We start from the raw sequence: 57671 nt of genomic DNA, 5'->3' as shown, positions 1-57671 counted from the left end.
TCGTTTGAGCTCACTAGGACTGATCCCTATGGATCCCAACCCCTCACCAGAGTCTTTGTGGCACGGGGAGTTCGGTCTATTCAGCCGCCCCCGGGGCTCAGTCAACTACCCAGAGCTGGCGAAGTTTTCCTGTCTCCTCAACTCCGTGAGGAGCTTAAGCGGGAGCCTGGTCTTGCTCAACTCGTACCAGGCAAAGACAAAGGGCTGATCGGAGCCCCGGGGTTGGCTCATCCAGACGAGTTGTACGCGTACGTCGGAGTAGAGCGCCGCGCTCTCGACGGTGCCCAACGGGTTACGACCTTTGGTACGGAGGATCCACCCGATGAAACTGTGGAGCCATCGACGCTGAACATTCTGCGTTTTACCCTTGTCGGTGTAGTTCTGCTACCCCTAACAGTATTCCTCTCGGTATGTGCCCGGCTTTCCGCCGCCGCACGGTCTAAGAGGCTTGCCGCTTTGCGCCTTCTCGGGTTGAGTAGGGCGGGAACGCAGAGGGTGAATGCTGCAGAGACCGTGGCGGCTGCACTATGCGGCACTTTCATCGGTCTTTGTGCGTATTGGATCGTCAATCAATGCGTCTCAAGGACCGGGCTTCCTGGATTCAAATGGTATCCGTCTGATGGGGCGTTGCCTGCGCCCACCGCCGTCACCTGTGTAGTGGGTGCCACCACCCTCGCATGGTTCGTCGGGCGATCAAGTGCACGTAAGGCGGCAGAGAACCCGCTCGATGTCCGACGCGGTGCTGTGGAGAAGTCGCCCAGCCGGTGGGGATTGCTCCCGTTATTTCCTGGTTTGGGGATCGTGGCTGCGTACTGCGTGCTGGGTGCTCTTGGGCGTCAGCCGCGAGACACCGGGCTTTCTTCGTTTCTCCTTCCTTTGGCTGTTGTCCTGGTCGGTTCGGGTGTCGTGCTTACTCTGCCACTCTTGTCTCGGTCCCTCGCTGGAAGAATGGCTCGCTCAACCAGGTCGCTTGCGCTTGGGCTTGCCATGCGGCGAAATGAGGTGGAGCCCGGGGGGGTTCTACGAGTTGCGACAAGTTTGGTGTTGCTGATTTTTTCAGCCTCGCTTGTGCAAGGCGTGCTCATCGAACTGGCACAGGTATCCAAAAACACCTCTCCGGTGCAACTTTATCGAATTTCGCTCGAAGGGGTTTCTGCGGAAAAACAAGAGGCATGGGAGCGCGTGAAAGGCGTTCGTGCGCATATTGTTGTCATGGACTCATGGCGAGACCTGGGTGCTGCTCAGCCGTCCGGGATGATCAGTGCCGTCGCTGCAACGTGCAAGCAATTGCGCAGTTTTGTTCCAGAGGCTGGCAGCTGTGTGGATGGGCGACCAATTCGGCTGCGAGACCCGAACCAAGGTTATGACGACATCGACAAACCTGGGATGGAATTCCCGTTCCATCTGCGTCGTGGAAGGCAGCGGCATGTCATGCACGTGAAGCTCCCGCAGCAGGAGGTTGTTTACCGAGACTATGTGGGCCTGCCGGCGCTGAGTAGTGGTAATGTCCTTCTGCCACCTTCATTCATGCCGCGTGGTTTCCGTCCAGAACAAGCGACTCTAGTTCTCGTAAGTAGTTCGGCGCCCGCAACCGTCCGTGCTGTTCTCGACGGTGTCGCTGGGGTTGACCCCACGACGGAGGTGGACACACCGGGCATCGTGGTCACCGCGCTTCAGCAGATCACGGTCATCAAAACCCTCCTTGCTGTAGGCATGGTTTTGGGGCTGGTCATCGGTGTCGCTGCCTATCTGGTTGCGGCCACAGACCGGGCCGTGGAGCGCCGTCCTCAAGTCACAGCGTTGACCTTGCTAGGGGCGAGACCTCGGACCCTTAAAGCCGTTCAAGTCGCCCAAGTGGTGCTGCCGTTGACCGTCGGTCTGGTGCTCGCCGTGGTGACGGGGAAGATGGCCGAGTCCAGCTATCTGGTCACCGGGGGCGGGGCCGTGTTCTGGGACGGGGACGGCGTGCCGTTGTTGTTGGTCTGTGCTCTGGGGGTCGTGGTCGTCGCCGCTCTTGGGTCCTTGCCGTTGGTCGGGCGGCGGATCGATCCGGAGTTGATCCGTCGGGACTGAGTGGGGTGGAGCGGTGAGTGCGGGCCGGGGCGAGGGCCGAGGGACTGCGGTCCCCGGGAATTCGGGGGGGCGGGGCCGGGGCCGTAGGCTGCACCGCACGCTGTGGAGGGAGTGCGGTCGTGGTCGGCTGGAGTGTGCGTGACATGCCTGGTCAGGGAGGTCGCGTCGCCGTCGTCACCGGGGCCAACAGTGGGCTCGGGTACGTCACCTCGCGGGAGCTCGCCCGCCGGGGGGCGCGGGTCGTGCTCGCCTGTCGCAGCGAGGCCCGGGGGACGCAGGCCGTGCGGCGGTTGCGGGAGGACGTCCCGGGCGCGGAGGTGGAGTTCGGCCGGCTCGATCTCGGGGATCTCGCCTCCGTGCGCGAGTTCGCCGGCTCGCTGCCGTGCGAGCGGCTCGACCTGCTCGTCAACAACGCCGGGGTGATGGCCATGCCGTACGGCGTCACCGCCGACGGGTTCGAGACGCAGTTCGGGGTGAACCACCTCGGGCACTTCGCCCTCACGGCGCTGCTGCTGCCCGCGCTGCTCGAAGCCGCGAAGGGCCCGGCGGGGGCGCGGGTGGTGACCGTCTCCAGCATGGCCCACCTGCTCGGCGCCATCGACCCGGATGATCTCAACTCCGAGCGAAGGTACCGGCGTTGGGTCGCCTACGGGCGTTCCAAGACGGCCAACCTGCTCTTCACCCACGAGCTGGCCCGCAGGGTCGAGGCCGCCGGGGCGGACGTCGTCGCGGCGGCAGCCCATCCCGGGTACGCGGCGACCAACCTACAGACGGCCGGTCCGCTCGCGGAGGGGCGGCGGGGCGCCGAGCGGCTGATGGCGCTCGGCAACCGGGTCCTCGCCCAGAGCGCCGAGGCCGGGGCGCTGCCCACCCTCTACGCGGCGACCGCGCCGGGCGTGCGCCCGGACTCGTTCACCGGGCCGTCCCTCGCGATGTGGCGCGGGGCGCCCGCACCGTCGTGGCGGGCGCCCTGGACCCGGGACGACCGGGCGGGCCGGCGGCTGTGGGCCGCGTCCGAGCAGCTGACCGGCGTGTCCTACGACGTCCTCACGCGCTGAGGGCGGGGGCGGCGTCCGGGGTCGCCGTCCTGACCTCGTAGGTGGCGACGCGCACCGTGTCGTCGTCCAGGCACTGACCGCTCACCAGGTCGAAACGCTGCTTGAGGAGCGGGGAGGCGACGAACGGGCGACCCTGGTGCGTGCCGGTCAGGCCTCGGGAGAGGACCGCCGCGCCGCTGAACGGGTCCCGGTTGTCGACGGCGTACAGGGCGCCGGAGCGGTCGCGGAACAGGGCGACCTGGCGGCCGTCGGGCAGCAGTGCGGCCACGCCGCGGCCGGGGACGAGCCGGCTCAGGTCGCAGACGGTGAACCAGTGCGGTCCGCCTTCCTCGAGCTGGAGCTGGACCTTCAGGTCGGTGGTCTCGGGTGCCAGGGTCATCGCTGGGCGCTTCCTTCCAGGGGACGGTGGCCGATGGTCAGCAGCGGCAGGTCGGGCTTGATCTGCTCGCGCTCGGGGACGAAGCCGACGACGGGGTCGGGGGTGTCGGGGGCGTTCACGAAGGACACGAACCGGGCCAGCTTCTCGGGGTCGTTGATGGTGGTCGCCCACTCGTCGGCGTAGTGCGCCACGTGTGCGGTCATCAGGGACTCCAGCTCCTCGCAGATGCCGAGGGAGTCCTCCACGACGACGTCGCGGACGTGGTCCAGGCCGCCCGGGATGCGCTCCAGCCAGGTCGACGTGCGCTCCAGGCGGTCGGCGGTGCGGATGTAGAACATCAGGAACCGGTCGATCAGCCGGATCAGTTCGGCGTCGGTGAGGTCCTGGGCGAGGAGGTCCGCGTGGCGCGGGGTCGCGCCGCCGTTGCCGCCGACGTAGAGGTTCCAGCCGTTGGAGGTGGCGATGACGCCGAAGTCCTTCGACTGGGCCTCGGCGCACTCGCGGGCGCAGCCGGAGACGGCGGACTTGAGCTTGTGCGGGGAGCGCAGGCCCCGGTAGCGCAGCTCCAGGTCGATGGCCATGCGGACGGAGTCCTGGACGCCGTAGCGGCACCAGGTCTGGCCGACGCAGGACTTCACGGTGCGCAGGGACTTGCCGTACGCGTGGCCCGACTCGAAGCCGGCGTCGACCAACCGGGTCCAGATGAGCGGGAGTTGCTCGACGCGCGCGCCGAACATGTCGATGCGCTGACCGCCGGTGATCTTCGTGTAGAGGCCGAAGTCGCGGGCGATCTCGCCGATCACGATGAGGCCCTCGGGGGTGATCTCACCGCCGGGGATGCGCGGGACGACCGAGTAGGAGCCGTTCTTCTGGAGGTTGGCGAGGAAGTGGTCGTTGGTCTCCTGCAACGCCGCCTGCTCGCCGTCCAGGACGTACCCGCTCGCGCCGATGCTCGGGGCGAGCGACGCGATGATCGAGCCGATCGCGGGCTTGCAGACGTCGCAGCCGTCGCCGCCGCGGGCGCCGTCGCGGCCGTAGCGGTCCAGCAGGTCCTGGTAGGTGTTGATGCGCAGGGCGAGGACGATCTCGTACAGCTCCTCGCGGGTCTGCGCGAAGCAGCCGCACAGGCCCTTGTCGACCTCGACGCCGCTCGCCTCCAGCTCGGCGGCGACCAGCTGGCCGAGGACCTTGACGCAACTGCCGCAGCCGGTACCGGCCTTGGTGCACTTCTTCACCTCGGGCACGGTCGTGCAGGAGTGCTCGGTGACCGCGCCGCGGATCGTGCCCTTCGACACGTTGTGGCAGGAGCAGACGATCGCCTCGTCCGGCAGCGCGGACGGGCCGAGCTGCACGGACTCCCCGGCGCCGGCCGGCAGGACCAGCGACTCGGGGGCCACGGGCGGCACGGATCCGGTGAAGGCGCGCAGCGTGCCGTACGCGTCGGCGTCGCCGACCAGGATGCCGCCGAGCAGCGTGCCGTCGCGCCCGATGACCAGCTTCTTGTACAGCCCGGCGCGGGAGTCGGAGTAGACGACGTCCAGACAGTCCTCGGCCGCGCCGTGGGCGTCGCCGAAGGAGGCCACGTCCACGCCGAGCAGCTTCAGCTTGGTGGAGAGGTCGGCGCCGGTGAAGGACAGCTGCTCCGACTCGTCGTCGGCGATGGCCGCGGCGGCCGTCTCGGCCTGCTCGTAGCCGGGGGCGACCAGGCCGTAGACGCGGCCGTCGGCGGCCAGGGCGCACTCGCCGATGGCGAACACGTGGGGGTCGGTGACCGTGCGGCACCGCTCGTCGACCGCGATGCCGCCGCGCTCGCCGACGCTCAGACCGCAGTCGCGGGCGAGCTGGTCGCGGGGGCGGACGCCGGCGCTGAACACGACCATGTCGGTGGCGAGTTCGGAGCCGTCGGAGAGCCGCATGCCGGTGACCGCGCCGGACTCGTCGACGACGATCTCCTGGGTGCCCACGCCCGTGTGGACGGACAGGCCCATGTCCTCGATGGTGCGCAGCAGGGCCGCGCCGCCGCCCGCGTCGACCTGGACGGGCATCAGCCGGGGCGCGAACTCCACGATGTGGGAGGTCAGTCCGAGGCCCTTCAGGGCGCCGGCGGCCTCCAGCCCGAGCAGGCCGCCGCCGACCACCGCGCCGGTGGTCGCCTTCTCGGCGTACTTCTCGATGGCCAGCAGGTCGTCGATCGTGCGGTAGACGAAGCAGCCCTCGGCGTCCTTGTTGGGGACCGGGGGGACGAAGGGGAACGAGCCGGTGGCGAGGACGAGGGTGTCGTACGCGAAGACCCGGCCGGAGCGGGCGACGACCTTCCTGGCCTCGCGGTCGACGGTCTGCGCCGGGTCGCCGACGTACAGCTCGATGCCGTGCGTCTCGAGGAACGCCATGTCGGTCATCGACAGGTCTTCGGCCGTCCTGCCCGAGAAGTACGAGGTCAGCGCCACGCGGTCGTAGGCGGGCCGTGGCTCCTCGCACAGCACGACCACGCGGTGGGTGGCGGTCAGGCCGCGCTCGGCGATCGCTTCGAGGAAGCGCTGGCCGACCATCCCGTGGCCGACGAGCACGATCGTGGGGGTGGCCCCCTCAGTGGCGGTCATCAGGTGCCTCCGTCGTTGGTGAGCAGGTGGAGCAGGGGGCCGCCGTCGGAGGGGAGCGGCTCTGCTCCCTCCCAGGCGCGCGCGAGCGCGCCGACGGTGCCGAGTTCGCCGACGAGGACCCCGCCGACCAGGCGGTCGTCGCGGACGACGACCTTGCGGTAGGTGCCGCGGGTGGCGTCGGCGAGCTGCACGACGTCGTCGCCGGGGCGGGGCTCGGTCTCGCCGAACGCGGCGAGGTCGAAGGCGCCGGTCCCGGCGGGGCCGAGGGCGCCGCCCCCGGCGAGGGTGAGCCGGGTGAGGGCGCGGGTGCCGGTGTAGCGGGCGTCCGGGTCGCCGGCCAGGGACGCGGCGAGCACGTCGGCCTGTTCCAGCGCCGGGGCGGCGAGACCGTACACGGTCCCGTCGTGTTGCGCGCAGTCGCCGATCGCCCGGACGTGCGGGTCGGAGGTGCGCAGGGCGTCGTCGACGAGGACGCCCTTGTGGACGGCGATCCCGGCGTCCCTGGCGAGTCCGGCGCGCGGGGAGACCCCGCAGGCCAGCACCACCAGATCGGCGTCGAGGGCGTAGCCGTCGGCCATCTCGACCGACCGGACGGCGCCGCCGAGGCAGCGCACGTCGCGCACCCGGCACTCGGTGTGCACCTCGACGCCGAGGTCCTCGAGGTGGCGGCGCACCAGCCGGGAGGCGTTCGGGTCGAGCTGGCGTTCCATGAGGCGCTCGGCCTGCTGGGCGAGGACGACCTGGGCGCCGCGCACCGCGAGCGCGCGGGCCGCGGAGACGCCGAGGAGTCCGCCGCCGATGACGACCGCCCGGACGCCCGCCCGCACCGCCTTCGACAGACCGAGGCAGTCGTCCATGGTGCGGAAGGCGTGGACGCCCTCCGGCAGGACGTGGTCGGGGGTGAACAGGCCGCGCAGGGGCGGCAGGACCGGGTTGGAGCCGGTGGCCAGCACGAGCGTGCCGTAGGCGATCCGCGAGCCGTCCGCGCAGACGAGGACCCGCCGGGAGCGGTCGATGCCGGTGACCCTGGCCCGGACCGGTCCGGCGGGCGCGGGCAGCGCGATCACGTCGGGGGAGTAGCGGCCGGCCAGCACCTCGGCGAGCAGGACCCGGTTGTAGGGCCGGTGCTCCTCGTCGCCGACGAGCAGCGCGGGCACGCCCAGTTCGCCGAGCCTGCGGGCGAGTCGTACGCCCGCGAGGCCGGCGCCGAGCACCACCACACGCGATTGCGAGGTCATGTCCGAGAGCGTGCGTGGCGGAGGTTACCCGGCCGCATCACCGTTGTTTCCCGCGAGGAACGCTGCCCTCAGCAGGACCGCCGAGCAGGTGTGAGGGTTCCCGCCCCCGCGCCTCGGGCGCCGCTCACGTGCGCCGCCGCGGCCGGCGCCGGGACGGTCGGCGGTCGCGCGCCCGTCGACGGCGGGTGGCGGGTGGCGTGCGGCGGGCGGTCCGGGGGCCCCGGGTCCCGGGTCCCGGGCCCCGGGGTCCGGGGCGGCGGGCTCTCAGCGGCTGCCGGTGAGGTGGGCGAACACGACCACGTTCCCCTGGTAGCCGGTCGCCTCCGTGTAGTCCCCGCCGCAGGTGATCACCCGCAACTCGGGCCGGTCCGCCGCGCCGTACACCTTCGCGTCGGGGAAGTCGCGGGTGCGGTAGACCTCGACGGCGTCCACGGTGAACACCGCGACCCGTCCGTCGCGCCGGTCCACCTCGACGGTGCTGCCCTTGCGCAGGGCTCCCAGGTCGTAGAAGACGGCGGGACCGTCGGCGTTGTCGACGTGGCCGGCGACGACGGCGGTGCCCGTCTCGCCGGGGGTGGTGCCGGCCTCGTACCAGCCGGCGAGGTTCTTCTTCGCGGCGGGCGGGACGCCGAGGCTGCCGGAGGCGGTGAGGGCGAGGCCCGTCAGCGGGGCGTCCACGTGGATCGAGGGGATGCGGACGCGGTCGGGCGCGGAGGGCGGCAGCGCCGGGGCGGTCCGGCCGGACCGCTGCGGGCCGTCGGAGCGGGCCTGGGCCGCGGACGGCTGCGGCGGGGGGCTCCCCTCGGCGCCGCTGTGCAGCAGCCAGGCGCCGCAGCACAGGGAGGCCGCCGTGACGGCCGCTATGGCGGTGTTGCCGACCCTGCGCATGACGTTCCCCCTGTCCGTGTACGGGCTGGTCCCGGTACGCGCCGATCCCTGGGAGGGCTGATTCGTGTGAGGGCTGATTCCTGAACGGGCCGAGTGTCCGAAGCCGTGCACGGAGCCGCGTCCGTGCGTGCCGGTCCCTCCGCGGGCACGGAGGTCCGGGACGGACGGGTTCCGGACGAACGGAGGTCCGCGAGGGAGGGGGCCCGTGCCCCCTCCGGGCCGCGAGGGGCGTCGGGCCCGGAGGGGGAGGGGACATGCGGTACCGGCTGACGGACGGCGGAGGGTGTCCGTCAGATCCCGTCGCCTCTCGCCCGGCGATGCAGGAGCCAGGTACCGCCCGCGGCGGCGACGGCGAGAGCCGCCACACCGGCCGCGGTCTGAACGGGGTCGGGGCCCAGAGCGCCGCCGACCCCCGTCTTGACACTTCCGCGCGGAGGCACCGGCTGCCGGTCGGAGGCCAGCACGACCACCAGGTCGCCGGTGATCCGCCGCCCGTCCCCGGCGCACTCCGCGACGAGCTCGTAGGTGCCCGGCTGCGCGCTCGGCGGCACCCGGAACCGGCCGACGGCCTCGCCCTCGTGCGCGGTGGGCGCGAGCGTGAAGCGTCCGGCGCCCACCGCCCCGGCGTCGCCGGCCGCCGGCTCGCCGTCCCCGCAGGCCGCCGTGTCCACCGAGACCTCTCCGCCCGGCACGGCGGTGCCGGGGTAGATCTCCAGCCGGTCGCCGGGGGAGGCGGAGCCGACGCCCGCGGCGTGTGCGGGCGCGGCGACCCCGGCCGCCGCGGTGGCGGCGAGCGCGGCGCCGGTGAGCACGCGGGCGGTGCGGCGGACGACACGGCGGGCGGTGCGGCGGACCGGGCGACGGCCGGCACGGGGGGTGGCGTGCCGGACGGTACGTCGTCGCATCGGTGCTCCTCCGGGCTCTTGGGGAATCCCTGCCCTTCCGAGGTAAGTCGCCGCGCGGCGGGCGCGCTTGCTGAGGGGGTGTCAGGAATGGGATGAATGGGTGTCAGATCGGCGCTGCCCGGGCCGGTTCGCGCCGCTGTTTCAGCAGGTCACCGGCGTGGCGGCGGTCGTGTGCGGAAAAGTTTCCGCGGGGCGTGTGAACGGGTGAGGCGCTCACCGGCGCAGCGTGTCGGCGGTGGCGGCGCACCGCCTCGGCGCTCACCGGCGGGCGGTGCCAGCGCTCACCGGCGGGCCGGCCAGGCGCCGCCCTCGATCGGCTTCCCCCGGGCCCGCAGTCCGGCGGCGACGGCGGGCGCGGCGACGTACACCCAGGCGCGCACGGGCGTGGCGCCGTCCACGCGGAGCACCTCGCGCGCGACGCGCTCGTAAAGGTTGCGCGGGTCGCCCGGCGCGTACTCCTCCAGCCGGTCGAGGTCGGCGAGCAGCCGGGCGTACTCCTCGGGGCGGGCCGTCACGAGGTCGCCGGAGACCATCGCGTCCGCCTCGCCCGGCGCCTCGACGGCGTAGGGGTAGCCGGGGCCGTCGTACAGCAGCGCGCCCGCCAGCCGGGCCGGTTCCTCGCGCAGGGTGCGACCGCGCAGCAGGAGGTCGTGGTTGACCTGGCCGGGGCGGAGCGTGCCGTAGACGAAGAAGGGGAGTTCGGGGGCGATCACGAAAACGATTCTCTCCCCACACCGGCCCCTCACCGGTCCGTTGCGTATGCGCTATGGACATGACATGTCATGCCCTCTTAAATGCCAGGACGACATCAGCGCCACCTCCACAGGCCCTCACCGGCCACCCCCACACGCGCCCCCCACGGCGCCCTCCCGAGGAGACCGAAGACACTGATGAGTCGGATACGGCAGCACGTCCGAGGTTCCCGTCTCGCCACCGCCGGCATCGCCGCCACCACGGCGACGCTCCTGGCCGCCGTACTGTCCCCGGCCGCCGACGCGGCCGACAGACCGACCAGGGCGACCGCGCTCGACCACGCGGCGGCGGCCCTCGCCGACCACGCGGCCACCCTGGGTCTCAGCTCCGTGCAGGGCACGTCCGTGCGGGACGTGATCGTCGACAAGGACGGCGCCCAGCACGTCCGCTACGACCGCACCTACCGTCAGCTCCCGGTCCTCGGCGGCGACTTCGTCGTCCACCTCGGTCGCGACGGCGCCTTCCGCGGCGCCGACCGGGCGACGAGGGCGGCGATCTCGCTGGCGAGCATCACCCCGAAGGTGTCGGCGCCCAAGGCCGCCGACGTCGCCGTCAACGCCCTGCGCGCGGCCAACCTGGGCGAGTCGCTGAAGCAGGTCAAGGCCAAGCCCCAGCTCGTCGTCGACGCCCTGCACGGCGCCCCGAAGCTGGCCTGGCGGACGAACGTCGTCGCCCTCGACCCGCTGGGCAACCCGGTCGCCCGCGCGGTGCTCACCGACGCCCGCACCGGCGCCCAGATCGACGCCTGGGACACGATCGAGACGGCCACCGGCGACGGCAAGTCCCTGTACGGCGGCACGGTCCCGCTGGAGACGACCCTCTCGGGATCGACGTACCAGCTCAAGGACCCCACGCGCGGCAACACCTACACCGGTGACGCGGCCAACAAGACCGACCTGTGCATCTTCGGCATCTGCATCAGCCGCGCCCCCGCGACCCTGTTCACGGACGCGGACAACCACTGGGGCACGGGGGCCGCCGCCGACCGCTCCACCGCCGCGGTGGACGCCCAGTACGGCACCGACGCGACCTGGGACTACTACAAGAACGTGCACGGTCGCAACGGCATCGGCAACGACGGCAAGGGCTCCTACAACCGCGTCCACTACGGCAACAGCTACAACAACGCCTTCTGGGACGACAGTTGCTTCTGCATGACCTACGGCGACGGCGACGGCACCCAGATGGGCCCGCTCGTCGCCCTGGACGTGGCCGGCCACGAGATGTCCCACGGCGTGACCTCCAAGACCGCCAAGCTGACCTACTCGGGTGAGTCGGGCGGCCTCAACGAGGCGACGTCCGACATCTTCGGCTCGCTGGTCGAGTTCCACGCGAACAACAGCCAGGACGTCGGCGACTACCTGATCGGCGAGAAGATCGTCCGCTCCGGCTTCGGCAAGGACGCCCTGCGCTACATGGACAAGCCCAGCAGGGACGGCAAGTCGGCGGACAACTGGAGCAGTTCGGTCGGCAACCTCGACGTCCACTACTCCTCCGGCGTCGCCAACCACTTCGCCTACCTCCTCGCCGAGGGCAGCGGACCCAAGACGGTCAACGGCGTCTCCTACAACTCCCCGACGTCCAACGGCTCCACGGTCACCGGCATCGGCCGCGACAAGCTCGGCGCGATCTGGTACCGGGCCCTGACCGTCTACATGACGTCCTCGACGAACTACGCCGGGGCCAGGGCGGCGACCCTGAACGCGGCCAAGGACCTCTACGGCGCGGGCAGCACGGAGTACAACACCGTGGCGGCGGCCTGGAGCGCCGTCAACGTGAACTGAGCCCGAACCGGCGCCCGGGGGAGCCTCCCCGGGCGCCGGGGAAGCCGACGCGGCCGCCGGGTACCAGGTCCTCCGCCCGGGGTCTCCCGTCCTCGGGCGCCACCCCCGGCCACGGCGACCGGGCCGGGGCCGCTCCGCCTCCGCCTCCGCCTCCGCCTCCGCCTCCCGGGCGTTCCCTCCCGGGAGCCCGGTGCCGAACCCGCTTCCGTGGGGCCGGGGCAGCCGTTACGCTCCCTCCGCGCGCAACCGGCGCGCGCAGGGGGCTCGGGGCGCCGTGAGCGCCGGGGCAATGGGGACAGTGGGGGACATGAGCGAAGAAGTTGCCGCGCCCGAAAAGGGTCCGAACCCGTGGGCCCAGGCGATAGCGGCGCTGGTGGTGGTCGGCGCGCTGGGGGGCGCGCTGTTCGTGCTCCAGAAGAACGACGCCAAGGCCGCCGACGAGCCCGCGACCTGTTCGCCCAGCGAGGCGGACAAGAAGGCCGAGGCCGTCGCGAAGGCGGCCCACCGCGTTTCCGGGACGCAGCTGTGCACGGCGCTGAACCGGGCCGACCTGCCGACGCTCCTCGGCACGCCGCGCGAGCGGGCGGTGACGGCCTACGGCAGCGACGGCTCGATCGGCACGGGCGACGAGCAGATCCCGACGCCCGAGGCGACCGTCCAACTGGACACCTACACGGTGCAGTTGACGCGCTCCTACGACCGTCTCCCGATCGCCCGGATGGCGGGCCTGCTGGACGAGGCGCAGGCGCGGACGGTCGCGGGCCACCCCGCGGTGCTCTACTCGACCCAGACGATCGCCATCCGCTTCAACCTCGGTGGCGGCAAGTCCGAGACCGGCCCCGGCAGCGTCGCCCGGGCCCTCGTCGTCGCCCCCGACGCCAAGGACCGCGGCGGCTCCTACGAACTGACCGTCTGGCGCAAGGACCACGCCCGCCCGGACGACGCGGCGCTGCTGCGCATCGCGCAGCAGGTCCTGCCCACCGTCCCGGGCTGGACGACGACCGGCTGACGCACGGAGGCCGGCGCCCCCTCTCGGGGCGCCGGCCTTTCCGGTGCCGGGACGACAGCCGCGCGGATCTCTCGGCCGGTCGACCGATCCCGGGCGACCTGCCGCTCAGCGGATCCCGGGTGACCGGGGGATCTCAGCCGACCAATTCCGACCGCTCCGGCCGCTCCGGGAGCCGCGCGTTCTCCCTCCGCGGGCTGTCGTCCGCCTCCGTCCCGGTGGCCGGGCGGCGGGTCCCGCCGTCCCGCATCACCAGTGTGGCCAGGACCGCGGCGGCGAGGACGCCGATCGCACCGACCGTGAACGTCGTCGCCATCGAGTCGGTGAAGGCCTCCCGGGCGGCACGGACCAGGCCCGCGTCCCCGTCGGCCGCGGCCAGCGCCCCGCCGATCGAGCGGCGGGCCGCCTCGGGGGCGTCGGCGGGCATCCCGTCGGCGAAGCCGCTGGTCAGCAGGGAGCCGAGGATGGCGATGCCCAGGGCGGTGCCGGCCTGCTGGATGGTGTCGTTGAGGGCCGAGCCGACGCCGGCCTTGTCCGCGGGGATGGTGCTCATCAGCGCGCCGACGGCGGCCGGCATGGCCAGGCCCGCCCCGAGACCGAGCAGCCCGAGGGCGATCGCCGGGACGGTGAAGCCGGAGTCGGCGTCGACGGTCGTCAGCAGGGCGAAGCAGGCGACCATCACGAGCATGCCCGCCAGGATCACGAACCGGTTGCCGATCCTCGCGGCCAAGTTCACGCCCGCGCCGTTGCCGATCAGCGCGGCCACGGCGAGCGGCAGGAAGGCGAGACCCGCCTTGACGGGGGAATAGCCGAGGACGAACTGAAGGTACTGGGTGAGGACCAGCAGCAGACCGCCGTTGCCCGTCTGGACCAGGGCCAGGGAGAGCGAACCGCCGCTGAAGTTGCGGTGCTTGAACAGGGCCAGCGGGACCATCGGCGAGGGGGTGACGTGCTCCCAGACCACGAAGCCCGCCAGGCCGACGACGGCGACGAGCAGGGTGAGGGTGGAGCGGCCGCCCAGCGCGCCGTGCTCCGGCAGCTCGATGATCCACCAGACCAGGGCCGTCATGCCGACGGCCGAGAGCACCGCGCCCAGCGGATCGGGCTTCTGCCAGGGGGCCCTGGACTCCGGCATCAGGATCACGGCGGCGACCGCCGCCAGGAGGACGACGGGGACGTTGACGAAGAAGATCGCGTGCCAGGAGAAGTGGTCGATCAGGACGCCGCCCAGGACCGGGCTGCCGACCAGGCCCAGCATCGACACCGAGCCCCAGGCCGCCATGGCGCGGCCGCGTTCCTCCTCGTCGAAGACGGTGATGAGGATCGAGAGGGTGGACGGCATGATCAGCGCCCCGCCGACGCCCATCGCGACGCGCACGGCGATCACTTCTGCGGGGTCGGCGCACAGCGTCGCGGCCAGCGAGGCCGCGCCGAAGACCGCCAGGCCCACGAGCATCACCTTCCGGCGGCCGAAGCGGTCGCCGAGGCTTCCCGAGGTCAGCAGCAGGCCGGCGAAGACCAGGATGTAGGAGTCGAGGATCCACTGGGTGTCCTGGGCGTCGGCGCCGAGGTCCTCGGTCATCGAGGGCACCGCCACGGTCAGCGCCATGCTGTCGATCGTGAGCACCAGCGTGCTCAGGCACAGCACGACGAGGATCCACCAGCGGCGTGGATTACGGGTTTCCATGGCGTCCTGCCCCCTCCGTGGTGCGCACGTCGTTCGCTTGCTGCGCACACTGTTCCGGCTTGTGCGTACGGTGTTCCGTCCGCTGCGCACACTGTACGCAGACCGGAACGCTGTGCGCAACGGGGAACTCTGTACGCTGGGAGCGCACGACGTACGCCGGCAGGCTGCCGACCCCGCCGACCCTCAGGGAGTGGAACCGTGACCGCCAGGACGAAGAACGCCGGCCCCGTCCCGTCCGTCTGGGCCCGGCAGCGCCGGGAGCCCGACCAGCCCGCGCTCAGCCGGGACGCCATCGTGCGGGAGGCGATCGCGATGCTGGACGCCGACGGCATCGAGGCGCTGAGCATGCGCAAGCTGGGCTCCCGGCTGAACGCGGGCGCGACCTCCCTCTACCGGCACGTCGCCACCAAGGACGAGCTGATGGAGCTGGCCGTGGACGAGGTCGCGGCCGAGATCCGGGTGCCGGACGCGGGCTCGGCCGGCTGGCGAGCGGCCGTCACCGAGGCCGCCGCCGCCTTCCGTGCGACGGGCCTGCGGCACCCCTGGCTGTCCTCGGTCCTGGGCCAGGCCGGGCTCGCCTACCTCGGTCCCAACCTCATGTCGTTCTCGGAGCGGCTCGCCGCGCTGTTCGCGGCCGCCGGCTTCCCGGAGCCGAACCGCGCCATCGACACCGTCCTGTCCTACGTCATCGGCATGAGCACCACCGAGGCCGCCTGGCTCACCACCGTCGCGCGCTCGGGCGAGAGCGAGGCCGACTTCATCGCCCGCCTCATGCCGGCCGCCCAGCGGGCCGCGGCCGGGCACGAGCATCTGACCGACGGCTACACCGACGCCGCCGCGGCGGTCGCCGACCCCGCGGGCCTGCGCGACGAGAAGTTCCACTACGGCCTGGAGGTCGTCCTGGACGGCCTGTCCCTGCGCCTGCCCTCCTAGCTCCGGCCGCCCTCCCGGCTTCGGCTGCCGGCCTGCCCTCGGCTGCCGGCACGGCCGCCCGGCGGGTCGCGGCGGCTGGTCGCGCGGCCGTCAGGCGAGTTCGACGCGCACGGCGCAGGACTTGAACTCCGGCATGCGGGAGATGGGGTCCAGGGCCGGGTTGGTCAGGGTGTTGGCGCGGCCCTCGCCCGGCCAGTGGAACGGCATGAAGACGGTGTCCGGGCGGATGCCCGTGGTGATCCGGGCCGGGGCGACGGCGCGTCCGCGCCGGGAGACGACCGCCAGCCGGTCGCCCTCGGCCGCGCCGAGCCGCGCGGCCAGCCGGGGATGCAGCTCCACGAACGGGCCGGGGGCGGCGGCGTTCAGCTCCTCCACGCGCCGGGTCTGCGCGCCGGACTGGTACTGCGCGACGACCCGCCCCGTGGTGAGCAGCACGGGATAGTCGTCGTCCGGCTCCTCGGCGTTCGGGCGGTGCGCGACGGGGGCGAAGCGGGCCCGGCCGTCCGGTGTGGCGAACCGGTCGAGGAAGAGGCGGGGCGTGCCGGGCGCGGGCCCGTCGTCGCGGGCCGGGCAGGGCCAGAACACGCCGTTCTCCTCGGCGAGCCTGCGGTAGGTGATCCCGGAGTAGTCCGCGATCCCGCCGGCGCTCGCCCGCCGCAGTTCCTCGAAGACCTCCTCGGGTTCGACGGGGAAGCCCTTCTCGACGCCCAGCCGGGTCGCCAGTTCGTGCAGCACCTCCAGGTCGCTGCGCACGCCGTCCGGGGCGTCGATCGCCCGTCGGCGCAGCAGGACCCTGCCCTCCAGGCTGGTGGTCGTCCCCGTCTCCTCCGCCCACTGGGTGACCGGCAGGACGACGTCCGCGAGGGCCGCCGTCTCCGAGAGCACGACGTCGCAGACGGCGAGGAAGTCGAGGGACCTGATGCGGTCCTCGACGTGCGCGGCGTGCGGCGCCGACACCACCGGGTTGGATCCCATGAGCAGCAGTGCGCGGATGTCCGTGCCCAGCGCGTCGAGCAGCTCGTAGGCGCTGCGTCCGGGGCCGGGCAGCGAGTCGGGGTCCACGCCCCACACCTCGGCGACGTGCGCCCGTGCCGCCGGGTCGTCGAGCTTGCGGTAGCCGGGGAGCTGGTCGGCCTTCTGGCCGTGCTCGCGGCCGCCCTGTCCGTTGCCCTGGCCGGTCAGGCAGCCGTAGCCGCTGAGGGGGCGCCCCGCCCGGCCCGTCGCCAGACACAGGTTGATCCACGCCCCGACCGTGTCGGTCCCCTTCGACTGCTGCTCGGGGCCGCGCGCGGTGAGCACCATCGCGGCCTCGGGCTCGCAGAACAGCCGCACGGCCTCCCGCAGGTGCGGAACGGACACCCCCGTGATCCGTTCCACGTACTCCGGCCAGTGGGCCATGGCGGCCGCCCGGGCCTCCTCCCAGCCGGCGGTGCGTTCGCGCACGTACTCCTCGTCGACCCGTCCCTCGGCCACGACCAGGTGCAGCAGCCCGAGCGCCAGCGCGAGATCCGTGCCCGGCCGGGGCGCGAGGTGCAGGTCGGCCTGCTCGGCGGTCCTCGTACGGCGCGGGTCGATCACGATCAACGTGCCGCCGTTGTCGCGCAGTTCGCTGAAGAAGCGCAGCGAGGGCGGCATGGTCTCGGCGAGGTTGGACCCGACGAGGATCACGCACCCGGTCCGCGGGACGTCCTCCAGCGGGAAGGGCAGCCCCCGGTCCAGCCCGAACGCCCTGACGCCGGCGGCCGCGGCGGACGACATGCAGAAGCGGCCGTTGTAGTCGATCTGCGAGGTGCCGAGGACGACCCGCGCGAACTTGCCGAGCGTGTACGCCTTCTCGTTGGTCAGCCCGCCCCCGCCGAACACGCCGAGCGCGTCGGGCCCGTGCTCGTCCCGGATCCGGCCCAGTTCCGAGGCGATCCGGTCCAGGGCCTCCTCCCACGTGGCCGGGACCAGCTCGCCGCCCGAGCGCACCAGAGGGGAGGTCAGCCGCACCGCGGAGGAGAGCACCGCCGGCGCCGTGCGGCCCTTGCCGCACAGGGCTCCCCGGTTCACCGGGAAGTCGGGACGCTCGACCACCTCGACGCCCCCCGTGGGCAGGGGCGACAGGGCCATCCCGCATTGCAGGGCGCAGTACGGGCAGTGGGTGGGCGTCGAGGCGGTCCGCATGCGCCCCAGCGTGCTTCGGCCGTGTTACGCGCCGTGCGGTCTCCTGTTACGGCGGTGTGGTGGCGCCCTCCCCGCCGGGCTGGTGCGCTCGTGAGGAGCGGCCGTCACGGGCGCAGACCACCCCGGGAGAGTCGTCGTCGAGAGGGCGGAAGTTGCCGTTGCGGCGCAAGACGCCACACGTGACTCATTCCCTGTCGGTAGTTGGCCGGTCACACCTGGTTGAAAGGTGAAGGGCCAGCAGTACAGTCGACGCTCAGGACCGCATTTCGCCTCGCACGAGCCCGCCCGGTGTCGCACCGCCCCGCGCCCCATCGCATCGCCCCGCGCCCCATCGCATCGCGCCCCATCGCATCGCGCCGCACCGCATGGCGCCGCGCCGATCGGCGCCCGCACCGCCCCGCTCCGCACCATCCCGCTCCGCACCGGGGCGAGCCCACTCGGTACCGCTCCACGCCGCCCGGCCCCCGCACCGACCGCACGGCATCGCACGGCCCCGCACGGCTTTCGACCACACGGGCATGCCGCCGCCCTTGGGCATGTCACCGACACTCGAAGCAGCCTGGAGGTCTCTCCGTCATGCCTCTGCGCCACCTCACCCCCCGCGACCGGCGTCTCTTCCGGCAGTACGGCCACGGCCCGGCCGTCCCGGTCCCGGATCCGCTGATCCACCACGCCGTCGAACGCCACGCACGCGCCGTCCCGGACGCGATCGCCGTGGAGCACGAGGGCGCGACCCTCAGCTACGCCCAGCTGAACCGCCGCGCCGACGCCGTCGCCGCCCGGCTCGCCCGCGCGGGCGTCGGCGCCGGCGACCACGTCGGCCTCTTCGTCCGCCGCTCCACGGCCATGGCGGTGGGCCTGCTCGGGATCCTGAAGGCGGGCGCGGCCTACGTCCCCCAGGACATCGGCATCACGCCCCGCGGCCAGCTCGACCACGTGGTCCGCACCGCCGGCGCCGCCGTCGTCCTCACCCTGCGCGAACACGCGTCGAACGTCCCGCCCGGCCCGCTCGTGCTCACCCTGGACGGTCCTTTCGACGACCGTCCCGGCGACCCTCGCGGCGAAACCTTCGGCGACCCGGCCGGCGGCCCCCTCGGCGAGCGCGCCGGCCGCCCCGCCCCGGACCCTCGCCGCCCGGTCGCCCCCGACGACGGCTGCTACGTCCTGTTCACCTCGGGCACCACCGGCCGCCCCAACGGCGTGAAGGTCACCCACCGCAACGTCGCCAACCTCCTCCTGACCGCTCCCGGAGACCTCGGCATCCGCCCCGGCGACCGAGTGGCCCAACTCCTCAACATCGCCTTCGACATGGCGGCCTGGGAGATCCTGGGCTGCCTCGCGCACGGCGCCACCCTGGTCGTCCGCGGCAGGGACATCGCCGCCGCCGCGCGCACGGCCACCGTGCTGATCGCGACCCCGACCGTCCTGTCCGGCATCGACCCGGCGGCCTGCCCCCGGGTGCGCGCGGTGGCCGTCGCGGGGGAGCCCTGCCCCCGCCCCCTGGCCGACCGCTGGGCGCTGCGCGCCGACTTCTACAACTGCTGCGGCCCCACGGAGACGACCATCGTCAACACGATGAGCCGTCATGACCCGGCCGCCCCGCTGCTGACGATCGGCCGTCCCACCCCCAACAACACCGTGTACGTCCTCGACGCCGACCGCCGCCCGCTGCCGGTGGGCGAGGTCGGCGAGATGTGGGCGGGGGGCGCCTGCGTCTCCGCGGGCTATCTGTCCGACCGGGCGCTGAACGCCGAGCGGTACGCCCCCGACCCCTTCCTCGGCGGCGGCCACCGGATGTTCCGCACCCGCGACCTCGGCCGCTGGACCGCCGACGGCGAACTGGAGCACCTCGGCCGCACCGACGACCAGGTCAAGGTGCGCGGCTTCCGGGTCGAGCTGGACTCCGTCTCCTCGGTCCTGGAGCGCGTCCCCGGCTGCGCCCGCGCGGTGACCCTGCGGCGGGACGCCCGCACGCTGGTCTCGTTCGTCTGCCCGGCCGACGTCGACCCGGCCGCGGCCCGTCGCGCGGTCGCCGAGGCGCTGCCCTACTACTGCGTACCCGAGAATGTCATGCCCCTGCCATTCTTGCCGGAGACCGATCGCGGCAAGATCGACAAGCAGGCGCTGCTGCGACTGGCCACGGAGCGGCCGGCGGTGGGCGCCCGATGACGACCTCGCTGAACCGGACCGCGACCGGACTGCCCGCCCCCGCCGGCGGGTTGCGCGGCCTGCTCGCCCACCCCCGGCTGATGCACCACCACCGCCTCGCGGCCCTGGTCGTCGTTGTCAACCTCGCGTACGCGTACGCCGGCCGTCCGCTGTCCGACCGGTCCCTGGGGCACGCGGCCCTCGCCAACCTCGCGCTGGCCGTGCTGATCCGCCAGCAGTACGTCGTCAACCTCCTTTTCAGGATGGCGACTTCCGCCCCGACGCACTGGCCGCTGCGACTGCGCCGCACGCTCGGCAAGGTCTACCACTTCGGTGGACTGCACGTGGGCGCCGCGCTGGCCGGCGCCGCGTGGTTCACGGCGCTGACGCTGAGGACGACCGACGGGCCCCTGCTGGCGGTGGGCTGTGCCCTGACCGCCCTGCTCGCGGTGATCGTCGCGACGGCGCTGCCCCCCTTCCGCTCCCGCCGCCACGACGCCTTCGAGAGGATCCACCGCTTCGGCGGCTGGAGCGCCCTCGCCCTCTTCTGGACGCACACCCTGATGGCCGCGCCGGGCCCCCTGTCCCTGGCGGTCCTCGCCCTCGTGACGTTCAGCGTGGCGCTGCCCTGGCTGCGGCTGCGCCGCGTGGACGTCCGCACCGAACGCCCCTCCTCACACGTGGCGTTGGCCCGCTTCGACCACGGCGTGACCCCGTTCGCCGGTTCCTCGACCGCCATCAGCCGCAGCCCGCTGACGGAATGGCACTCCTTCGCGAACGTCCCCGCTCCCGGCGAGTCCGGCTTCCGGCTGACGATCTCCCGGGCGGGCGACTGGACCGGCTCCTTCATCGACGATCTCCCGGCGAAGGTGTGGACGAAGGGCATCGCCACCGCCGGAGTCGCCAACATCGAGGTCCTGTTCACGAAGGTGGTCTACGTGGCGACCGGCAGCGGCATCGGCCCCTGCCTGCCCCACCTGCTGGCCGCCGAGGTGCCCTCCCGCCTGGTCTGGGCGACCCGGGACCCCCGTGCGACCTACGGTGACGCCCTCGTGGAGGAGATCCTCGCCGTCCAGCCGCAGGCCGTCGTCTGGGACACCTCGCGCGACGGCAAGCCCGACATGCTCGCGCTCGCCCACGCGGCGTACCGCGACTTCGGCGCGGAGGCCGTGATCTGCATCTCCAACAAGAAGCTGACCTGGCAGGTGGTGCACGGACTGGAGCGACGCGGCATCCCGGCCTACGGCGCGATATGGGACTCATGAGGACGCCGGAGACGGACACGGGCAGGAGCGCGGGCAGGGCGACGGCGACGACGGCGACGGAGAGGGAGAGGGAGGCCGGGACGATGACGGTGAAGAGGACTGCGACGACGACCGTGACGACGACCGTGAGGGGCCTGCGGTGACGACGGACAGCCTGAAGGTGGAACGCGCCGGCGCGGTCGTGACCGTGCGCCTGCACCGCCCGCACGTGCTCAACGCGCTGAGCTCCGCCCTGCTCGCCGAACTCCTTTCGGTGCTCCGCCCGTTGGACGCGGACCCGGCTGTCGGCTGCGTCGTCGTCACCGGGTCGGAGCGGGCGTTCGCCGCCGGGGCCGACATCCGGGAGATGGCCGCGAAGACGGCCGAGGAGATGACGCGGGAGGACTACTTCCACGGGTGGGAGGAGTTCGCCGATCTGCGCACCCCGAAGATCGCGGCCGTGAACGGGGTCGCCCTGGGCGGCGGCTGCGAGCTGGCGATGATGTGCGACCTGGTGATCGCGGGGGAGTCCGCGGTGTTCGGCCAGCCGGAGATCGGGCTCGGGGTCATCCCCGGGATCGGCGGCACCCAGCGGCTGACCCGGCTGGTCGGCCGGGCCAAGGCGATGGACCTCGTCCTCACCGGCCGCACGATGGACGCAAGGGAGGCGGAGGCCTGCGGCCTGGTCTCACGGGTGGTCCCCGACGAACGGGTCCTGCCCGAGTCGCTGGCCGCGGCGGCGACCGTCGCCTCGTACGGCCGCACCGCCGTGCGGGCCGCCCGCGCGTGCGTGGACCACGCCCTGGAGAGCGGCCTGCGCGACGGTATCCGCTACGAACGCCGTGTCTTCCACGCCCTGTTCGCGACGGAGGACCAGAAGGAGGGAATGGCCGCGTTCCTGGAGAAGCGCCCGCCGGTGTTCCGGGGAAGGTGACGGTCGCGCGGCGGGCGGGGGCCGCGGTCGGCGGGGGCGGGGACGGACGGCGCGGTCACCCGGCGGAGCCGAGGGCCCGGGCCACGCCCTGCTCCTTCGGGCCGAGGAAGCGGGGGTCCGGCTCGAACACCGCGTCCAGGGCCGCCTTGCCGGCCGCGAAGACCTCGCGGGCGCCCCCGTAGTACCAGGTCACGTCGTGCTTCGCCTCGACCCCGACGCCGTAGGACCGCACCCCGGCCGCCTCGCACAGGGCGACGGCGCGCCGGATGTGGAAGCCCTGACTGATCAGCACGGCCCGGTCCACGCCGAAGATCTTCTTGGCGCGCACGCACGAGTCCCAGGTGTCGAAGCCCGCGTAGTCGCTGACGATCCGCGCGTCGGGCACCCCGTGCCGGGTGAGGTAGACGCGCATCGCGTCGGGCTCGTCGTAGTCCTCGCGGCTGTTGTCCCCGGTGACGAGCACGACCTTGATCCGCCCCGCGCGGTACAGCTTCGCCGCCGCGTCCAGCCGGTGCGCGAGGTAGGGCGACGGTTCGCCGTCCCACAGCCCCGCGCCGAACACGACGGCGACCTCGGTGCGCGGCGCGTCGGCGGTGGTGCCCAGCCGCCCGGCCGTGGACACGTACAGCCAGGTGGCCGGCAGCAGCGCCAGCACGCACCCGGCCATCACGGCCTGCACCCAGCGGCGCCGACCCGCGCGCGTGCGCGGCAACCGCGGCCGACGGATGTTCATACGGGTCCCCCAGGTTCAGCAGGTCGAGCAGGTCCGGTGAGCCGAGTGCGCGGGCGAAAGGCTCTCTTCGGTCCCGCTCCTCGGTCCGGGAAGACGCGTGCGACGGTGATCCGGTTCGCGCCGCACCGCGCGCCGCATCTCACACCGGCGCCGGCCCCGCCGTGAACGCCCGGAAAACCCGCGTGACGGTCAGGCAACGGGAGTGCAACCTCGCGCCGTCAGGATGGAGGCATGAGCCAGCCAAGCCTCGTCCAGCTCGACGCCCGCCGGCGCGCCTGCCGGCCCACGCTGGTCGTCGTCGCCCACGGCAGCCGCGACCCGCGCGCGCTGAGCACCGTCCGCGCCCTGCTGGACGACGTCCGCGCCCGCCGCCCCGGCCTGCCGGTGCGCCTGGGCCACATCGAGCTCAACGAGCCCCTGCTGACGGACACCCTCGCCGACCTCGACGCCGCCGGCACCGCGGACGCCGTCCTGGTGCCGCTGCTCCTGGCCCGCGGCCACCACGTCAAGCGGGACATCCCCGACGCAGCGGCGGCGGTCCGGGTACGCACGCGCGTGGCCGCGCCGCTGGGCCCGCACCCCCTGCTGGCCGACGCCCTCCTCGCCCGGCTCGTCGAGGCGGGCTGGCGCACCGACATGAGCGCGGCGGAGCGCGCCGCGAGCGCGGTCGTCCTCGCCGCCGCGGGTTCCCGCGACCCGGACTCGGCCGTCGACACCCGTCGCACGGCCCGGCTCCTGGCCGAACGGCTCGGCGTCCCGGTCGTCCCCGCCTACGCGTCGACGGCGGCCCCGACGGTCACGACGGCGCTCCGCGCGCTCGCGGCGAAGGGCCGCGACAGGGTGGCGGTCGCCTCCTGCTTCACCGCCCCCGGCCGCTTCGCGACGGAGTGCGCGCAGGCGGCTCCCTGGATCGCGTCGGCCCCGCTGGGCACCCACCCCGCGATGGCGGACCTGCTCCTCCACCGCTACGACCGGGCGCTCGCGGCGGGGGCCGAGAGCACCGCCGCCTGACGACCCGCCGGACGCGCCGGACTGCCGAGCCCGCCGGACGTGCCGGATCCGCCGGACGCCGGACCCGTCGGCGTGCCGGCCCGGCGTCGCGGCCCCTCCCGTCACGCGCGCGTGCGAACGGCCGCGTACGACCGACGCGCCGCCGGCCGGCCACCGCACCGCCGGCCGGCCACCGCGCCGTGAAGAGACCGGTGCGCCGTGGGGGCGCACCCGGGGGGCCGGGCGGAGGCCCGATTGTCACCGCGGCCGCTTACTGTCGAGACATGCCCTACGACTTGCCGTCAACGGACCGCTGGGCGGCGGAGCCCGACAAACGACCCGGCCGCACCGCCTTCCAGCGCGACCGCGCCCGCATCCTGCACTCCTCGGCGCTGAGAAGACTCGCCGGCAAGACCCAGGTGGTGACGCCCGGCACCCGCACGGACGCCTGGGACGCCACCCCCCGCACCCGCCTCACCCACTCCCTGGAGTGCGCCCAGGTCGGCCGGGAACTCGGCGCGGCCCTGGGCTGCGACCCCGACCTGGTCGAGGCCGCCTGTCTCTCCCACGACCTCGGTCACCCTCCGTTCGGCCACAACGGCGAACAGGCGCTCAACGACTTCGCGCGGGACTGCGGCGGCTTCGAGGGCAACGCCCAGTCGCTCAGGCTCCTCACCCGGATCGAGCCGAAGCGCTTCACGCCCGAGGGGTCGGTGGGCCTCAACCTCACCCGGGCCGCCCTCGACGCCGCCACCAAGTACCCGTGGGCCCGGGGCGCCCACCCCGTCGATCCCGCCTCGCCCAAGTTCGGCGTCTACGAGGACGACAGGCCCGTCTTCGACTGGGTCCGCAAGGAGGCGCCCGGCACCCGCACCTGCTTCGAGGCGCAGGTCATGGACTGGGCGGACGACGTGGCGTACTCGGTGCACGATGTGGAGGACGGCCTGCACGCGGGACACATCGACCCCAACTGCCTGCACGCCGAGCCCGAACGCCAGGAGGTCTTCCGGGTCGCCGTCGGCCGCTACGTCCCCGCCGGCACGGATCCGGCCGACCTCGCGGCCGCCCTCGACCGCCTCCAGGACCAGCCGTGGTGGCCGCACGGCTACGACGGCACGGCGGTCGCCCAAGCCCGCCTCAAGGACGCCACCAGCCAGCTCATCGGCCGCTTCTGCCTCGCCGCCGAGGGCGCCACCCGCGCGCGGCACGGCACGGGCCCCCTCACGCGCTACGACGCCGAGCTCGTCGTCCCGTACGAGACGCGTCTGGAGTGCGCGGTCCTCAAGGCGGTCGCCGACCGGTACGTCATGCAGCGCGCCGAACAGGAGCTCCTGCGCGCCGACCAGCGCGTCGTGATCAGCGAACTCGCCGAAGCCCTCACCGCGCGCGCCCCCGACGGCCTGGACCCCCAGTTCCGCGCCCTGTTCGACCGGGCGCCCGACGAGCGCGCCCGCAAACGCGTCGTCGTGGACCAGATCGCGTCCCTGACCGACTCCTCGGCGCGCTCGCTGCACGCCCGGCTCACCGGACGCACCAGACCGTGACCGGGGCCCGACGGGGCCCGACCGAGACCGCGACCGAGGGCGCGCGATGCGCCCGAACGGGCCCGAACGAGCGCCCGCACGTCTTGATCGGGCACGTCCCCCTTCCCCCACCACGCTCCGTGCGGGACGCTCGCATGTGGCGGTAAGCACGCAGTCATCTGGGGGACACCCCCCAGACCCCCGGGTAGGAGGCATCACGTGGTCGACGCGGATCAGACATTCGTCATCGTCGGAGGAGGCCTGACGGGCGCCAAGGCGGCCGAGACGCTGCGGGCGGAGGGCTTCACCGGCCGCGTGATACTGATCTGCGACGAGCGCGACCACCCCTACGAGCGGCCGCCGCTGTCCAAGGGGTACCTGCTCGGCAAGGACACGCGCGAGAGCGTCTTCGTGCACGAGCCCGCCTGGTACGCGCAGAACGACGTCGAGCTGCACCTCGGGCAGACCGTCGACGCGATCGACCGCGTCGCGAAGACGGTCCGCTTCGGGGACGACGGCACGCTCGCCCACTACGACAAGCTGCTCCTCGCCACCGGCGCCGAACCCCGCCGGCTGGACGTCCCCGGCACCGATCTCGCGGGCGTGCACCATCTGCGCCGGCTCGCGCACGCCGAGCGCCTCAAGGGCGTCCTGGCCGCCCTCGGCCGCGACAACGGGCACCTGGTGATCGCCGGCGGCGGCTGGATCGGCCTGGAGGTGGCGGCCGCGGCCCGGGAGTACGGCGCCGAGGTCACCGTCGTCGAACCGGAGCCCACTCCGCTGCACGGCGTGCTCGGCCCGGAGCTCGGGGCGCTCTTCGCCGACCTGCACCGCGAGCACGGCGTCCGTTTCCACTTCGGCGCCCGGCTCACCGAGATCGTCGGCCAGGACGGCATGGTCCTGGCCGCCCGCACCGACGACGGCGAGGAGCACCCCGCCCACGACGTCCTCGCGGCGATCGGCGCGGCCCCGCGGACCGCGCTCGCGGAGGCCGCGGGCCTGGAGCTCGCCGACCGCGCCCACGGCGGCGGCGTGGCCGTCGACGCCTCGCTGCGCACCTCCGACCCGGACGTCTACGCGGCCGGCGACGTCGCCTCCTTCCCGCACGGCCTCTTCGACACCCGGCTGCGCGTGGAGCACTGGGCCAACGCCCTCAACGGCGGCCCGGCGGCCGCCCGCGCGATGCTCGGCAAGGCCGTCTCCTACGACCGCGTGCCCTACTTCTTCTCCGACCAGTACGACCTGGGCATGGAGTACAGCGGCTGGGCCCCGCCGGGCTCCTACGACGAGGTCGTGATCCGCGGCGACGCGGGAAAGCGGGAGTTCGTCGCGTTCTGGGTCAAGGAGGGACGCGTCCTGGCCGGGATGAACGTGAACGTGTGGGACGTCACAGAGCCGATCCAGAAACTGATCGCCTCGCGGACCGCCGTCGACACCGAGGCGCTGGCCGACCCCCACGTGCCGCTGGACACCCTGGGCGCCTGACCCCGGAACCCCGGAACCCCGGGGCCCGGGGGTTTCCCCCGCCCGTGGCCGCGCCCGTGCCCGCGCGCGGCCACGGGCGCCGGCGCGCGCCCTGCCGGTCGCGCCCGGGCGGCGCGACCGCACGGGTCACGGCCCGCGCCCGGTCGTCGCTCGCCGGGGATGTCGGCGCGCCCCCGTAGAATCAGCACGTGGCAGGACGGATCAACGACGAGGACGTGAAGGCTGTTCGGGACGCGGTCCCGATCGACGCCGTGGTGTCCGAGTACCTCCAGCTGCGCAACGCGGGCGGCGGCAACCTCAAGGGCCTGTGCCCCTTCCACGACGAGAAGTCGCCGTCGTTCCAGGTCAGCCCGAGCAAGGGCCTCTTCCACTGCTTCGGCTGCCAGGAGGGCGGCGACACCATCACGTTCGTGATGAAGGTCGACCACCTCACCTTCTCCGAGGCCGTCGAGCGCCTCGCCGCCCAGGCCGGCATCACCCTGCGCTACGAGGAGGGCGGCTACAACCCCTCCCACCAGCGCGGCGAACGCATCCGCCTGGTCGAGGCCCACAAGGTCGCCGCCGACTGGTACGCCGAACAGCTCGCGACGAGCCCCGAGGCCGACACGGGCCGGATCTTCCTCGCCGAGCGCGGTTTCGACCAGGCGGCCGCGGTCCACTTCGGCGTCGGCTACAGCCCCCAGGGCTGGGACCACCTCACCCGCTTCCTGCGCGGCAAGGGGTTCAGCGACAAGGAGATCCTCCTGTCCGGGCTCGCCCAGGAGGGCCGCCGCGGGCCGATCGACCGCTTCCGGGGCCGCCTGATGTGGCCCATCCGCGACATCGGCGGCGAGGTCGTCGGCTTCGGCGCGCGCAAGCTGTACGAGACCGACAACGGGCCGAAGTACCTCAACACCCCCGACACCGCGATCTACCGCAAGTCCCAGGTCCTCTACGGCATCGACCTCGCGAAGAAGGACATCGCCAAGTCGTCCCGTGCGGTCGTCGTCGAGGGCTACACCGACGTCATGGCCTGCCACCTCGCGGGCGTCACCACCGCCATCGCGACCTGCGGCACGGCCTTCGGCGGCGACCACATCAAGATCCTGCGCCGGCTGCTGATGGACAACGGCAGCGCCCGCGTCATCTTCACCTTCGACGGTGACGCGGCCGGCCAGAAGGCGGCCCTGCGCGCCTTCGAGGACGACCAGAAGTTCGCCGCCGAGACGTACATCGCCATCGCGCCGGACAACATGGACCCCTGCGACCTGCGCCTCGCCAAGGGCGACGAGGCGGTCGCCGACCTCGTCGAACCCCGCACCCCCCTCTTCGAGTTCGCGCTCCGCCAGATCGTCGTGCGCTACGACCTCGACACCCCGGCGGGCCGCGCCGCCGCGCTCGACGAGGCCGCGCCGATCGTCGCCCGCATCAAGAACAGCGGAGCCCAGCACGAGGTCGCCGTCCAGCTCGCCGGGATGCTCGGCATCCTGGACACCCAGTTCGTCGTCAAGCGCGTGGCCCAGCTGGCCCGTTGGGCCCGCGACCGCGGCGGCAAGGGCCCCGCCCCGGCCGGCCGCGGCCCCCAGCAGCCCTTCGACGCGGCGCCCCGGGCCGCCGCGGGCGGCCCCGCCCTCAACCTCCGCAACGCCGTCTACGCCACCGAGCGCGAGCTGCTCAAACTCGCCCTGCAACGCCCCGAACTGGTCTCCCCGGCGTTCGACGCCTACGGCGTCGACGAGTTCACCGCGGCCCCCTACGCCGCCGTGCGCCAGGCCATCATGGACGCGGGCGGCGCCGAGTGGGGCGTCCAGGACGGGCCGGAGTACCTCGTGCGGGTCCGGGACGCCGCACCCGACGACACGGTCAGGGCGATGGTCACCGAGCTCGCGGTCGAGGCGATCATGCGCAAGACGGTCGACGAGATGTACGCCGGCGCCCAGCTGGTCACGGTCCGCCGGCGCGCCGTCGAGCGCCGCATCCGCGACGTCCAGTCCCAGCTGACCCGGCTGGGCGCCGGCGACGACCCCGCACAGCTGGCAGCCGTGCAGAACGAACTGTGGGTGTTGCAGCAGTACGACCAGACGCTACGGGAGCACGGCGCCGCCGCCCTGTGAGGGCCCGGCGAAGGTCGGCGCCACCGCCCGCACCAGCCGCTGCGCGAACTCCCGCTCGTCGTGCGCGAACCGCGGGTACTCGGTGACGAAGTGGCGCCACTCGACGTACCCGACCGCCTGCGCCACGTCCTCCAGCCGGATCTCCTCCCGGTTGTGCCGAGGCCACTCGCCGGAGAGCCGGAACACCTCGTGCAGCACGTCCCGGCGCAGCGGGTGCCGCTCGGCCAGCAGCACGGCGTCGTACAGGTCCTTGCCCTGCGCATGGGCGTCGTTGACGATCCACATCAGCTTCCAGGCCAGCGACAGCTCCGGCGTCGCCGCCCACAGCACCGCACCGGGCGCCGGCTCCGCGGGCTCCGGCTCGACGGGCAGCCGTTCGTTGAAGACGAAGTCGAGCTGGACGTGGCCGCCGGGCAGCCCCGGCGCGCTCCACGGCAGGATCATGCGCAGGCCCGGCACCCGCTCGTAGGTCCAGATGTCCTCGACCACCGCGCCGTCCGCAGAGATCGCGACGCCCTCGCCCGGCGCGCCGGCCGGCGTCGCGGCCGCCCGCGCGATCCCCGCCAGCATCCGGCCGGTCCGGTCGTCGTCGATCCTCCAGGTGTGGGGCACGACGACGAAGTCCAGGTCCCCCGGCTCGCGGGCGGCCTCGCCGAACCAGCCCGACATCAGCACGCTGCCGCGCAGCACCAGGGACTCCACCCACGGCGACGCGGCGATCGCGGCCAGCACGAGATCCAGCGCCCGGCGCCGGGCCGCGCGCCAGGCCGCGCCGCGGGCGGGGTCGGCGAAGCTCGGGTCGGTCGCGCGGTAGGCGTTGGAGTACTGCTTCACGGCCGGGTCGAAGACCGGGCGCTGCCGCACGTCGTCCCCCGCCACCCACTGCAAGGTCCTCGGCAGGTCCTGCCGCACGCGGGTGGCCTCGTCCAGCGGCGTCCGGGGGATCTCGTCGGACCGCCAGGAGAACTCCCGCCAGGTCCGGTTCACCTCCGCACCCCCGACACCGGCGCCGTCTCCTCGATCCATCCGTCGTCCACCGACAGGTCGCTGTCGTGGAGGACGAACTCCTGTTCCACGCAGAGCACTTCGCATCCCCTCAGTTCGGTCAGCAGCCGTCGCAGAGCGACCCGCGCGCCCTCGGCGTCGACGCCACGGCACCGCTGCGTCACGAACCGCTCGTGAAGGCCGTCGCCCTCCACGCGCCGCGCGTTCCACGACAGATGGGCGCCGTGCGGCACGACCCGCGCGGCGAGCGCGAGCAGGTCGACGTCCGCGGCGAGCCGCAGCTTCACGTGGTGCTCGAAGTACCGCTCGTCCCCGCAGGGCAGCAGCGGCACCTCCGGGGCCCACGGCGCCGATTCGGTCTTCACGCGCACGGGGACGAAGCCGTCCGCGACGAGCCGGGTCACCACGCGCCGGGCCCGCGCCGAGGCCTCGGCCCACGAGCGGTCGCCCGACAGGGTGAGCATGGGCTGTTCCCGCATCCGGCCCCGGGCCAGCACGATGTGCGTCAGCCGGAGACCGGCGGCCGCCGCCCAGCGGCGCAGCCGCCGCGACTCGTCGGGGCCCGAGCAGCGCACCGTCACGTGCGTTTCGTACAGGGAAGCGGGCACCGGCGCATCGTCGCAGACCACGAGGGGGGCGGGCATCCGGGTTTCCGGTCGTGACGACGCGACGGTCACCGGACGAACGCAAAAAGTCACCGCACGCCCCTCGTGGCGAGGTTGTGTCGTACCCCACACTGGTCCCGGTGCCTGAGTCCTCGGAGCGGCCCCCCGGAGTAGCGCCGCCGCTCACCTCAGCAGCGATCATCCTGGAGGTCGCCCCCGTGCAGACCCAGACCCTGACCCAGACCGACCGCACCGCCGACAGCCCGGCCGAGTCCGCGGAACCGGACGCCGACAGCGACGTCCTGGCCGCCGTCCCGCCGCAGAAACGCGCCGCGCGCCACCCCGAGACCGAGGCGGAGCCGCCCGAGGCAGAGACGGAGGCCGAGACGGAGGCCGAGACGGAGGCGGGCGCGGAGTCCGGGCCCGACGCCGGGGCCGAGCCCGCGGATCCGCCCGCCGAGGCCCTCGACGAGGGCCGGGAACCGGAGCCCGTCGAGACCCCGGCGCGCGCCCGGGCCGCCGAAGGCGCCGGTCCCTCCTCGGACCTGTTCCGCCAGTACCTGCGCGAGATCGGACGGATCCCGCTGCTCACCGCGGCCGAGGAGGTCGAGCTCGCCCGGCGGGTGGAGGCGGGCCTGTTCGCCGAGGAGAGGCTGAGCGGCGCGTCCGACCTGGACAGCGAACTGGCCCTGGACCTGGACCGGTTGGTCGTCATGGGCCGGATGGCCAAACGCCGGCTCATCGAGGCCAACCTGCGCCTCGTCGTCTCCGTCGCCAAGCGCTACGTCGGCCGGGGGCTCACCATGCTCGACCTCGTCCAGGAGGGCAACCTCGGCCTCATCCGCGCCGTCGAGAAGTTCGACTACGCCCGCGGCTACAAGTTCTCCACCTACGCCACCTGGTGGATCCGGCAGGCCATGTCCCGCGCGCTGGCCGACCAGGCCCGCACCATCCGCGTCCCGGTCCACGTCGTCGAGCTGATCAACCGGGTGGTCCGCGTCCAGCGCCGCATGCTCCAGGAACGCGGTTACGAGCCCACCGCCGAAGAGGTCGCCGGCCAGCTCGACCTCCCGCCCGAACGCGTCGGCGAGGTGCTGCGCCTGGCCCAGGAACCGGTCTCCCTGCACGCCCCGGTGGGGGAGGAGGACGACGTCGCCCTCGGCGACCTCATCGAGGACGGCGACGCGGCCAGTCCCGTCGAGTCGGCGGCCTTCCTGCTGCTGCGCGAGCACCTCGACGCCGTGCTCTCCACGCTCGGCGAACGCGAGCGCAAGGTCGTCCAGCTCCGCTACGGACTGGCGGACGGCCGGCCGCGCACCCTGGAGGAGATCGGCCGCATCTTCGGCGTGACGCGCGAGCGGATCCGGCAGATCGAGTCGAAGACGCTGAACAAGCTGAGGGACCACGCCTTCGCGGACCAGCTCCGCGGCTACCTGGACTGACCCGGCCGCCCCCCTGGAGCCGCTCGCCGTCCCGCGACGCGAGCGGCCCCCTCCGGGAGCGGCCGAGGACCGGGCGGCACCGGCCACCGCGCGGACCACCGCGCGGACCTCCGGCGCCACCGGGTCCACTAGTCCACCTCGGCCACCGCCTGGGCGAACTGCGCCTGGTACAGCCGTGCGTAGGCGCCGTCGGCCGCGAGCAGCTCGGCGTGCGCGCCCTGCTCGACGATCGAGCCGTTCTCCATCACCAGGATCGTGTCGGCGTCCCGGATGGTCGACAGCCGGTGCGCGATGACGAACGACGTGCGCCCGTGCGCCAGCTTGGCCATGGCCTTCTGGATCAGCACCTCGGTGCGGGTGTCGACGGAGCTGGTGGCCTCGTCGAGCACCAGGATCGTCGGATCGGACAGGAACGCCCGCGCGATGGTGATCAGCTGCTTCTCGCCGGCGCTGACCCCGCTGCCCTCGTCGTCGATCACGGTGTCGTAGCCCTCCGGGAGGGTGCGCACGAACCGGTCGGCGTGCGCGGCCCGCGCCGCCTCCTCGATCTCGCCCCGCGTGACCTCCCGGGACGCGCCGTACGCGATGTTCTCCGCGATCGTGCCGCCGAACAGCCAGGTGTCCTGGAGCACCATGCCGATCCCGGCGCGCAGCTCGTCGCGGGACATCCTCGCGATGTCCACGCCGTCGAGGGTGATGCGCCCGCCGGAGACGTCGTAGAACCGCATCAGCAGGTTCACCAGCGTCGTCTTGCCGGCGCCCGTCGGCCCGACGATGGCGACCGTGTGGCCCGGCTCCACCGTCAGCGACAGGTCCTCGATGAGCGGCTTCTGCGGGTCGTAGCGGAAGGACACGTGCTCCAGCGCCACCCGTCCGCGCAGCTCGGCGGGACGCTGCGCCGCCACCGGGTCGGCCTCCTGCTCGTCGGCGTCCAGGAGCTCGAAGACGCGTTCCGCGGACGCGACGCCCGACTGCACCAGGTTGGCCATCGACGCGACCTGCGTCAGCGGCTGCGAGAACTGGCGCGAGTACTGGATGAAGGCCTGCACGTCGCCGATGGACAGGGCGCCCGACGCGACGCGCAGCCCGCCCACCACCGCCACCAGCACGTAGTTGAGGTTCGACAGGAACATCATCAGCGGCTGCATGACCCCGCTGTTGAACTGCGCCTTGAACCCGGCCTCGTACAGCGCGTCGTTCTGCTCGGCGAACTGCCGCGCCGACTCGTCCTGGCGGCCGAACACCTTCACCAGCGTGTGGCCGGTGTACATCTCCTCGATGTGGGCGTTGAGCTTGCCGGTGGAGCGCCACTGCTGCACGAAGTGCGGCTGCGACCGCTTGCCCACGCGCGTGGCGACCAGCGCCGACAGCGGCACCGTCACCAGCGCGACCAGCGCCAGCAGCCAGGACACCCAGAACATCATCGCCAGCACGCCGACGATGGTCAGCAGGGAGTTGACGAGCTGCCCCATCGACTGCTGGAGCGTCTGCCCGATGTTGTCGATGTCGTTCGTCGCGCGGGAGAGGACCTCGCCGCGCTGGCGCTTGTCGAAGTACGACAGCGGCAGCCGCGACAGCTTCGTCTGCACGTCCTCGCGCATCCGGAACATCGTCCGGTTGACGGCCTTGTTGACCAGGCGCGTCGCCACCGCCATCAGCAGACCCGCGACCAGGAACACCCCGAGCGCGAACAGCAGCACGCGGCCGACCGCGTCGAAGTCGATGCCCTGGCCGGGCGTGAAGTCGGTGCCCTTGAGCATGTCGGCGACACCGCTGTCGCCGCGCTCGCGCATCGAGTCGAGGACCTGCTCCTTGCTCGCCCCGGCCGGCATCTGCCGCCCGACGATGCCCGCGAAGACCAGGTCGGTGGCCTTGCCGAGGATCTTCGGCCCGATCACGTTGAGGCCGACGCTCAGGACGACGCAGGCCAGCATCCCGTAGAGGGTGAGCCGCTCCGGCCCGAACCGGGCGAGCAGCCGCCTGCCGGACACCTTGAAGTCCAGCGTGCGGCTCTCGGGACCGCCGCCGGCCATCATGCGCCCCATGGGCCCGGCCATCAGGCTGCCTCCGCTTCCGTGAGCTGGGAGAGCACGATCTCCCGGTAGGTCTCGTTGTCCGCCATCAGTTCGTGGTGCGAGCCGACCCCGACGACCCGGCCCTCGTCCAGGACGACGATCCGGTCGGCGTCGCGGATGGTCGCCACCCGCTGTGCGACGATCACGACGGTCGCCTCCGCGGTCTCCCGGCCCAGCGCCTCGCGCAGCGCCGCGTCGGTGGCGTAGTCGAGGGCGGAGAAGGAGTCGTCGAAGAGGTAGATCTCCGGCCGCTGCACGAGCGTCCTCGCGATGGCGAGCCGCTGCCGCTGGCCGCCGGAGACGTTCGTGCCGCCCTGGGCGATGGGGGAGTCGAGCCCGTTCTCCAGCTTGCTGACGAAGTCCCTGGCCTGCGCCACCTCCAGCGCCTGCCACAGCTCCTCGTCGGTGGCGTCGGGATTGCCGTACCGCAGGTTGGTCGCGACCGTCCCCGCGAACAGGTACGGCTTCTGCGGCACGAGTCCGACGGTCCGCGCCAGCAGCGCGGGCTCGACCTCGGCCACGGGCACGCCGTCGACGAGGACCTCGCCCTCGGTGGCGTCGAACAGCCGGGGGACCAGCCCGAGCAGGGTGGACTTGCCGCTGCCGGTCGAGCCGATCACGGCCGTCGTCTCACCGGGGCGGGCCACGAGGTCGATGCCCTTGAGGACGGGCTCCTCGGCCCCCGGATAGCGGAACCCGGCCCCCCGGACCTCCAGGTGCCCGTGCCGGCGCAGCTCGGTGACGGGCGCCAGGGGCGGCACCACCGACGACGAGGTGTCCAGCACCTCCTGGACGCGCTCGGCGCACACCTCCGCGCGCGGCACCATCATGAACATGAAGGTGGCCATCATCACGGACATGACGATCTGCATCAGGTAGGCGAGGAACGCCGTCAGGTCGCCGATCTGCATCCCGCCGCTGTCGATGCGGTGCGCACCGAACCAGACGACCGCGATCGACGACAGGTTCACCGTCGTCATGACGACCGGGAACATCAGCGCCAGCAGGTTGCCGGTCTTCAGCGACCTGTCGGTGAGGTCGGTGTTGGCCGTGCGGAAGCGCTGCTGCTCGTACTCGTCCCGGACGAAGGCGCGGATCACCCGGTTGCCGGTGATCTGCTCGCGCAGCACCCGGTTCACCGTGTCCAGGCGCACCTGCATGGACCGGAACAGCGGACGCAGCCGCCGCACGATCAGCGTCACGCAGATGCCCAGGGTCGGCACCACGGCGACCAGCACCGCGGACAGCGGCACGTCGAGGCCGAGCGCCAGCACGATCCCGCCCACGCACATGATGGGCGCCGACACCATCAGGGTGAACGTCATCAGGGCCAGCATCTGGATCTGCTGGACGTCGTTGGTGGTCCGGGTGATCAGCGAGGGCGCGCCGAACTGGCCGACCTCACGGGCGGAGAACGACTGCACCCGGTCGAAGACCGCCCCCCGTACGTCGCGGCCGAGCGCGGAGGCGGTTCTCGCGCCGTAGTAGACGGCGCCGATGTTGCACACGACCTGCGCCAGCGAGATCGCGATCATCACACCGCCGAAGGACAGGATGTACCCCGTGTCCCCCTTGACGACGCCTTCGTCGATGATGTGCGCGTTCAGCGTGGGCAGGTAGAGGGTGGCGCAGGTCTGCAGCAGTTGCAGCAGCACCAGCAGGCTGATGGGTTTTCGGTAGGGCCTGAGGTAGGTCCTCAGCAGTCGTATGAGCACGCTACGTCTCTCGGGTTCGGCGGGAGGGGCATTGGTTGCCCCTGGCCCCTATCGTCGGACACTCCCCCCGCGTTACCTCAACCCATTAAGTCGTCGACAGTGCCATTACAGCCTCCCCCCGCGCGCGGCGGCGCACCGGGTGCGCCCGGCGACCCCGATGCTCCCCCCGCGCCCCGGTGCTCCCGGTCCGTGGTCCGCACGGGACACGAAACACGGGACACGGGCCGAGGCCGGTGAACGCCCTAGGCGCGGAACGCCCCCGGATGGGTCTGCTCCCGCACGGACACGAACTGCTGGCGCACCGCCTGCCCCACGGCCAGTTCCTCGCCCGGGTCCAGCACCTGCGCCGCCGCCCCCTGCCAGGCCGGCGGGGTCCGCGGATCCAGCGTGCCCTGCGAGGCGCCGAGCGCCCACGCGGCCTGCCGGGCCGCCCCGATCGCCGCGTAGTCCGCCGGCTGCGGCACGACCACCTGGGCGCCGAACAGCGCGGGCGCCGCCGCCTGCACGGCCGGCAGCTCCGCCGCCGCCCCGAGCAGGAAGATCCGCCGGACGTCCACGCCCCGCCCGCGCAGCACGTCCAGCGCGTCCGCGAGCCCGCACAGCATGCCCTCGAACGCGGCCCGCGCGAAGTGCTCCGGCTTCATCGACTCGCGCCGCAGCCCGGCCAGCGTCCCGGCGGTGTGCGGCAGGTTCGGGGTCCGCTCGCCCTCCAGATAGGGCAGCATGACCAGGCCGTGCGACCCGGGCGTCGACTTCATCGCCAGATCCGACAGCGCCTCCAGGTCGGGCGCGCCCACCAGCTCGGCCGCCCCGCGCAGGGTCCGCACCGCGTTCAGCGTCGTGACGACGGGCAGGTGCATCCCCGTCGCGTCGGCCAGGGACGTGATCATCCCGCTCTGGTCGACCAGCGCCTCGGGGTGCACGGCCATCACGGAGCCCGAGGCGCCGAGGGACACGACCGCGTCGCCCCGCCCGATGCCCAGCCCCAGGGCCGCGGCCATCGTCTCGCCCGTCCCGGCGGAGATCAGCAGCCCCTCGGGGGTCGTGCCGGCCGCGTCGGAGGGCCCGATCACCTCGGGCAGCATCGCCTGGTGACCCAGCGCCAGCTCCACCAGATCCGGCCGATAACCGCCGGTCGCCGCCGACCAGTAACCGGTTCCGGAGGCCCCGCCGCGATCGGTCGTGCGCCGCACGGGCCGCCCGAGCAGCTGCCACACCAGCCAGTCGTGGGCCTGGAGCAGCACCGTGGTCCGCGCGGCGGCCTCGGGCTCGTTCTTCGCCAGCCAGCGCAGCTTGGTCACCGGCTGCGCGGCCTGCGGCACACACCCCACGGCCTGCGCCCACGCCTCGCGCCCGCCGAGCGCGTCCACCAGGTCGGCCGCCGCGACCTGGGCCCGCTTGTCGCCGCCGACCATCGCGGGGCGCACGGTGGCGCCCTGCGAGTCCAGGGGCACGACGGCGTTCTGCTGCGAGGACACGCCGATGGCCTGCACCCCCTCGAGCAGGCCGCCGCCGGCGGCCTCGCCCAGGGACAGCAGCCAGGCCTGCGGATCGACGTCGGAGGGCCGCCCGCCGCCCTCGGCGCCTTCCACCGGATGCGGCGCGTATCCCTGCCGGAGCACGGCTCCGGTGTCCGCGTCGCAGACGACGATACGAGTGAAATCGGGCGAACTGTCCAACCCGGCGACTATCCCCATGGCGAAAATTCTGCCGCACTCTTCGCCCGTGTCCGGCCGTCGGGCGGCGCGCGGTGCGCGGTGTCGGGCGGGCGGGCCCCCGTCGTGCCTGGTGACACAGCTCGCCGCGCCCTCCGAGACTGCTGAGGGCGCGGCGTTTCGACGTCGACGGGGACGGCGGGCGGCAGAGCGGGACCGCCGGGGCGAGACGTCACGGCCGTGAGCTGCCGGGGGCGTGTCCGCCGGGTGCTCTAGGTGTTGCTGCTGCCCCAGTCGTCGTCCCCGCCGTTGTGGGCGCTGCGCTCCTTCAGCGAGCGCACCCGGCTGGACACCGACTCGGGCATCCGGTCGCCGACCTTGTCGCTGACCGCGTGGTAGGCCTTGCCCGCGTACTGCCGGCCCTGCTGGGCGGCGGTCTCGGCGGTGTTGCGCACGGCCGGGTTCTGCGCGACCTGCCGGGCGGACTTCTTCAACTTCTCGTAGCGCTCGCGCCCGGCGCGCGTGCCCAGTACGTAACCCACAGCCAGTCCGACGACGAACGTGACCTTGTAGCGCATGACTGCCACCCTTCCCTCGTGCAGGTCCCTGGCACGACGACGGCGCCGGGGGGAACCGATTGGCGGAGCACCCCCCTGCTTGCGCTAATGTATGTGTCGCAGCGAGCGAGCGCCCCCTGGCGAATACCCAGGTAGCCACGTTCGATGCAACGAGGCATTCCCCTGTAGCTCAATTGGCAGAGCAGCCGGCTGTTAACCGGCAGGTTACTGGTTCGAGTCCAGTCGGGGGAGCTCGGTCCCCTGTAGCTCAATTGGCAGAGCAGCCGGCTGTTAACCGGCAGGTTACTGGTTCGAGTCCAGTCGGGGGAGCATCGTGAACGAGGACCCCATGGGGGTCCTTTTTCATGTGGTGTCACGCCGGCGGGAACCGTGCAGGCCAGAGGCGCTGTCCTCATGGTCGTGGCAAGGCCGACCAGCCGGAGCGTGAGATCGTATGAGCGGCTATGCTGCGGCAGACGGCGCGCACACATGTACGCGACACGCCGCTATGGGGCGGTAGCTCAGCCGGTTAGAGCAGCGGACTCATAATCCGTCGGCCGTGGGTTCGAGTCCCACCCGCCCCACCTTTGCAGGGCGCTGACCTGCGGAAACGTTCATTTTGTCCTGTCGGATCGTCAACTTCGCCTGAACGGACTGAATCCGCTGCTCGCGGGTTTGGAGTCGGGCGGCGCCCGGGGGAGCTCCAACCCCTCTGGCCTGCGGTGGAGTAGGTGTTCAAGGTTGCTGCTCTCGGTCCGGGCGGCTGCGCTGCGGGTCGTCCCCAAGACCCAGGGGCCGTACAGGGGCCGGGAGGGCGCGGCCGGGGTCAGGCCGAGAGTGGTTCCGGGCTGATTTCGTTGTCCCGTTTGCTGGTTCGGCGGCATGGGGCTGCCGTCCACCGCGCGGACGGTCGAGTGCCGGGCCGGCTCTGGAGGCGGCGCGGATGCCGGTGCGTCTGGCAGACAGGCCCGAGGCCAGGGAAACGGCCCGAAGAGGAAACGGTCCCATGGACGGCGCACCGAGTTCGTCAAGGCTGAGCCATGTGCGGTCAGCGCACCGTCTGGTGCCGTTGAGGAAGATCGCGGCCGAGCTGGAGCGCAGCCCCTCGACGCCATCGCCGCCGAACTCACGGCCGACCACGCAAGACGTTCGGCTGGGAAACCCCAGCCGAGCGCCTGCATACAGCCCTCACGATCGCCTCACACTGGCCACGTGTTGCAACGACCGCTGGAATCCCTCCGGGCGTGGCACGGCCGGACCACATCACGGTCCGCGATGCGAACGTGTACCGGCGCTGGAAGTCCCGGGCGGAGCTCGCCGCGGAGGCGCTGGACCACGGCGGTCTCACCGACGACCTTGGGCCGGTCATCATCGGTCCGGGCCGACTCCGCGAGGAACTCGTTGCGACGATGGCCCGCGCCCTTTGGAGCCAGAACCGTTCCCGCGTCGACCTGCACTGCCCTGCATGACACGGCTCGCCAGGAGCCGGAACTGTGCGGTCACATCAGGCATCGATATGTCGACTCCCTGCACCAGGCCATCGAGGGCGTGCTGGCGTACGCGGTGGAGCGCGGCGATCTGCCCCCGCGCCAGGCCGATCCATCAGGAGGTCACTCGATGGCGGTCGCCGTCGCCGTCGCTCTGCTGCTCCACTGGGGGCTTGTCCGCGACCGGCGGGTCAGCGGCGACGACATCGCGGCGATCGTCGACGGCGTCCTCATGCCCCTGCTCTGACGGCCATTCGTGCGTCGTCACCGGCAGGCGGAGGGCGCGGTGCGCGCTCCGCAGCGTCCATGTGTACGGCTGTCAGTGCGCCCTCCTGGTGTTCCCTTCGTGCTCGATGCCCAGGAGGGCGAGGGTGTTGTGGATGCCCTGTTCGAGGACTTGATCGGCGAGCCGCGGATCGGCGAGGGCCCGTGAGAGCTGGAGTGTGCCGGCCATCATGGCGTACGAGCTGAGTGCCATGGGGCGCACCGAGAGCGGGTCGTCCGGCGCCAGGCGCGCGGCGATGCCGTCGGCGACCACCAGCACGCCCTCGGTGTAAGCCTGTCTTGTCGGGTGTGTGCAGCGCCCTATCTCGTCGAGCAGGGCGGCGGAGGGGCAGCCGACGTCCCGGCTGTCACGGTGCCAGGGGGACAGGTACCAGCGCACGATCTGTTCGAGGCCGGCGCGGCCCGGTTCCGCGTGCGCGACGATAGTCGCGTTCTGGGCCTCCAACTGGTCGGCGATCGTGGTGGCCACGAGGTCGTCCTTGGACGTGAAGTGGGTGTAGAAGGCGCCGTTGGTCAGCCCGGCGTCCCTCATGAGCGCCGTGATGCCCGAGCCGTCGATGCCGTTCTCCTTGAAGCGGCGGCCTGCCGTCTCGATGATCCTCTGCCTGGTCGCCTGCTTGTGCTCTTTCCTGTATCGCACCACACACTCCTCTACGCGCCGGGCGGGCCACTCGCCGTCCAGCGGCTCCTCCAATGTATTGTATTGCGAACGTAATTCAATGACTTCGGGTTCCGGCACCCTCACAGCCGGGGCAGGAGTACCGCCCCTCCGCCCCGCCGTGTTGGACTGCCTGCGTAGCTGGCCCGCATGCGGTTCCGTGGCCGATCACGGGCTCCGCTTGGCGCAGGAAACCCTTGTGCGCCCGGGTCGCCCAGCAGGTCATGTGGGTCGTCAGCGAGCGGGTCGAAGGGCGGCGATCGTTAATGTCCTCACCAAAGAGGCTGGCACGTTGCCGCTGTGGGCTGCCCCTTCGTCCGGCGGCAGCACTCCGGTGTTGCCCGGGAGTAGGAGTGAGCGCGATGAGGGCGGGTCGACGGCCACAGGGGCCTGATCGTGGAAACGGATGCCCGGCGTGAACACGAGGCCAGGCTGCACCCCGGATTCCAGGGGCGAGAACTGAGCCGGAGTCCGCATGGTCGACTACGACAACACCCGCCTCGACTCCGCCCCCGCGCCACCGGTACGGCGCAACTCCCACCCGTGCCTGCAGCGAACCCGGCGTAGCCCTGGCGGCACCCTCCTCGTCGACTTCGAACGGGACATCGTGGGCCGGCACGAGCTCCGCGCGCGTAGTGGCCGGGACTGCGGCGGTCGCGGGCGGAGCTCGCCGAGCTCGCCGGCCAGCCGGTGACGCGGTGAACGCCGCCGTTATCAACGTCCGACGTAGGTGAACCGCCCCTGCCCTGGTGGTGCGCTGTGCTACACGCCCCGGGCGCTCGCCGGAACTCGTGATTCAGCCGCCGTGCATCTCGTGCCACTCATCACTTGCGCCACGATGAAAGTATGGTCATACTTCAATGGTCGACGGGTTGCTCAGGGGCCCGATTCAGGGAGTTCTCCCACGCCCTCCTCCGGCCGTCGAATCCGGACTGCAGTCGCGGCCGGGAGACACATGGGAAGCGCTCGACGCCCACCTGCGAGGAGGCAGGAGTCGGAGCGTACTGGCGGTAACCCTCACATTGAAGGGCACGACCGTGAACGCACACGAAACACGAGGTGACGTGGTGACGTCGTACAAGAACGCGCAGACCCGCACCGTCACCGCCGACGGAGTGACATTCGCCTACCGCGACCTCGGCCCCCGGACCGGCATGCCGGTCATCTTCATCACCCACCTCGCCGCGGTCCTGGACAACTGGGACCCGAGGGTCGTCGACGGCATCGCCGCCAAGCACCGGGTGATCACCTTCGACAACAGGGGCGTGGGCGCCTCCACCGGCAAGACGCCCAAGACCATCGAGGAGATGGCCAGGGACGCCGTCACCTTCATCCGGGCCCTGGGCTTCGAGCAGGTCGACGTCCTCAGCTTCTCGATGGGCGGCATGATCGCCCAGGTGATCGCCCAGACCGATCCGCAGCTCATCCGCAGGCTGATCCTCGCCGGCACCGGTCCGGCCGGAGGTGAGGGCATCAAGAATGTCACCCGACTGTCCGACTACGACACCCTCCGGGCGCTGCTCACCCTGCAGGACCCCAAGCAGTTCCTCTTCTTCACCCGTACCCCGAACGGGATCCGGGCCGGCAAGGAGTTCCTGGCCCGCCTGAAGGAGCGCACCAAGGACCGCGACAAGGCCATCTCCCTCATCGCGTACCGCTCCCAGCTCAAGGCCATCCACCGCTGGGGACTGGCACAGCCGCAGGACCTGTCCGTCATCAAGATCCCCGTGCTCGTCGCCAACGGCGACAACGACAGAATGGTTCCGACGCCCAACTCGTACGACATGGACAGGCGGCTGCCGAACTCCGAGCTGGTGATCTACCCCGACGGCGGCCACGGCGGCATCTTCCAGTACCACGAGCAGTTCGTACCGACGGCTCTCGAGTTCTTCGGTCGGCCGTAGGGCCGCGGTGTGATCGGCGCTCGGGCCGAGGATGTTGACTTAGAGCTCCGAACAAAAGTGGAGCCCGGCTCGCGGCGTCTGGCACGCACGCTCGCCGCGTTGCCGAAAGCCCCTAGTAGCTCCGCTACGAGGAGCTTCCAGCGCCTTGCGATCGCACGCACCAGACGCCGCGAGCTGATCGGACTCCACTTTTGTTCGGAGCTCTTAGAGCCGTGACGCCCGCCGGGCGTCACGGCTCTCGTCGCTTGTTCCACGTCACTGACCTGTTCGCTTCTCGGTCATGCGGCGCCGCGGCGGTTGTCGTGCGGGATGGCGATGCGGAGACTGGTGTGGTCGACGTGCCGTCCGGGCGGCAGGCCCGGGACCTGCGCTGCCGCCACGGCGTGCCGAATGCGCGCAGCGCCGTCGGCGGTACGAGCGGAGGGCCGCCGCGTCGGTGTCGCTTCCGAGATGGCAATTGCCCCGGGGTCACCCGCTCTCGCTGGCGGCGGAAGCGCGGGTGTACGGCACCGGCGTCGTGGCCCTTGTCAGGTGGTCACCCAGCCGGTGTTGACGGGCACCGCGCCAAGGCGAGGGCGTTCTCGATTCCATGCTCGAGGACCTCGTCGGAGAGCTTCCGGTCGGAGAGCGCGCGGGACAGCTGCAGCGTTCCCACCATCATCGTGAAGAGCCCGATCGCCTGGCCGCGGGCGGACTGCGGATCCTCGGGTGCCAGGCGGGCGGCGAACTCGTCCAGGATGGCCCTGGCGCCGTCGGTGTAGGCAGCCTTGGCTCCGTCACCGCAGCGGCCGATCTCGTCGAGCAGGGCTGCGTTCGGGCAGCCGTCGCCGGGGTTGTCCCGGTGTCCGGGCGACAGATACTCGCGGATGAGATCCTCGAGTCCCGCGCGGCCGGGCCGCAGCCCGCCGAACTGCTTCACCAGCGTGCGCAGTTGCTCTGCGATGACGTGGGTGACGAGGTCGTCCTTGGACTCGAAGTGGGCATAGAACGCTCCGTTGGTGAGCCCGGCGTCGGACATCAGCGTGGAGATGCCGGACCCGTCGATGCCGTCCTGCTTGAACCGGTGGCCGGCCCGCTCGATGATCCGCTGCCGCGTGACCTGCTTGTGCTCCTTGGTGTAGCGCGCCACAAGGTCCCTCCCCCACTTTGCCCGGCCATTGCCCTGTATCCCATCGTAATCTATGGTCTGTCGTATGTAATATTACGGTCGACAGGTAATGCTGGTGTTCGACCGCTTTGCTGCCCCTCGGACGGCAAGTCACGGGTCGTTGTGGCGACATGACGGACACCGCTTCTCGATGTCCCGAGCGCACCGCGATCGTCTTCGGTGACGACCACATCACGTACGCCGGCCTCGACGCCTCCGTCGGCCGTGTCTCGAACCTGCTCGTCCTTGCCCGTGGTGCGGTCGCACCCCGAGGGCGTGGTGCCTTGGCGGCCGCGGTGAGAAGGCAGACCGCTTCGACATGGGTACGCATGGCGCCGGCTTCGACCGGCGACGGCCCTCCTGCCGGCGTGGTCGGCTTCGGTCAGGATGCATTCGCCGGGGATGCCCTGGTCATGGGAAGTGGGCCGAACTGGATCGGAGCCGCGCGGCGCGACCTCGAGGTCATCGCCGGAACACCGGTGCCGACTGTGTCGTACGTACGCCGAAGCGCCCGAGGAAGGCGACTTCCTCGCGCAAGGCGTTCCGGTCAGGCGGTAGGTCGGGTAGTCGGTGTAGCCGGCCACGCCGCCGCCGTAGAAGGTGGCGGGGTCGGGGGTGCTCAGGGGTGCGCCGGCGCGGATGCGCTCGACCAGGTCGGGGTCGGCGAGGGCCATCGAGCCCACGGTGGCGACGTCGGCGATGCCGTTGTCGATGTCCTTGGCCTGGAAGGCGATGTCGGCGCCGGCCCGGGGTGAGGATCAGCGTGTCAGGACACAGCTCGACTCACGGGTGCGTTTGCTGTCATACCCGCGACCGATACCTGTCCCCGGCGCAGCCGATGGTATGGCGTACATACTTTTTACGATCCAGGGCGACATACTTGACCGTCCCGCCGGGCATCCGCCGCGGCGGCACGGCTCGTTGCCAGTGGGCCTCGGAAGGTACGCCGGTAGGCCAGTGGTGTGACGCCGATAGCGGCGTGCAGGTGTTCGCGCAGCGAGGTGCCGCTGGCGAAGCCGACCTGGCCGGCGATGTCGTCGACCGGCAGGTCGGTGGATTCCAGCAACTGCCGGGCCCGGTCGACGCGTTGCTGGATGAGCCAGCGTACGGGGCTCAAGCCGACTTCTTCCTTGAAGCGGCGGGCGAAGGTGCGCTGGCTCATGTTCGACTGCTCGGCAAGGTCGCTCAGGGTCAGCGGCTTGTGCAGGTTCTGCAGCGCCCACTGCCGGGCGGCGGACGTGTCGTTCGCCGTTGCGTCGGGGACCGGGTGTTCGATGAACTGCGCCTGGCCTCCGTCGCGCCACGGGGGGACGACGCAGGTGCGGGCCACACGGTTGGCGATCTCGCTGCCGTGGTCCTTGCGGACAAGGTGCAGGCAGACATCGATGCCGGCAGCGGCACCGGCCGAGGTCAGCACGTCGCCTTCGTCGACGAACAGGACGTTCGGGTCGAGTTCCACCTGCGGGTACCACTCCCGGAAGAGGCCCGTGGCGTGCCAGTGCGTGGTGGCCCGGTGCCCGTCGAGCAGCCCCGCCGCGGCCAGCACGAAGGCGCCGGTGCAGGTCGACACGATCCGGGCGCCGGGGGCCACGTACGCGAGGACTTGCGCCAGGTCGACCGACGTCTGACGGCGGGGGTTGCCGGTGTGGAACGGCGCGATGATGACGGTGTCGGCGGTGCGCAACGCCTCCGGGCCATGATCGACGGTGATGGAGAAGTCCGCGTTGGTGCGCACCGGGTGACCGTCGATGGTGCAGGTCACGACCTCGTAGCGGCCGTCCGCGGCGCCGAAGACGCGGTGGGGAATGCCCAGGTCGAACGGGTACACCCCGTGTGAGGCGAGGACAACGACGCGGTGCACCTTGATCACGGCAGGATCCCGTCGAAAATTGGCGATCACGCCATTGTAGGGGCCTGTGACGGCGGCCAGGCTGGGCCCATGACGGACACCGAGACCATGCGAGCCATCAGCCAGGACACCTACGGTACCCCCGACGTGCTGCAGGAGACCCTGCTGCCCAAACCGGCGCCAGGGGTGAGCGAGATCCTGGTCGCCGTCCACGCGGCCGGGGTCAACCCGACCGACTGGGGGAACCGTGCCCGGTCCGCGACCATCGCCCGGCTGCCGCTGGTGCTCGGCTGGGACGTCTCCGGTGTCGTCGAGGCCGTCGGCGTGGGCGTCACCCTGTTCAAGCCCGGCGACGAGGTCTTCGGCATGCTGCCCTACCCGGGTGGAGTCGGCTCGCACGCCGAGTACGTGACCGGGCCGGCCCGCGTCTTCACGCACAAGCCCGCCGGCATCGACCACGTCCAAGCCGGTGCGCTGCCGCTGGCCGCGCTGACCGCCTACCAGGCACTGGTCGACACCGCCGGCGTCCGGGCCGGGCAGCGAGTCCTGATCCACGCGGCGGCCGGCGGCGTCGGTCACCTCGCCGTGCAGATCGCCAAGGCCCGCGGCGCGTACGTGATCGGCACCGCCAGCGCCGCCAAACACGACTTCCTGCGATCCCTCGGTGCCGACGAGGTCATCGACTACCACAAGGTCGACTTCGCCGAGGTGCTCAGCGACATCGACGTGGTCCTCGACCCGATCTCCCGTGACTCCGCCGCCCGCGCCCGTTCCGTGGCCGTGCTGCGCCCGGGCGGCACCCTCGTCTCGATTCTTCCGGTGCCCGTCGACGCCGGTGAACTGGCGGCGATCGCCGAGCGGGGGATCCGCTACGAGTCGCTGCTGGTCGAGGCCGACCAGGCCGGCATGCAGGCCATCGCCGCCCTCGTCGAGACCGGCGCACTGCGCGCCCACATCGAGGCCACCTTCCCGCTCGCCGAGGCCGCGAAGGCGCACGCGCTCGGCGAGACCGGCCGCACCACCGGCAAGATCGTGCTGACCGTTCGAGACAGCAAGGCACACATTGCCAGCCAACTGCTGCATGACGTGTTCGTCCTCGGCGACACGGCCATCGTCGATCGGGTCGTGTCGCCCGATTCCTACATCCAGCACAACCCTCTGGCGCCCGACGGAGCCGACGCCCTCAAGTTCTTCAGCGGCGCCATGCGACAGCAGTACCCGCAGGCCGCCTTCGAGCCCCGCCGGATCATCACCGAAGGTGATCTGGTGCTGCTGCACTCCCGCTACGTCATGGTGCCGGGCACCGAGGGTCTGGCCGTGTTCGACCTGTTCCGCTTCGAGGACGGCAAGATCGCCGAGCACTGGGACATCATTCAGGAAGTGCCCGCCACCACGGCCAGCGGCAACGACATGTTCGCCACGCTCAGCGAGCCGCGGACCGAGGCGGTCGGGCAGCGCTGGTTCACCGCCTACAACAAGCGACTCGTCACCGAATTCTTCGACCAGTTGCTGGTCCGCAAGGATCTGACCGCCATCGACACCTACCTGGGCGCCGAGTATCACCAGCACAACCCGCTCCTCTCCGACGGCGCGGACGGCGCGAAAGCCGGCTTGGGCGGGTACTTCGAGCGGTCGCCGCAGCTGAGCGTGACACGGAAACGGGTCATCGCCGAGGGAGATCTGGTCGCCGTGCACAGTCACCAGATCGACGCACCGGGCGAGCGTGGCCGGTCGGTCCTCGACCTGTTCCGGGTCAGGGACGGAAAGATCGTCGAGCACTGGGACTCCGCGCAGGACGTGCCCGAGACCGCCGCCAACGACAACACGATGTTCTGACAGCCGCGGGGGCGGGGCGAATCTCGTCCGGCCCCGTGAGAGCGACCGGCATCAGGCCGTCAGCGCGGCGATCCCCGAACCGTCGATCCCGTCGTTCTTGAACCGACGCCCAGCCGTCTCGATGATCCGCCGCCGCGTCTCCTTGCTTGCGCTCTCGCCCGTATCGGGCCCCGCACCCTCCTTCACTCGTCCAGCCGGCCGCTGACCGCCACCCCGGGCCGCATTTAGCGTACGATCATAATGTAATTTTCGGGCAGCACACCAGCACCTTGCCGCATCACCGAACCGGCTGGGCACCACGAGTGCCCAGCACAGACAGGAGTGTCATCATGGGAATCAGTCCGCAGGCGCAGCAGTTCGCGCAGTTCCTGGACAGCGTGCGCGCCAAGTGGATGACGCCGGGCCTGGACCTGGGCGTCGTGCGCGACGTCGCCGAGACGCACCACTTGGCGACCGCCGAACCGGAAGACGTCACCTACGCCGAGGTCGACGCCGACGGCGTCCCCGCGCTCTGGGCCATTCCCGCCGGCGCCGCCCCCGACCGGGCGCTGCTGCACTTCCACTTCGGCGGTTCAGTCACCGCCTCCATGCATTCGGACCGCAAGGCCGCCGGGCACATCGCGAAGGCCGCCGGGATCCGCTCGCTCGTCGTGGACTTCCGCCATGCCCCCGAACACCCCCACCCGGCGCAGCTCGACGACGTCGAGACCGCCTACAGATGGCTGCTCGCACAGGGCTACCAGCCGCAGAACATCGGCAGCACCGGCCACTCCATCGGCGGCACCCTCGCCGTCATGCTGCCCCTGCGGCTGCTCGCCAAGGGCGAGCCCACCCCCGGTGCGATCGTCAGCATCTCGCCATGGACCGACTTCACCCTCGTCGACCCGAAGGTGGATGAGAACGAGGAACACGACAAGATGCTCAGCCGCAACATCCTCGAGCAGATGCGGGCAGCGTTTCTGCAGGACCCGGACCTGGACTTCGCCGACCCGAAGATCAGCCTCGTCAACGCCGACCTGACCGGCCTCCCGCCCACCGTCGTGCACTACGGCGCGTACGAGACCCTCGCCGGCGACGGCGCCGCACTCGCACAACGGCTCACCGAATTCAAGGTCACCTCCGAGGTGCACCCGATGCCCGAGGGACAACACTCCTTCATCCTCGGCGCCGGACGCGTACCCGAGGTCGACCAGGCGATCGAGCAGATGGGCCAGTGGCTGCGCCGGCATCTCGGCGCCTGAGTACCACTTAGCTCGTCACCGTCCGGCGATCTTCCGGATTCCACGCCCAGCCGGCCGTATCCGACGTCACGCTCCCACCAACCGCAGGTGGATCGTGGCGCCGGATACCGCCCCACAACCCTCACGGAGAAGGTCTCGTGACTCGGCTCGGCGGCCAGATCGCCCTGGTCACCGGCGCGAACCGGGCCTCGGCCGCGAATTCGTCCGGCAACTGCTCGACCGCGGTACCGCGAAGGTCTACGCCGCCGCCCGCGACCCTCGCACGATCGTCGCCGACGCCCCCCGGCTGATCCCGCTCCACCTCGACGTGACGGGCCCCGCCTAGGTAACCCGCGCCGCCGGGATCGCGCGGGACGTGAGCGTCGTGGTGACAACACCGGGATCGCCCGCGTCGGTTCCGTGCTCGACACCGACACCTCCGGTGTCCGTCTCCAACTGGAGGTCAACCTGTTCGGCCCGCTCGCCGTGACCTCAGGCCACTGACCGGTGGATCTGGCTCACCCTTGCGACGGCCCTGGTCGCCGCCGCACGGGGCCTTGGTGATCGCGCCGTCGGCGCTGACGTCGGCCAGATCGGGGCCGATCGTCCGGTGAGACCGCTGGGCGTCGGTTCAAGAGCGACGGGATCGACGGTTCGGGGATCGTTGCGCTGATGGCCGCTGCGGGGTTGACCAAGGGTGCGTTCTACGCCCATTTCGACTCCAGGACGATCTGGTCGCGACGGCGGTCGCCGACCAGCTGCGCGCGCAGTGCGAGGCTGTGGGTGCGGCGGTGCCCGGCCAGGCCGGGATGGAGCAGATCCTGCGGGCCTGTCTCTCGGTGCAGCACCGTGACAGTTCTGAGCACGGCTGCCCGTCGGCCGCCCTGCTCGACGAGATCGCTCGCGGCGCGGACGCGACCCGACGCGCGTACACCGACGGGGTGCTCACTGTGATCGACGACGTTGCCGCTCGGGTCGCACCCCAGGACCCGCGCTCGTCACGCGCGCGGACGTTCAGCATCTATGCCCTGGCGTGCGTACGCCGAAGCGCCCGAGGAAGGCGACTCCCTCCGGCGCTGGGGGCTGTGGTCAGGCGGCGTGGGTGGGGTAGTCGGTGTAGCCGGCCGCGCCGCCGCCGTAGAAGGTGGCGGGGTCGGGGTCGTTCAGGGGAGCGCCGACGCGTACGCGCTCCACGAGGTCAGGGTTGGCGAGGGCCATCGAGCCCACGGTGATGACGTCGGCGACGCCGTTGTCGATGTCCTTGGCGCGGGTGGCGATGTCGGTGCCGGCGCGGTTGAGGATCAGTGTGTTCGGCCACAACTCGCGCAGCGTGCCCAGGAGTTCTTCGTCGCCGCCGTGAGCGAGGTGCAGGTAGGCGAGGTCGAGGGGGGCGAGGGCGCGTACGAGGTGCGGGTAGAGCTCGTGGGTGTCGTCCTCGGTGAGGTCGCCGAGCTGGAAGGGGTTGCCGGGGGAGAAGCGGATGCCGGTGCGGTCGGCTCCGATCTCGTCGGCCACGGCGGTGGCGACCTCGACCGCGAAGCGGATGCGGTTGTCGAGGGAGCCGCCGTACTGGTCGGTGCGCTGGTTGGTGGTGGGGAAGAGGAACTGGTGGATGAGGTAGCCGTTGGCGCCGTGGATCTCGACGCCGTCGGCGCCTGCGGCGATGGCTGCCGCGGCGGCGCGCCGGAAGTCCTCGACCGTCGCGGCGACCTCCTCGGTGGTCAGCTCGCGCGGCTCCGGCATCTCCTGCATCCCGGAGGCGGTGAACATCTGGCCTGCCGGCTTGATCGCGGAGGGGGCCACGGGCTGGCGGTGGTGGGGGGTGTTGTCGGGGTGCGAGATGCGCCCGACGTGCATGAGCTGGATGACGATGCGTCCGTCGGCCTTGTGTACGGCGTCGGTGACCTTGCGCCAGCCGGTGATGTGCGCCTCGGTGTAGATGCCCGGGGTCGTCATATAGCCCTGGCCGTCGTCGGAGGGCTGGGTGCCCTCGGTGATGATGAGGGCGTGCGAGGCGCGCTGGGCGTAGTACTCGGCGTTGAGATCGGTGGGCACGCCGTCTGGGGTGGCCCTGTTGCGGGTCGACATCGCCAGACGGTGCGGTAGGGAAATCTTTCCGGCGACGGTGGGGGTCCACAGGCTGTTGAGCATGCGTGATTCCTCGGGGTGTCGGCATCCGCCATGAGTTCGGCGGATTACATTACGAACATAATGCTTTGTTGGGTGGTGGGCAGCGCAGGAAGGGTTTGGGGGCGTGCGGGGGGGCTCCGGAGTTCCTGAGCAGTCGTACGCGGCGACGCTGGAGGTCGGCTGCGCGCAGAAGTCCGACTTCGTGGCCCGCTACCCGCGGCGGTACCGGACACCCGCCTCGACCACACCCAGGTGACCGTTGCGGGGGCCAGGCCGCGGCCTCGGCCTCGATGCCGGCGCTCCCGTGGGTCAGTCGCCCAGTTGCTCGGCGAGCTGCGCCTCGATGGCCGGGTACAGCAGGGCCTGGTCGTCGTGCAGCGTGGACTTCACGTTGCGGCTCATCTCGTCGACGATGGCCTCGGGCCGGCCTGCCTCCAGCGCGTCCAGGGCGCTGCGGGCCACGTCGGCCGGCGGGGTCTTGGGGACGTCGAAGCCGGCCTGCATGTCCGTGTCGACCGGCCCGACGTGGACGGCGACGACTTCGGTCCCCTGTGTCTTGAGCTGCTGCCTTGCGGCGTTGGTGTAGCTCCACGCGGCTGCCTTCGACGCCCCGTACGTGGCGGCTACGGGGTATGCCGCCCACGAGGCGACCGAGAGCATGTTGACGAAGGCGCCGCCGCCGTTGGCCGCCACGACCGGGGCGAACGCCTGCGTCATGGAGATGAGCCCGAAGTAGTTCACCTCCAGCTCGCTGCGCGCCACGTCGAGCGAGGCGGAGAGGGGGAAGTTGGCGCTGGCGACACCGGCGTTGTTCACGACGATCGAGACGTCGGCGAACTGGGCAGCGGCCGCGGCGACGGCTGCCGGGTCCGTGACGTCCAAGGCGACGGGCGTGAGCCGCGGGTCCGTGATGGTGGTGACGTCGCGGACAGCCGCGTACACCTTGGTCGCGCCGCGGGCGAGGAGCTCGTCCGCGAAGGCCTTGCCGATGCCACGGTTGGCGCCGGTCACCAGAGCTACCGAACCTTCGATCTTCATGTCTGTCTCTTCTCGTCAGGTGGTTCTTCGGGGGTGGGGGCACACCCAGGACGTGCCGTTCGCCTTTCGGGCGCGGCTGCTTACTCGTCGAGGAACTGAAGGGCGTGCTTCAGGAACCGCTCGGGGTACTGGAAGTGCGCTGCGTGCCCGGCGTCGGGGTAGATCAGCAGTTGGGCGTTCGGGATGCTCTGCGCGAGGTGCCAGGAGTTGATCGAGGCGATCATCACGTCGTTCGTGCCGTTGAGGACCAGGGTCGGCTGGGTGATCGCGTTCAGGAAGGCGTAGGGGTTCTCGCCGGGCAGCGGTTCCCCGTAGGCGGTGGCGGCTTCGAACTGCGCCTGCCCGACGGCGGGCGAGCTCGGAGGGTCCTGGTCGGCCCGCTGGTGGCGGCGCTCCCAGAAGGCCCGGCCCGCTTCGACCGCGGCCTCGGAACGGCCGAAGAACAGGAAGAGGAAGTCCTCCAGGCCGGGGACCGGATTCAGCGCCACCTCGGGCACCTTGGGGTCCATCGTCGGGTCCCCGCCGCGCAGGCCGGTGCCGAGCAGGAGGAGCTTGCGCACCAGCTGGGGGTGGCGCAGCACGACCTCCTGCACCTGCCAGCCGCCGATCGAGAACCCGAGCAGATCGACCTGCTCCAGCCCCAGAGCCCGGATGACCGCGGCGATGTCGTCGGCCATGTCCTCCATCCGGTTGCGCGGCGTGCCGGATGACGAGGCGATGCCGCGCCCGTTGAAGAGGATGACCTCTCGGCCTTCGGCCAGGCCGTCGGTGAGCAGGGGGTCCCAGTGGTCCATTCCCCCGCGGAAGTGCTGGACCAGGAAGATCGGGACGCCGGAGGGCTTGCCCCAGCGTCGGTAGGCGAACCGGTCGCCGTCGACCTCGACGTACTGCGTCGGGGCGGTCACATGCGTATCGCTCATGGCCTGAGCCTTTCTGGCGGGGATGAGCAATACGATGACGGTCGTAATATAAAAAGTCAAGCCCTTAGATGTCGATCGACATCTATGTATGCTTGACCGTCGAGTGTCGACCGTGGATGGGGAGGCCAACCATGCGAGTGACCAAGGCGCAGGCGGAGCAGAACCGTGCGCACATCGTCGCGACAGCCGCCGGACTCTTCCGCGACCGCGGCTATGACGGCGTCGGCGTGGCGGAACTGATGGCGGCCGCTGGCTTCACCCATGGCGGGTTCTACAAGCACTTCCGCTCCAAGGCCGATCTGATGGCCGAAGCGTCCGCGAGCGGGCTCTCGCAGATCGCGGCACGGACAGAAGGCCTGGGGCCGGCCGAGTTCGTCGAGAGCTACGTCTCCCGGGAGCATCGCGACGGGCGCGGCGACGGGTGCACCATCGCGGCCCTCGGCGGCGATGCCGCACGTCAGCCGGCGGGCATCAAAGCGGAGTTCGCCGCCGGGATCGAGCAGTTGCTGACGGTCCTTCAGGCCCCAGGCGACACGCCGGGGGATGCGGACCCGCGCGTGGACCGCACCACGCTGATCGACATGCTCGCCCATTCGGTCGGCGCGGTCATGTTGTCGCGGGCATGCCCCGACGATTCTCCGCTGGCGGACGAAATCCTCGACGTCTGCCGCCAGGGGATTCGCGCCTCGCTGGCGCACGGCAGCAGCGATCAGCCGGCGACACGGCGCCCGGAAGCCTGACCACAGCCGACCGACACAGGGCCGACCACCCGAGGGTCAGACGTCCGCCCGATCCCGTCAGCTCGCTCTGGGAGAAGTCGACTGAGCTGGATAGGGGGACGAGACAGCGTTTGGCCTGCGGAAGTGGCCGCAGAGGCTCCGCCCGGAGTAGAGGGTCGGGGCCTTTGCGCGTTGGAAGGGAAATCCGCTGTGCGAAGGTTCTAGCCCCGTGGTTGAACTGTGCGGACATGGCTGCTTCCGTGACGACCGTCGAACTCATCGACCTCCAGGGGCCGTTGAGGGGCCACAAGGACAGGAACAGACCAACAGGCACTGCCAAGGGCTGACGTAGATCAGCATGTCTGACCTGCAAGAACGGCGTGAATCGGCACTGATCGGCAAGGACCGCCAAGATCCCCAATGGACTCATAATCCGTCGGCCGTGGGTTCGAGTCCCACCCGCCCCACCTGTGCAGGTCCGTGACCTGCGGAAACGTTCCTCGTGAGGTGTCGGAGCGTCAACTTTCGCTCAACGGACCGAATCCGCTGCTCGTGAGTTCGGAGCGGGGTGAGGATCTTGCTTCCTTGTTGGGCAGACGTCACGCTGACCTGCGGGAATGCCGACGAGCGGAGCTTGAGCCGACGAGCCGGCAACATCTCCGCGACGCCATTTTCATGATCGTGGGGACGCGTTGGGGACGCAGGGTTTCCGTGATGTCTGCGAGCACCGTCCGTGGGCTCTGCCCGGCCGCCCGAGAAGCCTTCGCGGTGACCGGGTGCGGCCTCACTCTGGGGAGCTCGATCACGTCGGTAGCGGGGCGTGACGAGCTGGTGGGCGGCAGGGCTGAAACCGTCCGAACAGGGAACGGCCCGGTTTCTGATGAGCCATGCGGCTGCGATGCCGCCGTCGCATGGCGCCGTGATGCGGATGTCGGCGCCAGATCCGGGAGAGGCCGTGATCGTCGGCTGTTTGCCGGACGCGCCGCAGACGCGACGAACCGGAGGTTGAAGGCCGGCGAGCGGTGCCATGCCATGGAAGACGTCTGCCGGTGGCGCAGGCCGATCATCACGACCTCGAACGTGGCCCCGGCGCCGTCCTCGCCAGCCTTTCATTGCCCTGGTAGCACACATCGTCAGGCGACGCCAGAACCCCTCAAAGAATCACGAACCGCCACTCACAATCAGCCTGCCGTGGTTCGAGTCCCACCCGCCCCACCGTGGTGCCTCTGACGCGTACATAGCGGCAGGTCAGAGATCACGTTCAGGCCCTCGGTCATCGTGCGCCGGGAAGGTGACACTGACCGCGTCACCCGCGAAGGGCTGGCCAGGGCGATCGCGGGCGAGTTCTGGAGCCGCATCGAGAAGATCGTGCGGTGGGCGCGCTGGGCCGCGCCGTGTCCGATCCCGTCGGCGGACCTGCGGGGGTTCGGGGCGCGGCGGCGCCGGATCAATGAACGCACCGCCGACCGGGGCAGGCAACGCCGGCCGCCGCTACCGGCGTTGGTCGCGCATGTGGAGGAGCGCTACAGCGGGCGGCGTGTCCTGTTCGAGGCCGTGCGGCAGGCGGGACCGGTGGAGGTGGACGCGCCGGCCGGGTTCGCCAGGACCGTGGCGACTGGCCGGCGCGCTGCCGTCGTGCCTCCCAGCCGGCCGGGCGCTGAGCTACGGCCGCAGGACGAGCTTCCCGGCGGCGTGACCGCTCGCGCTCAGCTCCTGCGCCTTCGCGGCGTCCTCCAGCAGAAGGCTCTGCGCGATGCGTACCGTGAGCTTGCCGTCGGCTGCGAGGCGGGCGTACTCGCCGAGGCGGGAACCGAACGGGGCGCCGGGGCTGGAGAAGATGACGCCCAGCTCGGCGGCCTTCAGATCGGCGATGGTGATGATCCGGTCGGTGCCGCCGCGCAGGTCGATCGACACCTCCAGGTCGCCTGCCCCCGCGGCGTCGTACACGGCGTCGATGCCCTGCGGCGCGGCCTTGCGGACCCGGTCGGCGAGGCCGGCGCCGTAGGAGACCGGGATCGCGCCCAGCGAGCGCAGGTAGTCGTGGTTGCCGGGGGAGGCGGTGCCGATGACCGTGGCGCCGCGGGTGACCGCGAGCTGAACACCGACGGCGCCGGCCACACCCGCGGCTCCGTGCAGCAGGAGCGTGTCGCCTTCCCCGACGCCGAGGGCGTCGAGCACACGGACCGAGGTCTCGACGGCGACGGGCAGTGCCGCGGCGAGGTCCCAGTCGAGGTCCGCGGGCTTCGGGCCGAAGTCGACGGCCAGCGCGTGCTCGGCGTAGGCCCCGGTGACGGTCCAGCCCAGGACCTCGTCACCCACCGCGACGCCGGTCACGCCGTCGCCGACCTCGTCGACGACGCCGGCCGCCTCCACGCCGGGGATCACCGGGAACGGCGGGGCGATGTGCGGCCTCCACCCGTTGCGGATCTTGGAGTCGAGCGGGTTGACGCCTGCCGCCACGACCTTGAGCCGCACCTGCCCGGGTCCGGCGTGCGGCTCGTCGACCTCCTCGAGGCGGAGGACGTCCGGGCCGCCGAACTCGGTGTAGGTGATCGCCTTCATGTCCTGCTCCAGTGCTCGTCGCTCTAGGTGAAAGATCAACTTGGCCGGGGGCGGTGGCGGCCGCACCGGCACTCCGACCAGTTCCGGCTCGGAGGCTCAGGAACCAGCCACGTTTGTGGGCGCGGCCCAGCCGGTGGATCGGATCCACTCGGCCAGGTCGAGGGTGGCCGGCTCGATCGCCCGCACCACCGCAAGATCCGCCGGGTGTTCCGCCGCCTTCGCGAACTGGCGGAACATCGCCCTGTCGAGGTCGCCGGGGAGCACGCTCAACGGGAGGGCCTCGTACCGTGCCGGGAGCCCGGCGCGCGCCCCGAACGCTGCGGCGATCTGAGGGCCCGTCAGCTCGTCGCCGACGAGCTCGACGGCTCCGCCGGGTGCCTCCACGGTGTCGAGCAGGAGCGCGGCTGCGACCCGGCCGACGTCCCTGACCGAGATCATCTTCAGGGCGACGTCCTCCGGCAGCGGCAGCCTCAGCACGATCTCTCCGCGCTCCAGGCTCGGCGCCATCTCCTCCATGAAGGGGGCCGGGCGAACCATCACGGCCCTGAGGCCGGACTTCCTCAGGTACTCCTCGATCGAGTGCTTCGAGTCATGGTGCGGCACACCCCGCTCCCGGTCCGCGCCGAAGACCGAGTTGAACACGACACGGGGGACGCGTGCCGCGACCGCCGCGTCGACGAGCGCGATGCCGATGCGGATCTCCGTCTCGACCTCTTCGAGGTTGTTCGCTTCCGGGGTCATGAAGGAGAACGCCTCGACGGCCGTCAGTGCGGCGGCCAGCGACGCCGGGTCGTCGGTCCGGACGGCAGCCAGCTCGACGCCGCGGGCGGCCAGCGCCTGAGCCCGGTCGGATTGCGGGTTGCGGACCAGGGCCCGCACCGTGGCCTTGTGGTCCAGCAGCGCGTCGACCACCGCCCCGCCCTGTCGCCCCGTCGCGCCGAAGACTGCGATCGTGCCGGTCGTCTGTGTGCTCATCGCTGCCACCCTTCACTCAGGGCGTGAGCGAGGTGGGCACGAGTCCGGTGTTGATCTCGGCGGTGGGGGGAGTACGACGCGGGCGGGGCGTCCTTGAGCTCGATCTGTTGTGACATGTCTCCACGATGCGTCTGTGGCGTCAGGCTCACCACCGGTATCTCGCCAGGTTTTCCCGATAACCCGCCAGTGTCGGATAGTCTCGATCGCATGTCCGACCCCAGCGGCGAGCCGACCTTCTGCACCGACGATGCGCCGTTGTCGGCGCCGCTGGCCCATGGCGCCGACGTGGCCGCGCACTTCCACGACTACGGCCAGCTCCGCTACGCCGCGCGTGGGGCCCTGGTCACAGCGACCCAGGTGGGCACCTGGGTGGCGCCGGCCAGTCGGATCATGTGGGTGCCGCCCTTCGCGGTGCACAGCAGCAAGGCGTACGGCGAGACGGACATCCGGGTGCTGTCGCTGCCCGTGAAGCTGACCGGACAGCTGCCGGCCGAGCCGTCGGTCTTCGTGGCGAGCGCGTTGCTGCGCGAGGCCTATCTGGCGCTGATGAGCGAGGGTGAGCCGCTGGAGAGCCCCCGTGCGCGGCTGCTGATCGACGTCGTACTCGCCGAGCTCGCCCGCGCCGCACAGGAGCCGCTGCGCCTCCCGGAGCCGATCGACCGGCGTCTCAAGGCGGTCACCGACCTGCTTCACATGAACCCGGCAAGCCCGGCGACCCTGGCCGAGCTGGGCCACCGCACGGGCGCCGGCGAACGCACCCTGAGCCGCCTGTTCGGCAGCGAGCTGTCGATGAGCTTCCGTCAGTGGCGCACCCTGCTGCGCATTCAACGGGCGCTGATCGAGCTCAGCGACGGCGCCTCGGTCACCGACACGGCGATCCGGCTGGGCTGGTCGAACCCCAGCAGCTTCATCGACGCCTTCACCGAGCTGGTCGGTCAGACACCGGGGGCCTATCGCTCGTCGGCTCGGTCCTCCCGCAGCTCCCATGGGTGAGCGCGGCGTCCGGTGGATTCTCGATCCGCACTGCCCGCCCCGCGGGCCGAGCTTCTGCCACCTGGTCCATCGGGAAGGGGCCCCACCCGAAACGAGCACAGAAGGCCTGCCGCGGCCGGGCGAACGGCCCGCCGCACAGGGGGCTGGGAGAACGTCTCGACGCCGTCGGCCGATCGCTCCCCGCCGGCCCGGTCTGGCGTGCGGCCCGGGGGCGGGCAGTGCGGATCGAGAATCCACCGGACGCCGCGCTCACCCATGGGAGCTGCGGGAGGAC

At 71.6% G+C, this 57671-nt stretch carries 46 protein-coding genes, 3 tRNA genes and 2 pseudogenes (1 of these 51 running past the window's edge); 26 read left to right on the top strand and 25 right to left on the bottom strand.

Annotated features, from left to right (window positions below):
• The 3 genes and pseudogenes from KMS84_RS41220 to KMS84_RS07170 all read left to right on the top strand — a co-directional run.
• Positions 1-696, top strand: a pseudogene (locus tag KMS84_RS41220) (FtsX-like permease family protein); its annotated part reaches 213 nt to the left of the window's first position; the annotation flags it as partial.
• A gap of 381 nt (positions 697-1077) precedes the next feature.
• Positions 1078-2073, top strand: coding sequence for an ABC transporter permease family protein (locus KMS84_RS41215; RefSeq protein WP_308287954.1), 996 nt, complete (start codon positions 1078-1080; stop codon positions 2071-2073).
• A 119-nt stretch (positions 2074-2192) separates the two neighbouring features.
• Positions 2193-3131 carry an oxidoreductase gene (locus KMS84_RS07170; protein WP_256915221.1) on the top strand — a complete coding sequence of 313 codons (939 nt, stop codon included), beginning with the start codon at positions 2193-2195 and terminating at the stop codon, positions 3129-3131.
• Here KMS84_RS07170 and nirD read toward each other — a convergent pair.
• From nirD to KMS84_RS07140, 6 genes are all read right to left on the bottom strand, one after another.
• The gene (nirD, locus tag KMS84_RS07165; RefSeq protein ID WP_256915220.1) at positions 3121-3510 is read right to left on the bottom strand and encodes a nitrite reductase small subunit NirD; all 390 of its coding nucleotides are present in this window, start codon (positions 3508-3510) and stop codon (positions 3121-3123) included. The two genes, KMS84_RS07170 and nirD, sit on opposite strands and share 11 nt — an antisense overlap.
• Complete coding sequence (nirB, locus tag KMS84_RS07160) at positions 3507-6110, bottom strand: nitrite reductase large subunit NirB (RefSeq protein ID WP_256915219.1); 2604 nt, start codon at positions 6108-6110, stop codon at positions 3507-3509. Before nirB ends, nirD begins: the two co-directional genes overlap by 4 nt.
• Positions 6110-7348 (bottom strand): NAD(P)/FAD-dependent oxidoreductase, encoded by a 1239-nt coding sequence (locus KMS84_RS07155; protein ID WP_256915218.1) that lies wholly within the window; start codon positions 7346-7348, stop codon positions 6110-6112. The genes nirB and KMS84_RS07155 overlap by 1 nt, the downstream gene beginning before the upstream one ends.
• Before the next feature lie 264 nt (positions 7349-7612).
• Positions 7613-8236, bottom strand: a complete 624-nt coding sequence (locus tag KMS84_RS07150; RefSeq protein WP_256915217.1) for a class F sortase — start codon at positions 8234-8236, stop codon at positions 7613-7615.
• A 290-nt stretch (positions 8237-8526) separates the two neighbouring features.
• The gene (locus KMS84_RS07145; RefSeq protein WP_256915216.1) at positions 8527-9141 is read right to left on the bottom strand and encodes a hypothetical protein; all 615 of its coding nucleotides are present in this window, start codon (positions 9139-9141) and stop codon (positions 8527-8529) included.
• A 281-nt stretch (positions 9142-9422) separates the two neighbouring features.
• Positions 9423-9854, bottom strand: a complete 432-nt coding sequence (locus tag KMS84_RS07140) for a gamma-glutamylcyclotransferase family protein (RefSeq protein ID WP_256915215.1) — start codon at positions 9852-9854, stop codon at positions 9423-9425.
• 177 nt (positions 9855-10031) lie between these two features.
• Here KMS84_RS07140 and KMS84_RS07135 point away from each other — a divergent pair, with 177 nt between their 5' ends.
• Together KMS84_RS07135 and KMS84_RS07130 are read left to right on the top strand one after the other, a co-directional pair.
• Positions 10032-11678, top strand: coding sequence for a M4 family metallopeptidase (locus tag KMS84_RS07135; RefSeq protein WP_256915214.1), 1647 nt, complete (start codon positions 10032-10034; stop codon positions 11676-11678).
• Positions 11679-11985: 307 nt separating this feature from the next.
• The gene (locus KMS84_RS07130; RefSeq protein WP_256915213.1) at positions 11986-12687 is read left to right on the top strand and encodes a DUF6215 domain-containing protein; all 702 of its coding nucleotides are present in this window, start codon (positions 11986-11988) and stop codon (positions 12685-12687) included.
• Positions 12688-12820: 133 nt separating this feature from the next.
• Here KMS84_RS07130 and KMS84_RS07125 read toward each other — a convergent pair whose 3' ends face one another.
• Positions 12821-14371, bottom strand: a complete 1551-nt coding sequence (locus tag KMS84_RS07125) for an MFS transporter (RefSeq protein ID WP_256915212.1) — start codon at positions 14369-14371, stop codon at positions 12821-12823.
• Between the two features lie 198 nt (positions 14372-14569).
• On the opposite strand from KMS84_RS07125, the gene KMS84_RS07120 reads away from it, so the two are divergent.
• Entirely contained in the window at positions 14570-15304 is a 735-nt protein-coding gene (locus KMS84_RS07120) for a TetR/AcrR family transcriptional regulator (RefSeq protein ID WP_256915211.1), read from the top strand.
• Between the two features lie 90 nt (positions 15305-15394).
• On the opposite strand, the gene KMS84_RS07115 is transcribed toward KMS84_RS07120, so the two are convergent.
• Positions 15395-17470 (bottom strand): molybdopterin oxidoreductase family protein, encoded by a 2076-nt coding sequence (locus KMS84_RS07115; protein ID WP_256915210.1) that lies wholly within the window; start codon positions 17468-17470, stop codon positions 15395-15397.
• A 576-nt stretch (positions 17471-18046) separates the two neighbouring features.
• On the opposite strand from KMS84_RS07115, the gene KMS84_RS07110 reads away from it, so the two are divergent.
• Genes KMS84_RS07110 through KMS84_RS07095 form a run of 4 tightly spaced genes read left to right on the top strand, consistent with a single transcriptional unit; the run spans position 18047 to position 21796 of the window.
• On the top strand, positions 18047-19639 hold the full coding sequence (locus tag KMS84_RS07110) for an amino acid adenylation domain-containing protein (RefSeq protein ID WP_256915209.1): 1593 nt from the start codon (positions 18047-18049) through the stop codon (positions 19637-19639).
• Entirely contained in the window at positions 19636-20883 is a 1248-nt protein-coding gene (locus tag KMS84_RS07105) for an FNR domain-containing protein (RefSeq protein WP_256915208.1), read from the top strand. The genes KMS84_RS07110 and KMS84_RS07105 overlap by 4 nt, the downstream gene beginning before the upstream one ends.
• Complete coding sequence (locus KMS84_RS07100; RefSeq protein WP_256915207.1) at positions 20880-21026, top strand: hypothetical protein; 147 nt, start codon at positions 20880-20882, stop codon at positions 21024-21026. Before KMS84_RS07105 ends, KMS84_RS07100 begins: the two co-directional genes overlap by 4 nt.
• A complete protein-coding gene (locus KMS84_RS07095) occupies positions 21023-21796 on the top strand; it encodes an enoyl-CoA hydratase-related protein (protein ID WP_256915206.1) in 774 nt (257 codons plus the stop codon). Before KMS84_RS07100 ends, KMS84_RS07095 begins: the two co-directional genes overlap by 4 nt.
• 55 nt (positions 21797-21851) lie before the next feature.
• Here the strand turns inward: KMS84_RS07095 and KMS84_RS07090 are convergent, their stop codons facing one another.
• Positions 21852-22529, bottom strand: coding sequence for a SanA/YdcF family protein (locus KMS84_RS07090; RefSeq protein ID WP_256915205.1), 678 nt, complete (start codon positions 22527-22529; stop codon positions 21852-21854).
• A 231-nt stretch (positions 22530-22760) separates the two neighbouring features.
• On the opposite strand from KMS84_RS07090, the gene KMS84_RS07085 reads away from it, so the two are divergent.
• The 4 genes from KMS84_RS07085 to dnaG all read left to right on the top strand — a co-directional run bounded on the left by KMS84_RS07085 (position 22761) and on the right by dnaG (position 28620).
• Positions 22761-23540 (top strand): sirohydrochlorin chelatase, encoded by a 780-nt coding sequence (locus tag KMS84_RS07085; protein WP_256915204.1) that lies wholly within the window; start codon positions 22761-22763, stop codon positions 23538-23540.
• 263 nt (positions 23541-23803) lie between these two features.
• Positions 23804-25063 (top strand): deoxyguanosinetriphosphate triphosphohydrolase, encoded by a 1260-nt coding sequence (locus KMS84_RS07080; protein WP_256915203.1) that lies wholly within the window; start codon positions 23804-23806, stop codon positions 25061-25063.
• A gap of 198 nt (positions 25064-25261) precedes the next feature.
• Positions 25262-26527 (top strand): NAD(P)/FAD-dependent oxidoreductase, encoded by a 1266-nt coding sequence (locus tag KMS84_RS07075; protein WP_256915202.1) that lies wholly within the window; start codon positions 25262-25264, stop codon positions 26525-26527.
• Positions 26528-26715: 188 nt separating this feature from the next.
• Positions 26716-28620 (top strand): DNA primase, encoded by a 1905-nt coding sequence (dnaG, locus tag KMS84_RS07070; protein WP_256915201.1) that lies wholly within the window; start codon positions 26716-26718, stop codon positions 28618-28620.
• Here dnaG and KMS84_RS07065 read toward each other — a convergent pair.
• Both KMS84_RS07065 and KMS84_RS07060 read right to left on the bottom strand, forming a co-directional pair.
• Positions 28591-29646, bottom strand: coding sequence for a nucleotidyl transferase AbiEii/AbiGii toxin family protein (locus KMS84_RS07065; RefSeq protein WP_256915200.1), 1056 nt, complete (start codon positions 29644-29646; stop codon positions 28591-28593). The two genes, dnaG and KMS84_RS07065, sit on opposite strands and share 30 nt — an antisense overlap.
• Positions 29604-30269 (bottom strand): hypothetical protein, encoded by a 666-nt coding sequence (locus tag KMS84_RS07060; protein ID WP_256915199.1) that lies wholly within the window; start codon positions 30267-30269, stop codon positions 29604-29606. The genes KMS84_RS07065 and KMS84_RS07060 overlap by 43 nt, the downstream gene beginning before the upstream one ends.
• Before the next feature lie 101 nt (positions 30270-30370).
• On the opposite strand from KMS84_RS07060, the gene KMS84_RS07055 reads away from it, so the two are divergent.
• The gene (locus KMS84_RS07055; RefSeq protein WP_256915198.1) at positions 30371-31672 is read left to right on the top strand and encodes an RNA polymerase sigma factor; all 1302 of its coding nucleotides are present in this window, start codon (positions 30371-30373) and stop codon (positions 31670-31672) included.
• Positions 31673-31800: 128 nt separating this feature from the next.
• On the opposite strand, the gene KMS84_RS07050 is transcribed toward KMS84_RS07055, so the two are convergent.
• From KMS84_RS07050 to KMS84_RS07035, 4 genes are all read right to left on the bottom strand, one after another.
• A complete protein-coding gene (locus KMS84_RS07050; RefSeq protein WP_256915197.1) occupies positions 31801-33729 on the bottom strand; it encodes an ABC transporter ATP-binding protein in 1929 nt (642 codons plus the stop codon).
• Positions 33729-35462 carry an ABC transporter ATP-binding protein gene (locus KMS84_RS07045; protein WP_256915196.1) on the bottom strand — a complete coding sequence of 578 codons (1734 nt, stop codon included), beginning with the start codon at positions 35460-35462 and terminating at the stop codon, positions 33729-33731. The genes KMS84_RS07050 and KMS84_RS07045 overlap by 1 nt, the downstream gene beginning before the upstream one ends.
• A gap of 242 nt (positions 35463-35704) precedes the next feature.
• Positions 35705-37159 (bottom strand): xylulokinase, encoded by a 1455-nt coding sequence (locus KMS84_RS07040; RefSeq protein WP_256915195.1) that lies wholly within the window; start codon positions 37157-37159, stop codon positions 35705-35707.
• A gap of 230 nt (positions 37160-37389) precedes the next feature.
• Positions 37390-37695: a YtxH domain-containing protein gene (locus KMS84_RS07035; protein ID WP_256915194.1), complete on the bottom strand. Its 306-nt coding sequence runs from the start codon at positions 37693-37695 to the stop codon at positions 37390-37392.
• A gap of 158 nt (positions 37696-37853) precedes the next feature.
• Between KMS84_RS07035 and KMS84_RS07030 the strand changes: the two genes are divergently transcribed.
• The 5 genes from KMS84_RS07030 to KMS84_RS41205 all read left to right on the top strand — a co-directional run bounded on the left by KMS84_RS07030 (position 37854) and on the right by KMS84_RS41205 (position 39408).
• Positions 37854-37926 (top strand) — tRNA-Asn (locus KMS84_RS07030).
• 5 nt (positions 37927-37931) lie between these two features.
• Positions 37932-38004, top strand: a tRNA-Asn gene (locus tag KMS84_RS07025).
• Positions 38005-38184: 180 nt separating this feature from the next.
• Positions 38185-38258 (top strand) — tRNA-Ile (locus KMS84_RS07020).
• 660 nt (positions 38259-38918) lie between these two features.
• Positions 38919-39143 (top strand): hypothetical protein, encoded by a 225-nt coding sequence (locus tag KMS84_RS41210; RefSeq protein ID WP_256915299.1) that lies wholly within the window; start codon positions 38919-38921, stop codon positions 39141-39143.
• Complete coding sequence (locus tag KMS84_RS41205; RefSeq protein ID WP_256915193.1) at positions 39076-39408, top strand: TetR/AcrR family transcriptional regulator C-terminal ligand-binding domain-containing protein; 333 nt, start codon at positions 39076-39078, stop codon at positions 39406-39408. The genes KMS84_RS41210 and KMS84_RS41205 overlap by 68 nt, the downstream gene beginning before the upstream one ends.
• 72 nt (positions 39409-39480) lie before the next feature.
• On the opposite strand, the gene KMS84_RS07005 is transcribed toward KMS84_RS41205, so the two are convergent.
• Positions 39481-40089, bottom strand: a complete 609-nt coding sequence (locus tag KMS84_RS07005; protein WP_256915192.1) for a TetR/AcrR family transcriptional regulator — start codon at positions 40087-40089, stop codon at positions 39481-39483.
• Between the two features lie 1052 nt (positions 40090-41141).
• Here KMS84_RS07005 and KMS84_RS07000 point away from each other — a divergent pair.
• Positions 41142-42008 carry an alpha/beta fold hydrolase gene (locus KMS84_RS07000; protein ID WP_256915191.1) on the top strand — a complete coding sequence of 289 codons (867 nt, stop codon included), beginning with the start codon at positions 41142-41144 and terminating at the stop codon, positions 42006-42008.
• 535 nt (positions 42009-42543) lie between these two features.
• Here KMS84_RS07000 and KMS84_RS06995 read toward each other — a convergent pair.
• From KMS84_RS06995 to KMS84_RS06985, 3 genes are all read right to left on the bottom strand, one after another.
• Positions 42544-43137, bottom strand: a complete 594-nt coding sequence (locus KMS84_RS06995; protein WP_256915190.1) for a TetR/AcrR family transcriptional regulator — start codon at positions 43135-43137, stop codon at positions 42544-42546.
• Between the two features lie 50 nt (positions 43138-43187).
• The gene (locus KMS84_RS43445) at positions 43188-43829 is read right to left on the bottom strand and encodes a hypothetical protein (protein WP_438818906.1); all 642 of its coding nucleotides are present in this window, start codon (positions 43827-43829) and stop codon (positions 43188-43190) included.
• Between the two features lie 185 nt (positions 43830-44014).
• Entirely contained in the window at positions 44015-45025 is a 1011-nt protein-coding gene (locus tag KMS84_RS06985; RefSeq protein ID WP_256915189.1) for a GlxA family transcriptional regulator, read from the bottom strand.
• Positions 45026-45112: 87 nt separating this feature from the next.
• On the opposite strand from KMS84_RS06985, the pseudogene KMS84_RS06980 reads away from it, so the two are divergent.
• The 3 genes and pseudogenes from KMS84_RS06980 to KMS84_RS06965 all read left to right on the top strand — a co-directional run.
• Positions 45113-46048 (top strand): annotated as a pseudogene (locus KMS84_RS06980) (NADP-dependent oxidoreductase); the annotation flags it as partial.
• The gene (locus KMS84_RS06975) at positions 46037-46840 is read left to right on the top strand and encodes a nuclear transport factor 2 family protein (RefSeq protein ID WP_256915294.1); all 804 of its coding nucleotides are present in this window, start codon (positions 46037-46039) and stop codon (positions 46838-46840) included. The pseudogene KMS84_RS06980 and the gene KMS84_RS06975, both read left to right, overlap by 12 nt.
• Positions 46841-47169: 329 nt before the next feature.
• On the top strand, positions 47170-48081 hold the full coding sequence (locus tag KMS84_RS06965; protein WP_256915188.1) for an alpha/beta hydrolase: 912 nt from the start codon (positions 47170-47172) through the stop codon (positions 48079-48081).
• A gap of 683 nt (positions 48082-48764) precedes the next feature.
• On the opposite strand, the gene KMS84_RS06960 is transcribed toward KMS84_RS06965, so the two are convergent.
• The 4 genes from KMS84_RS06960 to KMS84_RS06945 form a co-directional block, all read right to left on the bottom strand.
• The gene (locus KMS84_RS06960) at positions 48765-48908 is read right to left on the bottom strand and encodes a hypothetical protein (RefSeq protein ID WP_256915187.1); all 144 of its coding nucleotides are present in this window, start codon (positions 48906-48908) and stop codon (positions 48765-48767) included.
• A 241-nt stretch (positions 48909-49149) separates the two neighbouring features.
• A complete protein-coding gene (locus tag KMS84_RS06955) occupies positions 49150-50211 on the bottom strand; it encodes an alkene reductase (protein WP_256915186.1) in 1062 nt (353 codons plus the stop codon).
• A 288-nt stretch (positions 50212-50499) separates the two neighbouring features.
• Complete coding sequence (locus KMS84_RS06950) at positions 50500-51228, bottom strand: SDR family oxidoreductase (RefSeq protein ID WP_256915185.1); 729 nt, start codon at positions 51226-51228, stop codon at positions 50500-50502.
• Between the two features lie 80 nt (positions 51229-51308).
• On the bottom strand, positions 51309-52148 hold the full coding sequence (locus KMS84_RS06945; RefSeq protein ID WP_256915184.1) for an alpha/beta fold hydrolase: 840 nt from the start codon (positions 52146-52148) through the stop codon (positions 51309-51311).
• A 131-nt stretch (positions 52149-52279) separates the two neighbouring features.
• Between KMS84_RS06945 and KMS84_RS06940 the strand changes: the two genes are divergently transcribed.
• A complete protein-coding gene (locus KMS84_RS06940; RefSeq protein ID WP_256915183.1) occupies positions 52280-52888 on the top strand; it encodes a TetR/AcrR family transcriptional regulator in 609 nt (202 codons plus the stop codon).
• A gap of 1641 nt (positions 52889-54529) precedes the next feature.
• Here KMS84_RS06940 and KMS84_RS06935 read toward each other — a convergent pair.
• Together KMS84_RS06935 and KMS84_RS06930 are read right to left on the bottom strand one after the other, a co-directional pair.
• Positions 54530-55429 carry an NADP-dependent oxidoreductase gene (locus KMS84_RS06935; RefSeq protein ID WP_256915182.1) on the bottom strand — a complete coding sequence of 300 codons (900 nt, stop codon included), beginning with the start codon at positions 55427-55429 and terminating at the stop codon, positions 54530-54532.
• A gap of 96 nt (positions 55430-55525) precedes the next feature.
• Complete coding sequence (locus KMS84_RS06930; RefSeq protein WP_256915181.1) at positions 55526-56404, bottom strand: NmrA/HSCARG family protein; 879 nt, start codon at positions 56402-56404, stop codon at positions 55526-55528.
• A gap of 207 nt (positions 56405-56611) precedes the next feature.
• Between KMS84_RS06930 and KMS84_RS06925 the strand changes: the two genes are divergently transcribed.
• Positions 56612-57397, top strand: coding sequence for an AraC family transcriptional regulator (locus tag KMS84_RS06925; protein ID WP_256915180.1), 786 nt, complete (start codon positions 56612-56614; stop codon positions 57395-57397).
• Positions 57398-57671 lie beyond the last annotated feature (274 nt).

Origin of the sequence: Streptomyces hilarionis (assembly GCF_024539675.1) — a bacterium.
In the GTDB taxonomy this organism is placed as follows: domain Bacteria; phylum Actinomycetota; class Actinomycetes; order Streptomycetales; family Streptomycetaceae; genus Streptomyces; species Streptomyces hilarionis.
The sequence above is the reverse complement of the archived record's forward strand: the minus strand, read 5'-3'. Positions and strand labels throughout refer to the sequence as shown.

What these genes read in the sequence shown, in the direction of transcription:
- nirD (WP_256915220.1), bottom strand. Translation starts at nt 3,510, where the DNA reads ATGACCCTGGCACCCGAGACCACCGACCTGAAGGTCCAGCTCCAGCTC.
- nirB (WP_256915219.1), bottom strand. Translation starts at nt 6,110, where the DNA reads ATGACCGCCACTGAGGGGGCCACCCCCACGATCGTGCTCGTCGGCCAC.
- KMS84_RS07155 (WP_256915218.1), bottom strand. Translation starts at nt 7,348, where the DNA reads ATGACCTCGCAATCGCGTGTGGTGGTGCTCGGCGCCGGCCTCGCGGGC.
- KMS84_RS07150 (WP_256915217.1), bottom strand. Translation starts at nt 8,236, where the DNA reads ATGCGCAGGGTCGGCAACACCGCCATAGCGGCCGTCACGGCGGCCTCC.
- KMS84_RS07145 (WP_256915216.1), bottom strand. Translation starts at nt 9,141, where the DNA reads ATGCGACGACGTACCGTCCGGCACGCCACCCCCCGTGCCGGCCGTCGC.
- KMS84_RS07135 (WP_256915214.1), top strand. Translation starts at nt 10,032, where the DNA reads ATGAGTCGGATACGGCAGCACGTCCGAGGTTCCCGTCTCGCCACCGCC.
- KMS84_RS07130 (WP_256915213.1), top strand. Translation starts at nt 11,986, where the DNA reads ATGAGCGAAGAAGTTGCCGCGCCCGAAAAGGGTCCGAACCCGTGGGCC.
- KMS84_RS07125 (WP_256915212.1), bottom strand. Translation starts at nt 14,371, where the DNA reads ATGGAAACCCGTAATCCACGCCGCTGGTGGATCCTCGTCGTGCTGTGC.
- KMS84_RS07115 (WP_256915210.1), bottom strand. Translation starts at nt 17,470, where the DNA reads ATGCGGACCGCCTCGACGCCCACCCACTGCCCGTACTGCGCCCTGCAA.
- KMS84_RS07110 (WP_256915209.1), top strand. Translation starts at nt 18,047, where the DNA reads ATGCCTCTGCGCCACCTCACCCCCCGCGACCGGCGTCTCTTCCGGCAG.
- KMS84_RS07105 (WP_256915208.1), top strand. Translation starts at nt 19,636, where the DNA reads ATGACGACCTCGCTGAACCGGACCGCGACCGGACTGCCCGCCCCCGCC.
- KMS84_RS07100 (WP_256915207.1), top strand. Translation starts at nt 20,880, where the DNA reads ATGAGGACGCCGGAGACGGACACGGGCAGGAGCGCGGGCAGGGCGACG.
- KMS84_RS07090 (WP_256915205.1), bottom strand. Translation starts at nt 22,529, where the DNA reads ATGAACATCCGTCGGCCGCGGTTGCCGCGCACGCGCGCGGGTCGGCGC.
- KMS84_RS07085 (WP_256915204.1), top strand. Translation starts at nt 22,761, where the DNA reads ATGAGCCAGCCAAGCCTCGTCCAGCTCGACGCCCGCCGGCGCGCCTGC.
- KMS84_RS07080 (WP_256915203.1), top strand. Translation starts at nt 23,804, where the DNA reads ATGCCCTACGACTTGCCGTCAACGGACCGCTGGGCGGCGGAGCCCGAC.
- KMS84_RS07065 (WP_256915200.1), bottom strand. Translation starts at nt 29,646, where the DNA reads ATGGATCGAGGAGACGGCGCCGGTGTCGGGGGTGCGGAGGTGAACCGG.
- KMS84_RS07060 (WP_256915199.1), bottom strand. Translation starts at nt 30,269, where the DNA reads ATGCCCGCCCCCCTCGTGGTCTGCGACGATGCGCCGGTGCCCGCTTCC.
- KMS84_RS07050 (WP_256915197.1), bottom strand. Translation starts at nt 33,729, where the DNA reads ATGGCCGGGCCCATGGGGCGCATGATGGCCGGCGGCGGTCCCGAGAGC.
- KMS84_RS07040 (WP_256915195.1), bottom strand. Translation starts at nt 37,159, where the DNA reads ATGGGGATAGTCGCCGGGTTGGACAGTTCGCCCGATTTCACTCGTATC.
- KMS84_RS07035 (WP_256915194.1), bottom strand. Translation starts at nt 37,695, where the DNA reads ATGCGCTACAAGGTCACGTTCGTCGTCGGACTGGCTGTGGGTTACGTA.
- KMS84_RS43445 (WP_438818906.1), bottom strand. Translation starts at nt 43,829, where the DNA reads ATGGCCCTCGCCGACCCCGACCTGGTCGAGCGCATCCGCGCCGGCGCA.
- KMS84_RS06965 (WP_256915188.1), top strand. Translation starts at nt 47,170, where the DNA reads ATGGGAATCAGTCCGCAGGCGCAGCAGTTCGCGCAGTTCCTGGACAGC.
- KMS84_RS06955 (WP_256915186.1), bottom strand. Translation starts at nt 50,211, where the DNA reads ATGCTCAACAGCCTGTGGACCCCCACCGTCGCCGGAAAGATTTCCCTA.
- KMS84_RS06950 (WP_256915185.1), bottom strand. Translation starts at nt 51,228, where the DNA reads ATGAAGATCGAAGGTTCGGTAGCTCTGGTGACCGGCGCCAACCGTGGC.
- KMS84_RS06945 (WP_256915184.1), bottom strand. Translation starts at nt 52,148, where the DNA reads ATGAGCGATACGCATGTGACCGCCCCGACGCAGTACGTCGAGGTCGAC.
- KMS84_RS06940 (WP_256915183.1), top strand. Translation starts at nt 52,280, where the DNA reads ATGCGAGTGACCAAGGCGCAGGCGGAGCAGAACCGTGCGCACATCGTC.
- KMS84_RS06935 (WP_256915182.1), bottom strand. Translation starts at nt 55,429, where the DNA reads ATGAAGGCGATCACCTACACCGAGTTCGGCGGCCCGGACGTCCTCCGC.
- KMS84_RS06930 (WP_256915181.1), bottom strand. Translation starts at nt 56,404, where the DNA reads ATGAGCACACAGACGACCGGCACGATCGCAGTCTTCGGCGCGACGGGG.
- KMS84_RS06925 (WP_256915180.1), top strand. Translation starts at nt 56,612, where the DNA reads ATGTCCGACCCCAGCGGCGAGCCGACCTTCTGCACCGACGATGCGCCG.